The following is a 57,671-nucleotide window of genomic DNA, read 5'->3' on the forward strand; positions in this document are numbered from 1 at the left end:
TTATGAGCACTATCAACGCCTTCCCAACCATCTAATTTAGACCATTTCCCATGCTCAAGATCTTTGTAATGTTTAAAAAAGTGTTCCACTTTTCGCAAGTAAGAATCAGGGACATCTTTATAACTTTTAATTGAATCATATAAGCAACTTATATTCTGCGATGGAACGGATAGTATTTTTTCATCCATTCCTCCATCGTCTTCCATTTTCATCACGCCGATAGGACGAACACTTATAACAGAACCGGGTAAAATAGGCTCTTCATTATATATAATAACATCAATCGGATCTCCATCATCAGAGAGAGTATTTGGAATAAAACCATAATTTCCCGGATAAAGCATAGAAGTAGAAATGAAACGATCAACTACAAGAACACCACTTTTCTTATCTAGTTCATATTTAATAGGATGACCACCAAGAGAAATTTCAACAAAAACATTAACATCTACTGGTGAATTAGAACCCACGGAAATTTCATTTAATTTCATAAATTTTTTCATCCTTTTTACATATTATTTTCAAGTAAAACGACTCTTTATAGTGAAATTTAAGAATTATTATTTCTTAATTGAACTCGTATAAATTTACCGACTTTCCTCTTCTTTTCCGTTCATTAGGATCTAAATACATTTTCCTCAAACGAATAGACTTAGGCGTTACTTCAACTAACTCGTCGTTTTCTATCCATGACAATGCTTGTTCTAAACTCATCTTAACAGCAGGCACTAACTTAATAGCCTCATCTTTCCCTGAAGCACGCATATTTGTTAATTTTTTACCCTTTAGAACATTAACATCTAGATCATTTTCGCGTGTATGAATCCCAACTATCATTCCTTGGTATACTTTATCCCCTGGCTCTACAATCATAGAACCACGATCCTCGAGGTTAAACAACGCATATGCCACTGCCTTACCTTCTTCATTAGATAAAAGAACACCATTATTACGACCACCCATTTCTCCCTTATGGGGTTGATAAGAATGGAACAAACGATTCATGATAGCAGTACCGCGCGTATCAGTCATTAATTGTGACTGATACCCTATTAAACCACGCGTAGGAGAAAGGAATACAAGACGAACGCGATTCAAACCTGAAGGACGTAACTCTATCATTTCAGATTTGTGCAAAGTCATTCTCTGTACGACCGCTCCAGAATATTCTTCATCAACATCAATAACAACCTCTTCAACAGGCTCTAAAATATCATCTCCTTCTTTTTTCATGACAACACGGGGACGTGAAACCGCTAATTCAAAGCCCTCACGACGCATAGTTTCAATCAAAACAGCAAGTTGAAGTTCTCCCCTACCAGATACGAAAAAAGCATCTTTTGAACTGCTTTCCTCAACTCTCAACGCAATATTACCTTCTGCTTCCTTAAAAAGACGATCTCGTATCATACGACTCGTAACTTTGTCTCCTTCAGTACCAGCTAAAGGAGAATCACTAACAACAAATGTCATCGTTACAGTTGGAGGATCGATAGGCTGTGCTTTTAATGGTTCATCAACCGAAGAATCACAAAAGGTATCGGCGACTGTTGCCTTAACCAAGCCAGCAACAGAAACTATATCTCCCGCATGTGCTTCATCTATTGGTTGACGATCAATTCCACGAAAAGCAAGGATCTTCGAAACACGACCAACCTCAACGAGAGCACCATCCGGACTAAGAGCCTTAATATTTTGATTGGATCTAACAGTCCCTGAATGAATACGTCCTGTTATAACGCGACCTAAAAATGGATTTTTCTCTAAAATAGTCCCTATCATTTTAAATTCTCCATCACCAACGATAGGAGGAGGAACATGCTCGACTATACGATCTAAAAGAGGTGCTAAACCTTGATCCCGAGAACCATTAGGAGAATCACTCATCCAACCAACACGACCAGAACCATAAAGAATAGGAAAATCTAGCTGAGCATCAGTTGCATCTAAAGCTGAAAAAAGGTCAAAAACTTCGTTTATTACTTCATCGGCACGTGCATCAGAACGATCTACTTTATTTACAACAACTATTGGACGAAGACCTATTTTTAAAGCTTTACCAACAACAAATTTAGTTTGTGGCATAGGACCTTCAGCAGCATCAACTAGTACAACAACACTTTCTACCATACATAATATTCGCTCAACTTCACCTCCAAAATCAGCATGACCAGGAGTATCAACTATATTGATCCGCATATTATTCCAAACAATAGAAGTAACTTTTGCAAGTATAGTAATACCGCGTTCTTTTTCTAGATCATTAGAATCCATAACACGTTCGCTAACACGCTGATTATCACGAAAAACTCCCGATTGCTTGAGAAGCTCATCGACCAATGTTGTCTTTCCATGATCTACATGGGCAATAATAGCTATATTGCGAATCTGCATATATTTCAGTCTTTCATATATAATTACCGACATCATAAAATGAGATAAATAGCACTTGTTAAATATCTATCTCAATCTATTTAACGAAAAAAGCTTATAAAAAAACACCTTTTCGATGGACTAAACTTTATTACGCTTTGCCAAAGTACGCAAACGTAAAGCATGTAATTTTATAAAACCTTCTGAATCGTTTTGATTATAAGAATCCAAGTCATCTTCAAAAGTTACAAGCTTATCCGAATATAAAGATTTATCGCTTTCACGACCAACAATCATTACATTTCCCTTATAAAGCTTTAGCTTAACAGAACCTTCTACACATTCTTGGCTCTTATCAATTAACGCTTGCAACATTTCTCTCTCCGGAGAAAACCAAAACCCCTGATAAATCATATTTGCATAGCGAGACATCAAATCATCCTTCAAATGAGCCGCCCCTGAATCTAAAGAGATAGATTCAATAGCACGATGAGCATGCAATAAAATAGTGCCCCCAGGGGTTTCATATACACCTCGAGACTTCATCCCAATAAACCTATTTTCCACTATATCAATGCGTCCAATTCCATTACAACAAGCATACTGATTTAACTTATCTAACAACACTTCTGGTGGCATTAGCTCATCATTAATAGCAATAGGATCACCCTTTTTAAAATCAATTTTAATAATAGTAGATTCATCGGGAGCATCTTCAGGAGACACAATAATTTTATAAACATATTCGGGTGCTGGATGCGATGGATCTTCTAGCACTCTACCTTCAGACGAAGAATGTAGTAAATTAGTATCTACAGAGAATGGCGCTTCCCCTTTTTTATTTTTATCTATAGGAATTGCGTGCTTTTGAGCAAAATCAATAAGGTCTTGCCTACCTTTAAAAGACCAATGTCTCCATGGAGCAATAATTTTTATATCCGAATTCAAAGCATACGAAGATAATTCGAAACGCACTTGGTCATTGCCCTTGCCAGTAGATCCATGCGCAATGGCATCTGCCCCTGTTCCCCTCGCTATATCAACGAGATATTTAGAAATTAAAGGACGAGCAATAGCCGTACCTAACAAATAAGATCCTTCATATAAAGCATTAGCTCTAAACATAGGAAATACAAAATCACGAACAAATTCTCTACGCAAATCTTTCACGTAGACTTCCTTCGCTCCAAGAAACTTAGCTTTTTCGCACGCAATATTTAACTCTTCTCCTTGACCAAGATCAGCGATAAATACCACTACTTCTAAGCCCTTTTCCACTTGAAGCCACTTTAATATAATTGAAGTATCAAGACCACCTGAATAAGCTAGAACAACCTTTTTTACACTTTTTGACAAAATATGATCCTATATCTCAAACAAAAAAAAATATAACGAAGGGGAAAGTAATGCCATATATATGTGTAAAAAAACAATTTTCCTATGGCATATAATTAAGAAAACAAAAAAACATATTAGAAATATATCACCTACTAACAAACTGATATACGTCTAAATTCGAAAAAATCTAAAAAAACCTATTTTACACCAACCAAGAAATAGACAGTATCGTGCGATATAAAGAGGTAATCATCATTTCTCTTATTTATTAGATTTAGGATTTATAGAAGTTCCTTTCGCAGAAATATCGCGATCTACGAACTCAATTACTGCCATAGGAGCACTATCACCATAACGAAATCCAGTTCTCATAATCCTCAAATATCCACCAGAACGATTAGCATAACGGGCAGCTATTACACTAAATAATTTACCAACAACTTTACAATCTCTAATTCTAGATATTGCTAAACGACGCGAATGCAAGCTACTTCTTTTCCCCAAAGTAACAAGTTTCTCAACAATTGGACGCAATTCCTTTGCTTTTGGAAGCGTAGTTACAATCTGCTCATGCCAAATAAGAGAAGCAGCCATATTAGAGAACATAGCTTTACGATGACTAGAAGTCCTATTTAACTTCCTTCCACTTATAGCATGTCGCATTATATTACTCTCCTTTTATCAAAAAAAATCAATCTCATCTTAACACTTATCTTCATATTTTTTTGCTAACTCTTCTATGCTTTCTGGAGGCCAGTCTGGCAAATTCATACCAAGAAACAATCCCATAGTTGCCAAAACTCCCTTGATTTCTAAAAGAGATTTACGACCAAAATTAGCCGTACGCAACATTTCAGCCTCAGTTTTTCGAATCAAATCTCCTATATAAACAATATTATCACTCTTTAAACAGTTAGCAGAACGAACAGAAAGTTCCAATTCATCAACTTTTTTCAAAAGAGCAGGATTAAAAGGAAGAGAATCTACATCCATACCTTCTTTTTCTTCCTTTTTAGGATCATCAAAATTGATAAACATACTCAATTGATCCTGTAAAATACGTGATGCAAAAGCAACCGCATCCTCACCACTAACAGAACCATCAGTATCAATAGTCATACTTAATTTATCATAATCAAGATTCTGCCCTTCACGTGCACTCTCTACTTTATAAGAAACTTTTTTGATGGGAGAATATAAAGCATCAATAGCAATCAAACCAATAGGATCATTTTCTGTACTATGATGTTTAGCAGGAACATAACCATGCCCCTTAGAAACTGTTAACTCCATACGAACAACTGCGTCTACATCAAGATTACAAACCACATGATCTGGATTAAGAACTTCAATATCATTAACAGTTTGTATATCACCTGCAGTAACCACTCCAGGGCCACGTTTGAATATAGTCACCCGCTTACTCGAGTCAGCTGACATTTTTAAGTTAATGCCTTTAATATTAAGAATAATATTTGTTAGATCTTCGCGAACTCCCTTAATAGAAGATATTTCATGCAAAACACCATCAATTTGAACAGCAGTTATTGCAGCACCACGCAACGAAGACATCAATACTCGACGAAGAGCATTACCAAGAGTATGAGCAAAACCACGAGGAAGAGGCTCTGCAATCATCAAAGTTCTGTTCTCTTCTTCTTGCCCTAGGGCTATAAACTCAATATTATTAGGCTTAATTAATTCTTGCCAGTTTTTTTGGATCATAATACCAACCTTTTTAAAATCACCAACAACCAATCGAAATAGCTAGCACAATCCACAACTAAATTGAATGGGAAAAGCACGCAAAGAGGTTTAAATGCGACGTCTTTTACGCGGACGACATCCATTATGAGCTATCATAGTCACGTCACAAATAGAAACAATAGTAAAACCAATAGCTCGCAATGCTCTTAAAGCAGAATCACGCCCAGCACCTAATCCACTTACCTTTACTTCTAGCGAAGACATCCCATGATTTTTAGCTTTTGTTGAACAATCATCTGTTGCAACCTGAGCAGCAAATGGACTGTTCTTCCGGGATCCAGAAAAACCTACTACTTTAGGAGAAGACCACGCGATAGTATTCCCATGAGGATCTGTTATCGTAATCCTAGTATTATTAAACGTTGATACCACATGAGCACGACCAGAAACTATGTTTTTCCGCTCACGATTCCGAACACGAGAAGGATTCTTGAGCATTACAACTTATCCCCCCCTATTCTCCTTAAATATCCCAAACTAATAAACAAATTAAACTCCTTAAAACTTCAAAAAATTAAACCACGAAGACTATCTCTTTCTAGAGACTCCACCCTTACCTGACTTCTTTCTAGTACGAGCGTTTGTATGAGTGCGCTGCCCGCGAACAGGAAGACCGCGACGATGCCTCAAACCACGATAACAACCTAAATCCATCAATCTCTTTATATTCATAGCAACCGATCGACGTAAATCACCTTCAACTTGATAGTCCTGCTCAATAGCCTGACGAATCTTAATAACCTCTGATTCAACCAATTGATGAACGCGACGTTCCGGAGGAATCGCTAGTTTATTACAAATATCTTGCGAACTTTTAAAACCAATACCATGTATATAACAAAGCGCTCTAACTACACGCTTTGCACGTGGTATATTGACACCAGCAATACGGGCCACACTAATATCCCTTTCCTAAACAAGCACTAAATCTATAGGATGTGAGTTTCATTTAAAATACCCCAAAACAATATAAAAAAACACACGTTTTAGAGAACCTATCGAAATAAACGAAAATAATCAACCACTACAATATTTTTTCCTTTCTTATAGAAACAAGAAGTGAATCTATATTTTTTGAAACTACATCTATATCTAACATACCATCAATTACATGTAATAAACCCATATCATGATAATAAGAAAACAGAGGACGCATTGTCCTATGATAATCTTCAATCCTTTTAAGGAAAACATCATATTTATCATCTGATCGAACAGATCTCTCAGAAGAAATAGCCTCCGAAACGCGTGCTTGTATCCTCTCAAACATAGAAGAATGATCGACACGCAACTCAATTACTGCATCTATAAAACAATTTATTTCAGAAACAAGAACTTGCAAGCTCTTAGCTTGGTCTATAGTTCTAGGATAACCATCAAGAATGAAACCAGAAGAACAACTAGGTAGTCTTATTCGATCGCGAACAACCTGATTAATAATATTATCAGAAATCAACCCCCCTGTTTCCATAATGCCCCTAACTTCTTGACCAAGAGGCGTATTTCTATCTACCTCTGCACGAAGGATATCACCCGTGGATAATTGTGGAATTTCCAACTTATGAGACAAACGAGAAGCTTGTGTTCCTTTTCCAGATCCTGGAGGCCCTAAAAATACAATTATCATGAACTTTTCTTTTTACCACGAGATTTCTTTAATACTCCTTCATATTGCTGCGCAATCAAGTATCCCTGAATCTGCATCACCGTATCTAAAATGACACTTACAATAATTAACAAGGAAGTTCCACTTAGCGATACAGGTATTCCAGTAATCCAAACCAAAGCTTCTGGAAAAATACATATACACACGAGATATATAGTCCCAATAACCGTAACACGAGTTAAAACATAATCAATATGAAGTGCAGTACGATCTCCTGGACGAATCCCAGGAATAAATCCACCATGCTTTTTAAGGTTATCAGCCACCTCTTTCGGATTAAAAACGATAGCAGTATAAAAAAAAGAAAAAAAGGCAATAAATACAGAATACATTATCATATATAATAATTGACCACGCCCCAAAGAGTTAACTAGATTGGCCATCCACACTGAAGATGAACTAAAATCAACAAAACCCGCAATAGTAGCAGGCAGCAATAACAATGAAGAAGCAAATATTGAAGGAACAACACCCGCTGTATTTAGTTTAAGAGGCAAATAAGAGACATCATTTTGAAACATACGATTACCTACTTGACGTTTTGGATACTGAATAAGCAAACGACGTTGCGCTCTCTCACAAAACACCACAAAAGCAATGGCCACAATAATAGAAAAAAAAATCAATAATATTAAAAAAGTAGAAATACTTCCCACTCTTCCAAGCTCAAGGAAACCAACAAAGGAAGAAGGCAAATTAGCAACAATACCACTAAAAATAATCAAAGAAACACCATTTCCTATACCACGTGCGGTAATTTGCTCCCCCAACCACACAAGAAACATCGTTCCACCAAGAAGCGTAATAACTGTAGAAAAAACAAAGAAAGAATCAGAAGCAGCGACAATTCCTTGAGCATTTTTCAAACCAATTGCAATGCCGTAAGCCTGTAAAATTCCCAAAAATACAGTAGCATACCTAGTGTATTGATTAATTATCTTACGTCCGTGCTCTCCTTCCTTCTTAATATTTTCAAGAGAAGGAACTACTGCTGCTATCAATTGAACAATAATGGATGCAGAAATATAAGGCATAATACCCAAGGCTAAAACTGCCATACGCTCTACAGCCCCTCCTGAGAACATATTAAATATACCAAATATACCCGCACTCTTCGATTGAAATGCCTTCGTATAAGCAACAAGATCAATACCTGGCAAAGGGACATGTGTGCCAAAACGATACACTATAAGAGCAAAAATAGTAAACACAATCCTAGATTTTAAATCTTTTGCTTTTGAGAAAGATGAAAGAGTTAAATTAGAAACGAATTGTTCTACCGCAGACGCCATAAAAAATCCTATCCCTTAAAATTACAAAAAAAATTAAACCATGTAAAACTAAACGTTTTAATAGCTATAAATAACCTTCACAAGTTATATTATCAATGACCAAATAATTTATAATATGCAAAAACATCAAACGATAATAACTTTACCACCTAATTTCTCAATTTTTGCAACTGCAGAAGCCGAAGCACCTGAAACGCGCAGGACCACTTTTGATTTCAGATCACCATCGGATAAAACACGGACTCCCTTTTGACAACGTCTTATAATACCAGAAGAAAGAAGAGTATTCGCATCTATTTCTGAAGAAAAGTCTAACTTACCTTTATCAATACAAGATTGTAACCGTCCCAACGATATCGTTACAAAACTAGAAGAAGAAATATTTACAAATCCACGCTTCGGTAAACGCCTATATAAAGGCATTTGTCCACCTTCAAAACCACGAATACTAACACCGGACCTAGATTTTTGTCCTTTAACACCTCTACCAGCTGTTTTTCCTGTTCCAGATCCAATTCCACGCGCAATCCGCTTTTTCGTCTTACAAGATCCTTTGTAACAATGAATTTCATTTAACTTCATTTTCTCAAATCCCCACTAATCTCATTCAACAACACGAACAAGATGACGGACGGCACAAATCATCCCGCGTGTAGAAGGAGTATCATCTAAAACACGACAACGATTCATCTTATTCAATCCTAGCCCAATTAAAACCTTACGCTGAATGGAAGGACGGCGGATAGGACTCCCAATCTGTTTAACAGTTATTTTTTTTACTTTAGGAGAAAGAGACACCTAATTACCTCCATTTTTTCTAGAAGAAGATCTAGATTTCAAATAAGAAACCCGTCTTGCCTGAAGAACAGAGTGCTTTATTCCCCTACGACTAGCCACATCCCTTGGATGGGATTGAGAACGAAGTACCTCGAAAGTAGCACGTACTACATTATGCGGATTAGAAGAACCAATAGATTTAGCAACTACATCATGTACACCAAGAACTTCACAAACCGCACGAATAGCACCTCCAGCGATAACACCAGTTCCAGCAGAAGCAGATCTCATTAAAACTTCACCAGCTCCATGACGCCCTATAGCATCATGATGCAAAGTACGTCCATCCAATAATGATACAGATATCATGTTACGCTTAGCGTCTTCAGTCGCTTTTCGAACTGCCTCAGGAACCTCTCGAGCAGTACTATGAGCAAAACCTACTTTACTTTTAGTATCCCCTACAACGACTAAAACAGAAAAGGCAAACCGACGACCACCTGGAAGAGCTGTACAAACACGGTTAATTGAAACAATTCGGTCAACAATATTATTATCACGCTCCTCACGATTCTGCCAATTTTCACGTTGAGAACGCTCTTTCTGCGCCATCCTTGATGACTCCCTTCTAAAAATAGTAAAAACCACAATACATTTGCTTGTTAAAAAATATCAAATATTAAAAAGCAATTCCACCTTTGCGAACCGCATCAGCCAATGCAGCAATTCTACCGCAGTACAAATTCATTCCACGATCAAAATAAACAGTTTTAACACCTACTTTTACTGCACGCTCTACCAAAATACTTCCAACAGCAGCAGCAGCATCTTTATCAGATCCATTTTTTAAAGACGCAAGAAGGGGTTCGTTTAAACTAGAAGCCGAAGCAATAGTATGACCGATACGGTCATCTATAATCTGTCCATATATATGTTTAGACGAACGGTAAACACTCAATCGCAAACGCCCTTTTGATACACTTTTCAAATTCCGACGTATACGATTCACACGACGAGAAAGAACTTTTTTCTTAATAGCCATATAATAGCCCTTCCCTACTTCTTCTTGCCTTCTTTACGCACAATGACTTCATCACTATACCTTATTCCCTTACCCTTATAAGGCTCAGCACTGCGATAAGAGCGAATTTCAGCAGCGGTGTGCCCAACCTTCTGCTTGTCTATACCAGAAACTATAATCTCAGTTGGCCTAGATACAGAAATAGAAATCCCTTCCATGGGAGAATACAGGACATCATGAGAGAAACCCAAACTCATTTTTAAATTTTTCCCATCCATGAAAGCACGACATCCAACGCCATTAATTTCAAGTTTTCGTTCATAGCCGTTTATTACTCCATGTAATAAATTACTAATCATAGTACGCGACATACCCCATGCAGAACGAGCTTTTTTTGAATCATTAACAGCACTGACTGATAATACACCTTCTTTTAAAGCCACATTTACATCATCACTTACAACAAAGGATAACTGCCCCTTTGGACCTTTAACCTTTATTTCACGATCTTCAACTGCGACATCTACATTCGAAGGAACTTGAACAATCTTTTTACCAATTCGAGACATTGCACAAACTCCAACCATAAAAATACGAAATAAGAATTGACCTTAAAACACAGAGCACAAGACTTCTCCCCCTACTCTACACTCCCGAGCTTGATGATCCGCCATTACTCCCTTTGAAGTCGTAACAATCATTATACCTAACCCATTATAAACCTGAGGAATATCTTTAAAAGAAGAATATAAACGCCGTCCTGGCTTAGACACACAATCAATCTTACGTATCACAGAAACACCATTATGATATTTCAAGTCAACTTTCAATTGAATCATTCCTTTTCCAATATGAACTTTATGATATTCTACAATGTAACCTTCTTCTTTCAACACATCTAAAACGCTGGCATGCAATTTAGAAAAAGGGATGACAACAGATGGTTTCCGCCGAAGATTCGCATTACGAATACGGGTTAACATATCTCCTAGACAGCTCATACTACTTATATTCCCTACCAACTTGACTTAATAATACCTGGAATCTTACCAAAACTCCCCAATTCACGCAAGGCTAGGCGAGATAAGCGAAAATCTCGATAAACACCCCGAGAGCGCCCTGAAATCTCACAACGATTGCGAATTCGCACCTTAGAACCATCGCGAGGGAGAGAACACAATTGAAGCATCGCATTGAATCTTTCTTCTAACGTCACCGACTTATCCATTACTATTTTTTTCAAAGCAATCCTTTTAGAAGATTGTTGAGAAACAATTCTCAAACGACGTTTATTTCTTTCAACTGCACTGACTTTTGCCATCTATTAACAATCCTTTTAAATTATTTTAGAAACGGAAAACCAAACAGAGTTAATAAATGTTTGGCCTCCTTATCAATCTCAGTAGTAGTACAAATAGATATATCCATACCTAAAATACAATCAACTTTATCATAATCTATCTCCGGGAAAACAATATGCTCTTTTATACCAAAAGAATAATTCCCACGCCCATCAAAACTTTTATGATTCAATCCGTGAAAATCACGAATACGCGGCATACTGATATTAATCAAACGATCTAGAAAATCATACATATTTCTACCACGTAAAGTTACTTTAGCACCTATTGGCATGCCTGCCCTTAATTTAAATCCAGCAATAGAATGTCGCGCACGAGTGATAACAGGTTTTTGACCTGTAATTAAGGCAAGATCAGAGGAAGCCAATTCTGATTTCTTAGAATCAGCAACAGCTTCGCCTATTCCCATATTTACCACCACTTTTTCAATCTTGGGAATCTGCATCACATTTTTATAAGAGAACTCTTTCTGCATCTCTTCACGAATACGCTGACAATATTCCGTCTTTAAACGCGGCTCATAACTACAATCAATCATAGAATAGGCTCCCCAGAACGTTTTGCCACACGAATCTTCTTACCATCAACAAAAGAAAAACCAACTCTTACTGGTTTACCGTCCTTATCAATTAAAGACAAATTGGAAAGATGAATAGATGCTTCTTTGGAAATAATCCCAGCTTCCTTATTAGGGGTTTGACGCTGATGACACTTTACAATATTCACCCCTTGCACAAAAGCACGCTTAGACTTACGCACAACACCTATAACAGCACCAATTTTACCCTTATCTTTTCCAGACAAAACCAAAACACGATCACCTTCACGAATCTTCTCCATTGCCATAATCCCTTATACAACTTCTGCCGCTAAAGAAAGAATTTTCAAATGACCTTTCATACGCAATTCACGCGGCACAGGGCCAAAAACACGGCTAGCTAGCAAATCTTTTTTATTATCTATGAGAACAGCGGCATTATTATCAAAACGAATTACACTCCCATCAGGACGACGAATTCCATAACTTACTCGAACAATAACAGCCTTCTGAACGCTACCTTTTTTTATCTTACTACGAGGAATAACATCTTTAACTGCTACAACGATCGTATCACCAATAGAAGCACATTTACGCTTTGAACCACCTAAAACTTTAATACACTCAACCCAACGCGCACCAGAATTATCAGCAACTGAAAGATTTGTCTGCATTTGAATCATCGCTGAAACACCTTTTTTACTAAAAATAAACGATCTATTATATAAGAATCACAACAATTTATAAATATATACCCAAAAATCAGAACAATCTAAACCGATACATTATCAGAATAAATTGCCGACCAACTTTTCCTCTTGGAAAAAGGAGGACTTTCTTCTATAGAAACAAAATCCCCAACTTTAAATCTATTCTCTTCATCATGAACAGCATATTTCTTGGAGCGACGAATAGTTTTCTGATGCCGAGGGTGAGAAAAAAGCCTCTCAACTAAAACAATTATAGTCTTTTCAGACTTATCACTTACAACCATCCCCTGCAAAACCCGCTTCGGCATTTCTATCCCCTTAAGAATTTTTCTCACAAAGTTTACTATTTATCATAGTTTTAACACGCGCAATATCACGACCTATCACTCTTTTACGAAAAGGCTTTTCAAGTTGTCCTAAAGCCTTTTGAAAACGGAGAGACATCTGATCTTTTTTTAACTCAATCAACTTCTCTTCTAACTGAACAATACTCATGACAGAAATATCTTTAGACTTTAACATTTTATCCTCATTCCACAATCCGCCGTATGAATTTCGTTACAATAGATAACTTAGCCGCCCCAAGACGCAATGCCTCTCTAGCAGTTTCCTCGCTCACACCATCAACCTCAAACAAAATACGCCCAGGCTTTACACGACAAAACCACTCTTCAACATTACCTTTTCCCTTTCCCATACGAACTTCTGTAGGCTTAGAAGTTACAGGAACATCCGGGAAAACACATATCCAAATACGACCAGCACGCTTCATACTACGACTAATAGCACGGCGCGCAGCCTCAATTTCCCTTGACCCAACCCTATTAGGCTGTTGAGCTTTAAGGGCAAAATTACCAAAAGATATTTGAGACCCTCCTTTTGCCACACCCTTAATCCGCCCTTTAAACTGCTTAGGATATTTAGTGTTCTTCGGCTGACACAACATACTCTATATTCTCCACAAACCACAACACATAATCATATCAAAGAAAAATATCGCTACCCATCTTTTTCTGCAGGACGACGTGCACTGTCCAAATCAGAAGGCTCACGCAAAGAAACATATACTTTAACACCACATGTCCCATATGCAGTATCAGCGACAGCCGCCCCATAATCAATATGAGCACGAAGAGTTTGAAGAGGAACCCTTCCTTCTAGATACCATTCAGTACGAGAAAGCTCTAAACCATTCAAACGTCCTGAACAAATAATCTTTATCCCTTCAACTCCAAAACGCATAGCAGATTGAACAGCACGTTTCATAGCACGACGAAAAACAACACGCTTTTCTAACTGTTGAGCAACAGATTGAGCTATTAAAGACGCATTAATCTCTGGTTTAGAAACCTCATTAACACTCAAATAAATTTCAGAAGCCGTCATCTGAGCAAGTTTTTTACGCACTTTCTCTATATCAGTACCCTTTTTACCAATAATCAAGCCTGGCCGAGAAGAATAAACAGTTATACGACACTTTTTATGAGTTCTCTCTATCAAAATCTTAGCAATACCCGCATGCTTTAAATTACTTTGTAAATATTTACGTATCTCCAAATCTTCATGTAAAAAATTTCCGTACTCAGAACCTTGCGCAAACCAACGACTACTCCAAGTACAATTCACACCAAGTCGAAACAATATAGGGTTAATTTTTTGCCCCATTATAAAACCTTTCCTTCATCTGGAACTTCACGAACTACAACAGTCAAACGAGAAAAAGGCCTAACTATACGACCAATACGCTGACGACCACGACAATGAAACCGCTTCATAGAAACAGACTTACCTACATATGCCTCCGACACTATAAGACGATCCACATCAAGATCATGGTTATTTTCCGCATTCGCAACTGCAGAACGAAGAGTTTTCTTAACATCACTAGCAATTCTCTTTCGCGAAAACTCAAGATCCGCTAGAGCATCAGAAACTTTCCTTCCTCTTATCATAGCAGCAACAAGATTTAATTTTTGAGGACTAATTCGGAGCATGCTTGCGATAGCATTAGCTTCATTATCTCCTACTCGACGCTTTGACACACTCCCCCTACTACTCATAAGCTACTTCCTTTTAGTCTTTTTATCACTACCATGCCCTTGACAATAACGAGTTGGAGAAAAATCACCAAATTTAAATCCAACCATTTCTTCACTAACTACCACAGGTATATGCTTACGACCATTGTGCACACCAAACGTCAAACCAATGAACTGCGGCATAATATCACAATTACGACACCATATCCGTATAACATCACGACGACCAGAATCACGAGCTTTCGCTACCTTTTTAAGAAGAGATTTGGTAACAAAAGGACCCTTCCAAATTGAACGCGCCACTATAAATACTCCCTATTTCTTACTCTTATGACGAGAACGAGCTATAAAAACATCTGTTGACTTATTCGATCGTGTTCTCTTTCCTTTCGTAAGCTTACCCCAAGGACTACAAGGATTACGACCCCCAGATGTCTTACCTTCACCACCACCAAGAGGGTGATCTATAGGATTCATAGCTACCCCTCGAACATGCGAACGAAAACCTAACCAACGAGAACGCCCCGCTTTAGAATGACTAATATTAGAATGATCTTGATTTGAAACCGCACCTATAGAAGCCATGCAAGATGAATGAACAAAACGCATCTCACCAGAAGAAAGACGGAGAAGAGCTTGGCTACGATCTCTCTCAACAAGACGAGCATACGAACCCGCAGAACGAGACAATTGCCCCCCTTTCCCAGGCTTCATTTCAACGTTGTGTACTATAGAACCAACAGGAATAAATCGCAATGGCATAGCATTCCCAGGCTTAATATCAACAGCACTATCTGAAGAAATAACTTTATCCCCTACCGACAAACGTTGCGGAGCTAATATATAGGCCAAAGATCCATTCGAATATGAAACAAGAGCGATAAACGCCGTTCTATTAGGATCATATTCTAAACGCCTTACAACTCCTTCAACACCATATTCATTACGTTTGAAATCCACAAGACGATAGCGATTCTTATGCCCTCCTCCACGAAAACGCACGGTGACGCGACCAGTATTATTTCGCCCCCCCTTAGAACACAATCCCTTTGTTAAAGTCTTAATAGGCTTCCCCGAATGCAAGGAACTCCGATTTACAATAACGAGTTGACGCCTACCCGATGTATCAGGATTAAAACTTTTTAACGCCATAATACAATCTCCCTAAAACAAATATCTCTAAATACCAACCGAAACATCAATAGAATGTCCTTTAGCCAACGTTACAAAAGCCCTCTTAATATCTTTACGAGATACATATATATCGCGAGAAGATCTAACACGACTACGAGCAGCAGAAACCCTACTCAAACGCTTTACCTTCCCTTTTCGAATAAGAGTATTTACGGAAATTACCTTAACATTAAATAGCGCTTCAACAGCAGATTTAATTTCAGATTTGGATGAATCCTTCCTAACATTAAAAACAAACTGATTTTTTTCAGATAGTAAAGTAGATTTTTCCGCTATAACAGGAGATATAATAGTATCATAAAATCGAATATCGGTCATTTAAAACGATCCTCCAAAGCCTCAACAGCAGACTTAGAAAGAACCAACTTAGAACAATGCAAAATATCATAAACATTAATCCCCTGAATAGGAAGGAGATTAATATTTGGAATATTACGAGCAGCAAGTTGAAAATTTCTATCTAACTGAACACCATCAACAATAAGCGCATTTGACAAACCAAGAGCTTGAAGACGTATTGCCAAATTTTTGGTTTTGCACTCTTTAACAACCAAACTATCAATTACAACAATATCATTGGAAAGAAATTTGTCTGACAAAGCATGACGCAAAGCAAGAGCACGTACCTTTTTAGGCAATGCATGAGCACCGACAACAGGAAGAGGACCAAAAGCCTTCCCACCACCACGAAACTGAGGAGCGGACTTGGAACTATGCCTTGCCCTACCTGTTCCCTTTTGCGTATACATTTTAGAACCCGTATATGCAATTTCAGAACGCCCTTTTGACTTAGAACACCCAATTCTTTTACGCCAAAATTGCCACCGAAGAACTCTAGCCAAAATACCTTGGCGAGGCTTTAAAGAAAAAATCCCTTCAGAAACAGAAATAAAACCCTTATCTTCTCCCTCAAGATTCCTGACACTTAGCTCTATCACGAAACTTTCCCCTTACAATCCATCGTACTTTTAAAAGAATCTCGCACAATAATCCAAGAATTATTCTTTGCACCAGGAACACAACCTTTAACAAAGATCAATCCCTTCTCATCATCAACCAACACAACCTCTAAATTCTTGGTGGTAACACGATTTCCACCCATATGACCTGCCATTTTTTTATTCTTAAAAACACGACCAGGATCTTGACGACATCCCGTAGAACCATGCGAACGGTGAGATATAGAAACCCCGTGCGTAGCACGAAGACCGCCAAAATTATGCCTTTTCATGGCACCGGCAAACCCTTTTCCAATAGTAACACCCGCAACATCTACTAACTGACCAACATTAAAATAACTTGGAGAAAAAACAGTGCCAATTGGCAAAAAATCATCATCTTTCTGAATACGAAATTCAAACAATTTCTTTTTAGGCGGCACCTTAACAGAGGAGAAAAAACCTCGCATAGGCTTAGAAACGTTTTTAACTTTTGCGTCTCCTGCACCAACTTGAACCGCCATATATCCGTTTTTTTCTAAAGTACGATGAACTACAACCTGACAATTATCCAAATGCAACATCGTCACGGGAAGACGATTACCCTCACTACTGTACACACAGGTCATGCCCAATTTTCGCGCAACAACACCCGAACGCATCAACTCATCCTCTCAAAAACTACAGTTTAATCACTACATTAACACCAGCAGCGATGTCTAACTTCATCAAAGCATCAACCGTCTGAGGAGTAGGCTTAATGATATAGAGCAAACGCTTGTATATACGCACTTCTAATTGATCTCGACTTTTTTTATCAACATGAGGAGATCGATTAACAGTAAATCTACGTATAGAACGAGGAAAAGGTATAGGACCCACAATCTGCGAACCAGATTTTTTAGTAGTTGACACAATCTCACGCACAGAAGAATCAAGTATCCACGAATCAAACGCTTTCAGGCATATGCAAATACGGATGTTCCGACTTGTCATTTATTTAACCCTCTTCTCATTTCACAACCCACCCCTTTTTTTCAAAACAATATTTAAAAGACACTTCTTCTCATTCACACGATCATATCATGCTATTCTATGATTTTAGTAATCATCCCAGCACCTATGGTCTTCCCTCCTTCACGAATAGAAAAACGTTGGTCTTTTTCCATCGCAATCGGACTGATAAGCTCTATCTCTAAATCAACCCTATCTCCAGGCATCACAGCTTTCACATCAGAAGGAAGAGTTACTTTACCAGTAACGTCAGCTGTATCCATGAAAAACTGAGGACGATAATTATTTAAAAAACCTGTATGACGACCACCTTCTTCTTTCGTCAACACATAAACATTGGCCATAAACTTACGATAATCTTTAATAGAACCAGGAGCACAAACAACCCTACCCCTAGGAACATCCGCTCTATTCACTCCTCGAAGAAGCAAGCCAACATTATCTCCAGCTATAGCTTTGTCTAGTTTGCGACGAAACATTTCTATGTCTGTACACTTGACCTTAAGGTTTTTGCCACCCATACCAAGTATTTCAACATCACTCCCTGCTGTAAGCTGACCACGCTTAACTCGACCAGTCACAACAGTACCGCGACCTTCAACCGTACAAGAACTCTCTATATGCATCAAAAAAGGACTGTCTAAAGAACGAGATGGGGTAGGAATATAAGAATCAATCGCCTGCATCAAAGCATGAATAGAATCTTCCCCCATATCTTTCTCCTTACCCTGCAACGCACAGTCAGCAGAACCCCTAATAATAGGCACTTCGTCACCAGGATAACCATGGCATTTTAAAAGAGTACGAATCTCGTCTTCAACAAGCTCCAATAACTCCTCATCCCTAATCACATCGATCTTATTCAGATAAACAACCAAAGATGAAATACCTATCTGACGAGCTAAAAGAATATGCTCCTTCGTCTGAGGCATAGGACCGTCATCTGCAGAACATACAAGAATAGCACCATCAGCTTGCGCCGCACCAGTAATCATATTCTTCACATAATCAGCGTGTCCAGGACAATCAATGTGGCTATAAAAACGATTCTCAGTCCTATAGTGTACATGCGCAGTAGAAATAGTAATGCCTCGAACCCGCTCTTCCGGCGCACTGTCAATATCGCCGTAGCCCTTCTTCTCATCACTATAGTACTTCGTAATAGCCGCGGTTAGCGTCGTCTTACCATGATCAACGTGACCTATAGTACTAAGACCAAGACTCTCTTTGTCTCGAACAAAATGTTTATCTGACATCAAACAAATTCCCTTTATTTCAACACATCTTCAATAAATATAAAGCCACAAAACAAGATTTTCTCAGAAAAGCATTTGTTTACAGCAAATCATATCGATTTTGCAACAGAATATTTCTCCTGTATCTCTTTAGAAACATGCGCAGGAACAGGAGCATAATGGTCAAAAACCATTGTATATTGCCCCCGACCCTGCGACATGGAACGCAATGAATCTACATATTTAAACATACAAGCCAGAGGCACATGAGCATCAATCACGACATATACAGAACGATTTTCTTGCCCCTGAATCTGCCCCCTTCGTGAACTCAAATCACCAATAACATCCCCAACATATTCCCCAGGAATAACAACCTCAACCTTCATAATCGGTTCCAATAATTGCACACCCATTTTACTTGCCGCCTCTCTAAAACAAGCGCGCGCGGCAATCTCAAAGGCAAGGACAGAGGAATCAACATCATGATAAGAACCATCCAACAAGGTAACTTTCATTCCGAGCATAGGAAAGCCCGCCATTGGCCCAGAGGAAAGCATACTCTCGACACCCTTTCGAACACCAGGAATATACTCTTTCGGAATAGCCCCCCCTACAATTTTGGACACGAATATAAAATCATCCCCATCTGGATTAGGCTCAAATTCTATTTTAACTCTAGAAAACTGCCCTGCACCACCAGACTGCTTTTTATGAATATAGTCATGAACGCAAACCTTAGTAACCGATTCACGGTAAGAAACATAAGGAGCACCAACATTAGCATCCACCCTAAATTCACGTGACATCCTATCCACAATAATATCAAGATGCAATTCACCCATACCAGCTATAATAGTTTGACCAGAATCTGGATCTGATCGCACTTGCAAGGAAGGATCTTCTGCAGCAAGGCGACTTAAAGCCAAAGACATCCGTTCTTGATCACCCTTCGATTTAGGCTCAACAGCAACCTGTATAACAGGATCAGGAAAATCCATTCTCTCTAAAATAATAGGCTTAGAAGGATCACACAAAGTCTCCCCCGTCACTGTATCTTTCAGACCAGCAAGAGCAATAATATCTCCACAATAAGCTTCGTCAATATCTTCACGAGTATTAGAATGCATTTGCATCATACGACCAACTCGTTCCTTTTTACCCTTGATCGTATTTAATAAAGAATCCCCCTTGGAAACCTTTCCTGAATAAATCCGACAAAAAGTCAAAGAGCCAACAAAACTATCCGCCATTACTTTAAATGCCAGCATAGAAAGAGGTGCGGAATCTAATGCGGGAACATCAACTTCACTTTCACTCTTCACATCAATACCCTTAATTGCCCGCACATCAAGAGGAGAGGGCAAATAGTCAACAACAGCATCCAACAACGGCTGAACGCCTTTGTTCTTAAAAGAAGACCCACACAGAACAGGGAAAAACTTCACGGAAATAGTTCCCAAGCGAACCAAAGAACGTATCCTATCAGGAGTAAAACACTCACCCTTCAGGTAAGAATCCATCGCAGAATCATCCAATTCAACAATGGCCTCAATCATCTTCTCACGATAAGTATCAGCCAAATCTTTCATGTCTTCAGGTATTTCTACGACATCCCAACTTGCACCCAAATCCTCATTTTTCCATAAAAGAGCTTTCATTTCAATTAAGTCAATGACGCCTTGAAAATCACTTTCAGATCCGACAGGCAACTGCACCACCAAAGGATTCGCCCCAAGACGAGAAGAAATCATTTCAACAGAACGATAAAAGTCCGCGCCCATCTTATCCATTTTATTGCAAAATATCACGCGCGGAGTAGAATACTTGTTCGCCTGACGCCATACCGTTTCTGTTTGAGGTTCAACACCAGCATTAGCATCTAACAATGTTATCGCACCATCCGAAACACGAATAGAACGTTCTACTTCCATAGTAAAGTCAACGTGTCCAGGAGTATCAATAATTGTCAATTTTTTCTGAACACCATCACGTCCCTGCCAAAAAACTGTAGTAGATGCAGAAGTAATAGTAATACCACGCTCTTGTTCTTGCTCCATCCAGTCCATCGTAGCAGAACCATCATGCACTTCTCCGATCTTATGGGACTTCCCAGCATAGTATAATATACGCTCAGTAGTAGTCGTCTTCCCAGCATCTATATGTGCCATGATACCAAAATTACGACTGTCTTCTATTTTACACTTACGCGACATTTTTCTTGCACCCCTCGCAACAATTTACCAACGATAGTGCGAAAAAGCACGATTAGCATCAGCTACCTTATGCGTCTCTTCACGCTTTTTAACGGCAACCCCTCGATTGTTAGCTGCATCGATAATTTCTCCACCCAATCGATCTATCATAGTTGTTTCATTACGCTTACGTGCCGCCGTTATAATCCAACGAATTGCCAGAGCCTGACTACGCTTTGTCGTTATTTCTCCAGGAACACTATATGCAGCACCCCCTACACGACGAGTTCGCACTTCAACCTGCGGAGTAACATTACTCAAGGCCTGGCGAAACAGAGTAATTGGATCTTGCTTCTCTTTCTTTTCAATTAGATCAAATGCTCCGTAAACAATCTTTACTGCTACAGACTTTTTGCCAGCATACATAATAGCATTCATGAATTTAGCAACAATAGCATCAGAAAACTTTGGATCAGGCAATACTTCACGCACTACCGCTCTACGACGTCGGGACATAATAACTCTCTGTCTTTTACAATCTACTTACAACAAACACTCTAAAAAATACCAAAACTTTTATCAGAAAAACTAAACTACTTAGGACGCTCAGCCCCATATCGAGAACGAGCCTGCTTCCGATTCTTAACACCCTGTGCATCAAGAACCCCTCTAATCACCCGATATTTAACCCCAGGGAGATCTTTTACGCGACCACCACACAACATGACAACTGAGTGCTCCTGCAAATTATGACCTTCTCCAGGGACATATGCTATAACTTCAACATCACTTGTCAAACGTGCTTTAATAACTTTACGCAACGCAGAATTAGGCTTTTTAGGCGTCACTGTGTAAACACGAAGACACACCCCTCTCTTTTGAGGATTACCTCTAAGAGCAGTTACTTTAGCACGAACGCGAAAAGAGCCCTTGCGAGGTTTGCGTATAAGCTGATTAACAGTAGGCATTTATAGCACTCTCCATAAAAAAATCTTCATATCCCTCATTTTATAATCCAAAAATAAAACACAACTGCTACATATAAAACGCACCCGCTACTAGCACAATCAAAAACCATAGGAAAGCACATCAAAAAAGACGCGTTCACGAAAAACCATATTCCTGGGAATTATACCAGAAAAAGAACACAAAACCTAATCTTAGATACAGGCTCCCTTTGGTGGTAATATTTTCTTCTGCTCACGTCAAGATGAATCCATACAAAATCATCAAAAAACTAAAATCTCTTCAATATAGCAATAATATTTTCTCTTAATTTGCAATTTTTTTTGAAATAATATTAAAAAATAAATAACCATATTCCATGATATCCACCTCTATTTTTATGGAAAAGTGTATACTTCTTCCAAAATTTAGTTAGAAATTCCCATGTAAGGGAACCATTGTTTTACCATATAAACACCTCTATACTATGAAATCAAAAAAAAATTAATTGTAACAGATCTAATTTAATACGATTAAAATATATTGATGTAAGAATAAGGTCGTTTTATTTATGTGAAGTATGAATCGTGATCCTTGCTTTTTTTTTAAAAAAACTTTTTATTCATATACTAAGTAGTTATATGAAACCTTGTTTGTTAATACAATAATTGATGTCAAGGAATAAATGCTTGACTGTGATCTCTTTAATAATGAAAACCAAAATGAGAAGTTTTACTTGATATCCTATGACTGACAAAAAACAAAAAATTAACTTAATATTAATCCGAAACCTTGCACATGTCTTGAACGAAACTAACTTGACAGAAGTTGAGATAGATACCGATGGAATGCGCATTCGCCTTTTACGCTCTCCGCAAAAGGATGTCATAACAAATTGTTACTATGAAAACCATAAAATTAGCAATTCTTCGGTGGAAATTACAACATCCAGTGTAATGGAAGATCCTAGATGTGAATCAAAAACGGATCCTCTTCCCATCTCTGACAATTCACATACGGTAACATCTCCAATGGTGGGAACTGCATACTTAGCTAGTAGCCCAGGGAGCGATCCCTTCGTTAATAAAGGAAGCGCTGTACTGAAGGGACAAACCATTATCATTATTGAAGCCATGAAAACCATGAACCCTATTTTAGCACCATGCTCCGGTACAGTGATTGATATCAAGGTACAAGATGGGCAATTAGTCGAATATGGTGACGCACTATTAGTTTTAAAAAAGAAAGAAGACAATAAATGATTTCCAAAATTCTTATTGCTAACCGCGGAGAAATCGCCTTACGTATTTTACGTGCCTGCAAAGAATTAGGAATTGCCACAGTTGCAGTACATTCAACGGCAGATTCTGGCGCAATGCATGTACGCTTAGCAGATGAAAGCGTATGTATTGGCCCCCCTCCTTCGAAAGATAGCTATCTGAATATTCAACAAATAGTAGCTGCATGTGAAATAACAAATGCTGATGCCGTTCATCCTGGATACGGATTTCTGTCGGAAAATGCAAAATTTGCCGAGATATTAGAAGCTCATAATATTAAGTTCATTGGCCCTTCTTCAGAACATATAAGGATTATGGGCGATAAAATTACTGCTAAAGAAACTGCTCAAAAACTTGGGATTCCTGTAGTTCCTGGATCTGGAGCAGTGTCTACTGATAATGCTATGCCTATAGCTAAAAAAATAGGTTTTCCAGTGTTAATCAAGGCTTCCGCAGGCGGTGGAGGACGTGGTATGCGCATATCACACTCTGAAAAAGACCTTATGGAAGCAATTAATCAGGCACGCTCTGAAGCACTCCTCGCTTTTGGCAACGATGCAGTTTACATAGAAAAATATCTTTTAAATCCACGCCATATTGAAATACAAGTTTTTGGAGACGGTATGGGAAATGCTGTTCATTTTGGTGAACGCGATTGCTCCGTACAACGTCGAAATCAAAAAATATGGGAAGAAGCGCACTCTCCTGTAATAAGCGCACAAGATCGCGAAAAAATAGGAGAAATATGCGTAGAAGCAATGAAAAAAATTTCTTATCGTGGCGCGGGAACTATTGAATTTCTTTATGAAAACGGAAATTTCTACTTTATAGAAATGAATACACGATTACAAGTAGAGCACCCTATCACTGAAGCGATCACAGGTATAGATCTTGTGCATGAGCAAATATACGTGGCATTAGAAAATCGTTTGTCTATTCAACAAAAAGATATAACCTTCTCTGGCCATGCTATCGAATGTCGTATTAATGCTGAAGACCCTGAGACATTCGTCCCTAATCCAGGGAAAATAACTTATTATCATGCTCCTGGTGGCTTAGGGATCAGAATGGACTCCGCATCTTATCAGGGATACGTCATCCCTTCTTACTATGATAGCCTTATCGCTAAATTAATTGTCCATGGAAAAAACCGCAAAGAATGTATGATGCGTCTAAATCGTGCATTAAATGAGATTATTATCGATGGAATAAAAACAACTATACCGTTATTTCAAAAACTTATAAAAAATGATGATATCATAAAAGGTAATTATGATATCCATTGGTTAGAAAATAATTATTTAAAACAAAAATAATAGATGTCCATCCCCGAAATACCAACATTATGAATATAAGTCCAGATATTCTAATAAAAGCGTATTCTTCAGGAATATTTCCAATGGCAGATTCAGCTGATGGCCAGGATATTTCATGGATCAAACCTTTAAAAAGAGGTATAATTCCCCTCGAAAAATTTCATGTTCCAAAAAGCTTGAAAAAAATATATTCGAAGGGGATTATATGATATCCGCATTGACTCGGCATTCGAAAGTGTGATCTCTGCTTGCGCTCAAAAAACATCGGATCGCCCATCTACCTGGATTAATATGCAAATCCAAAATTCATATATTGATCTTTTCCATATGGGATATGCTCATACAATAGAAGCGTGGAAAGAAGAAGAATTGGTAGGAGGTCTATATGGAGTATCACTTGGAGCGGCATTTTTTGGAGAAAGTATGTTTTCTCGCATGGAGAATACGTCGAAAGTTTGTCTTGTTCATCTGGTTGAACATCTAAAAAAACGTAAGTTTTTATTATTAGATACACAGTTTATAACTAACCATTTACGACAATTTGGAGCTATAGAAATAAGCCACACTCAATACGAAAAACTACTCACCAACGCTCTGAAATATTCAACTATATCTTTTTATAATAATAATATGATTTATAATAATAATATCAATTTTTACATATAATTTCTTAGCAGAATTTTAATATCGATCAAAAAGTATTTTTGCGATTAATGTAAATCCTCAATACTTTCTAATGAGTTATCGATCTTTCATCTTTATTAACAACAATATCCCCTACGGATAAAGACAATGAGTTATCCCCGGAACTATCAATAGATTCTGGCATTCTCAACAATGCATGTTTGAGCACATCTTCCATAAAAGAAACAGATATGATTTCTAATCCGTTTTTAACATTTTCAGGAATTTCTATTAAATCTTTGACATTTTCTTCAGGAATAAGAACTTTTGTAATACCCGCCCTTAGAGCAGCGAGAAGCTTTTCTTTCAGGCCTCCTATTGGCAATATTCTTCCACGAAGCGTCAATTCACCCGTCATAGCAACATTTTTACAAACCGGGATAGAAGTCATCACAGATACTATTGAAGTAGCCATAGCAATTCCAGCAGATGGCCCATCTTTAGGCGTTGCACCTTCTGGAACATGAACATGTATATTGGCATCACTAAATGCCGAAGGAAGGATACCAAAAAACGCAGCTCTTGATTTAACATAAGAAGAAGCAGCTAAAATAGATTCTTTCATAATGTCTTTAAGATTACCTGTAATCGTAATTTTCCCTTTGCCGGGCATGATGATACATTCTATAGTCAATATCTCACCCCCTACTTCAGTCCACGCCAATCCTGTAACGATACCGACTTGATCTTCCCCTTCTATTTTACCGTACTTATAATGCGGAACTCCTAGGTAATCTTGCAAATTATTTTCATCGATCGAAATAATCTGTTCAACGCCTTTTACAATTTTTGTCACTGCTTTACGCGCTATTTTCATCAACTCACGTTCAAAACCACGAACCCCTGCTTCACGCGTAAAGAGTCGAATGATTTTTAACAATACATCATCACTGATATAAAATTCTTTCGACTTCAGAGCACTTGCTTTCAAAACTTTTTTAATAAGATAATTCTTAGCTATTTGTAATTTTTCTTCTTCAGTATAACCAGCAATACGAATAATTTCCATACGATCCATCAAAGGAAGGGGAATATTTAACGTATTCGCTGTCATAACAAACATAACATTGGACAAATCATATTCGACTTCCAAATAGTGATCAATAAATGAAGAATTCTGAGATGGATCTAAAACTTCTAATAATGCGGCAGATGGATCACCCCTTAGGTCTGATCCCATTTTATCCACCTCATCCAATAACAACAAAGGATTGCTGGTTTTAGCTTTTTTAAGTGACTGTATAATCCTACCAGGCATAGACCCTATGTAAGTTCTACGATGCCCTCTAATATCCGCCTCATCATAAACACCACCAAGAGACATCCGCACATACTGACGCCCTGTCGCTTTCGCAATAGACTGTGCTAGTGATGTTTTTCCAACACCTGGAGGACCTACAAAGCAGAGAATCAACCCTTTATTCTCGGCAGAACGAATCTGAATTGCTAAATACTCAATAATTCGTTCTTTAACCTTTGCAAGACCAAAATGATCTTGATCAAGGACATTAATAGAGAAATCAAGATCCTTTGTGGTCTTTGAATTTTTATACCACGGGACACCCAAAAGCCAATCTAAATAATTACGCACCACAGAGGATTCAGCAGAAAGAGGATTCATCTGTCGTAATTTACGTAATTCAGATAAAGCTTTTTCACGAGCTTCTTTTGAAAGTTTTGTTTTAGAAATACGCGATTCAAATTCGCTTATTTCATCACCACTTTCTTCACCATCATCAAGCTCTTTTTGAATTGCCTTCATTTGCTCATTCAAATAGTACTCACGCTGTGTTTTTTCCATCTGACGTTTTACTCGAGAGCGTATACGCTTCTCAACTTGCAAAATAGATATTTCACTTTCCATAAAAGCAAGCAAAATTTCAAAACGTTCTTTTATAGAAGAAACCTCTAATATCTTTTGTTTTTCAGTAACTTTAATTGATAAATTAGCGGCAATAACATCTGCTAATTTTGAAAAATCTTCAATTTGAGAAATTGTCCCTATAACTTCAGGAGAAATTTTTTTATTTAATTTTATATAATTAGCAAATTCCGAGGTAACAGAACGACTAAGAGCCTCAAGCTCAATTGCATCTTCGTTAGGATCTGGCAAAACATCAGTCGTAGCTTCTAAAAAGTCATCCCGATCTATACAGTCAACAATACGTGCTCGAACATTGCCCTCTACCAAAGTTTTTATAGTACCATCAGGCAATCTTAATACTTGTAATATATCAACTATAGTGCCAATTTTATAAATGGAAGAAGCCCCTGGATTTTCATCATTTGAGTCCAATTGAGCAACAAGAACAATTTTCTTATGTGAACTAACCGCCTCATCGAGAGCACGAACAGATTTATCTCGTCCCACGAACAATGGAACGATCATATAAGGAAAAACCACAATATCACGCAACGGCAAAAGTGGATAAACTACATTAGCATCTCCACGACGGTCATTAATATCGTCTTCACGCACAATACCTAACTTATTTTCACCGTTTTGACTCAAAACCACCCACCGAAATAAATAATTACGACTTATAATACACAGATTAGATATTTATAAAAATAATTTCAACATTTTATTATATAGATATCTCTACTTCCACTGACACTCAACACATCATCTCATTAGCATACACAAGATCCAAAAAATCTTAGTATCCATTTCAAAGAAAATTCTATTTATCAATGATACATAAATGATCAAGCTGAAACATTAGCCTTTTCATCTCTCCTATCAGCATATACATTGAGAGGACATGCCTTACCTTTTACAACATCTTCGGAAATAATCACGCTGCTCACTCCCTTCAGCATAGGTAATTCAAACATGGTATCAAGGAGTATTTTTTCTAATATAGAACGCAAACCACGAGCTCCTGTTTTGTGAACAATAGCACGCTTAGCAATCTCTCTCAACGCATCCTCATGGAAAACAAGCTCTACTTCCTCCATGCCAAAAAGACATTGATACTGCTTTATCAAAGCATTTTTAGGCTCAGAAAGAATTCTAACAAGAGAATCCTCATCAATATCTTCAAGAGTTGCCAACACAGGAAGACGCCCTATAAATTCCGGAATTAATCCAAATTTCACCAAATCTTCCGATTCAAGATTACGCAATACCTCTCCAACAGGACGATCATCTGAATCCTTAACAACAGCAGAGAATCCTATGGATGCTTTCTCTCCTCGAGCAGAAATAATCCGATCTAGTCCTGCGAATGCCCCACCACAAATGAACAAAATATTGGTTGTATCTACTTGTAAGAATTCTTGCTGAGGATGCTTCCTCCCTCCTTGTGGGGGAACAGAAGCAATAGTTCCTTCCATAATTTTCAAAAGAGCCTGCTGCACTCCTTCACCTGAAACATCTCGGGTAATGGAGGGATTATCAGATTTTCGAGATATTTTATCCACTTCATCAATATAGACTATACCACGCTGAGCACGTTCTACATTATAATCTGCCGCCTGCAACAACTTGAGAATAATATTTTCAACATCTTCACCGACATAACCAGCTTCAGTCAACGTTGTCGCATCAGCCATTGTGAAAGGAACATCGATAATACGCGCTAGAGTCTGAGCAAGATAAGTCTTACCACATCCCGTAGGACCAACTAAAAGAATATTAGATTTAGAAAGTTCTATATTACTATTTTTGGAAGAATGCGCTAAACGTTTATAGTGATTATGAACCGCAACTGACAAAACCTTTTTTGCCTGCTTTTGTCCAATAACATACTCATCTAAAACATTAAGTATTTCTTGTGGATTCGGAACACCTTCATGCGATTTTGCGATAGAAGACTTATTCTCTTCACGAATGATATCCATACATAATTCAACGCACTCGTCACATACAAATACCGTAGGACCTGCAATCAATTTTCGAACTTCGTGCTGACTTTTACCGCAAAAGGAACAATAAAGCGCGTTCTTTGAGACACTACCATTACTACCGGCTTTACTCATAGAATCCCTCCTTAATTAGCAAGATGCAAAAAATAAATAGCTTAAAAGACATCAACAATGATTTAATCAACTAAACACCACGCTTTTATTACCATAAAATCCATCCTTCGTAGTTAAAACATGCTTCCTCACATGTTTATGCACAATTTTAAATATCCATTAATGAATATCTGTCCCACACACAGTAAATAACTGATGCAGATTACGCTATACTGTCCTATGAAATATTTCCAACATCTTAAAATACAGATAAAATCCAATATTACTTTTTTTCTTCTTCAATATCAACTCGAGACACCAACACCTTATCAATCAACCCCCACTCATAAGCTTCATCAGAAGACATAAAGTAATCACGATCTAACGTCTTCTCAACCTCTTCATATGTTTTGTCACAATGTTTAACATATATGTTGTTCAAACGATGCTTGATTTTCATAATATCGCGAGCATGACGTTCAATGTCCGAAGCCTGACCAGAAAATCCTCCAGATGGCTGGTGTAACATAATGCGCGCATTAGGAAGTGAAAAACGCATACCCTTACTACCAGCGGCTAAAAGCAACGAACCCATCGAAGCTGCTTGACCTATACACAATGTTGATATGGGAGGCTTGATAAACTGCATAGTATCATAAATTGCCATTCCAGCCGTCACCACACCTCCTGGAGAATTAATATATAAAGATATTTCTTTTTGTGGATTTTCTGCCTCAAGAAACAAAAGCTGAGCACATACCAGTGTAGCCATATGATCTTCAATCTGACCAGTCACAAAAACAATCCGCTCTTTAAGTAGCCGAGAATAAATATCATAAGAACGCTCTCCCCTGTTAGTTTGCTCCACCACCATCGGAACAAGACTTAGAGATAAATCTTCTGAAACGTTCTGCTTATATTCCTTAATAAAATCCATATTCCCAATACTCCTAACCTATAATGAATATATATATGCAAAAATCCACTTTGCAACATCAAGAAATATGATCAATCTCTTCGAGATATCCCCATAATTTAAAATCCCAACGTCCCATACAAATCCCTATAAAAATGTTAATTCAACTTCGAAAAAACAAATATGCGAAACTTTATGTATCAATAACTATACCATGCTTATTAAAATATCATCCACATTATCGATTGCTCTAACGTTTAATAGCATATCTCAAAAACATAAAGAACCGCAGTATTGTAAAAAGAATATTTTATTCAGATATTGTTGAGTTAATATCCAATAAGATCTTTGTTGACCAACTCATATTGCGAAGAAACATCCAAGGAGAATTTCACAACCTTCAAATATTTATAAAACACCCATTATCTTGCCTAAACTCTACTAGAGCGGGATAGTTTATCTTTTTCATAATCTTCAAAATTACCCTCAAACCACTCAACATGGCCATTTCCTTCAAAAGCCAAAATATGTGTTGCCAAACGATCTAAAAACATACGATCATGACTAATAATAACAGCACACCCTGCAAAATTTTCTAATGCATCTTCAAGAGCAGATAATGTTTCTGTATCTAAATCATTTGTAGGCTCATCAAGCAAAATGACATTTCCGCCACTTTTAAGAATTTTTGCCAAATGAACACGACCTCTTTGGCCACCAGAAAGAGATCCAATAAGTTGCTGTTGATCCCCGCCTTTAAAATTAAAAGAACCACAATAAGCGCGCGAATTTACATCATGTCCGTTGAGTTTGATTATATCAGCTCCGCCTGAAATCTCTTCCCAAACCGTTTTTTCGGCATTCAAAGAATCTCTGCTTTGATCAATATAACTCAAACATACTGTATCTCCGATATTTATCGTACCAGAATCGGGAACCTCCTCTCCTATCAACATACGGAATAAAGTGGTCTTTCCCGCTCCATTAGCACCAATAACACCTACAATCCCTCCAGGAGGCAACTTAAAGGAAAGATTATCAATTAATCGACAATCATTATAAGACTTAGAGATATTTGTAGCTTCAATCACAACATTACCCAAACGCTTCCCTACAGGAATAATAATCTGAGCATTACCAGGATGACGCTGCAAAGAAGATTCCACTAATTCTTCATAAGAACGAATACGAGATTTAGATTTAGATTGCCTTGCTTTAGGAGAAGAAACAATCCATTCTCGCTCACGCTCTATTGCTTTTTGACGGGAAATTTCTTCACGATTTTCCTGCGCCATACGCTTAGCTTTTCCATGCAAATATGCAGAATAATTTCCCTGATAAGGAATTCCTTTCCCACGATCAACTTCCAAAATCCAATTTGTCACATTATCTAAAAAATATCGATCATGGGTAACCATCAAAACAGCACCAGAATATTCTCGTAAATATTTTTCCATCCACGCAATAGTTTCTGCATCGAGATGATTAGTTGGTTCATCGAGCAACAAAAGATCTGGACGAGAAAGCAATAACCTACAAAGCGCCACACGTCTCTTCTCTCCTCCAGAAAGCGAAACAACATCTGCTGCGCCATCAGGACAATGAAGCGATTCTATCGCCATTTGCACCTCAGTATCAAGATCCCATAACCCTTTGGTATCAATAATATCTTGTAATACAGCAACCTCTTCTGCTGTATCTTCAGAATAGTTCATCATTAATGCGTTATAACGGTCAAGGATTTCTTGTTTCTTAGCAACACCCTCTACAATATTTTCTCGTACGGTTTTAGAATAATCCAACTGTGGTTCCTGTGGCAAATAACCAACTGTAAAACCATCTGCCAACCAAGCATCACCACTATATTCTTTATCAATGCCAGCCATAATCCGTAAAATAGTTGACTTCCCAGCACCATTAGGACCAAGAATACCTATTTTTGCATCTGGATAAAAGGAAAGATTAATGCCATCTAAAATTTTTTTGGCCCCAAAAACCTTACTAAGACCTTCCATATGATAAATAAACTTACGCGCCATAAAAAATACCCTTACTTTTTAATTGAGTTTTAGGTCAACTATGCTACTAAATCAACGACTGATGAATTGGTTTTTTACCAAAATAGTATATCTTGGCATTTATAGAAGAATAGGATCAAAATTGCATGTCACGGAAAATAGTTTTAACCGAAGAAACAAATATAAGCAAGATTTCTTACTCATGCAACCAAACACATAAAATACCTCGTGCTATTATACTCATTTGCCAAAGCATAGAAGAGAACCCTGAAGACTACAATGCTTTCTGTGAATATCTTTCAGAAGAAAATATAGCTTATTATATTTATAGTTACCGTAATACCATAAACAAAGATCCTAATATATCCTATGGGCATCTTGGTGAAAGAAGAGATTCCACAATCTTACAAGATGTAATGAAATTGCGTACATTGATTTCAGATAATCACGGCAATGCACCTGTACTCCTCTTCGGATATTCCCTTGGCACAATTATCGCTTTATCGACGCTCATTAATTATCCACAAAAATTCTCTGGTATTGCACTATGGAATCTTGATATGTTTTTTGAAAAATACAGCTGCATTTTGATGACATTATTCTTAAAAATGGAAAAGTTTTTCAAGAGGATCAGATACCCCAAGCAAATTAATGCACAATTTAACAAGCAATCTGTGGAATAGAAACAATGAAAATTGGAAATGTTTTCTTCAATATTCGTCTCTAAAAAGCAATGACCAAAATAAAGTATTCAATCCCCAGAACATACCGATATCAGTATGGATGGAATTGATGTCAATGGCCACCGATATCAATACCCAAGGATCTTTCAATCCACTATCCAGATTCACACCTTTCTACCTTATTGGAGGAGGAAACGCCCATTCTGACATTGAAGATTATTCTCAAACATATAAATTAGCCAATAGACTGCAAAACGAAAAATTTCATGACACGTCCTTGATAAGTTTACCTTCAGTACAATCTGACGATCTATGCATACCACATGCGCCCCAAGCAATTAGAAAGTTGCGCAATTGGATAGTGAATTCATACATACCAAAAGTAACACCCCTCATATCTCAAAATAAAAAATGAATATGGTATCCTCAAAAACAAAAAACATTCCCGTTTTGATACAGTTTTCTCCTGAAAAAAATCTTTGTCTATAGCTTATTGCGAAAATAAGATCCTAAAATATCAACTCTTCTAAAAGCCTCTATAATTTTCACAGTTTTCTCATATTCAAATTGTTATGCAATATAAAATATTGGCAAAATTATCGTAATAAATCCCCAAAATAACAAATAAAATGTATAAAATGGTTATTTTTAAGTTGACCATTGGAATGGATACGCATATTGTCTTTGCACGAAGGTTTATTCCATAATAATCTTTGAGAGCGCGTAGCTCAGTCGGTAGAGCGGTCGGCTTTTAACCGGTAGGTCCTGGGTTCGAGCCCCAGCGCGCTCACCAATGCATAATAATTAAAGACCATAAAATTTTCTACTTTTATGATTCAATGTTAAATTACCAAGATAAATGATACGCGGATTATTAAAAAATAATTTTCTTATAGATATTTTTGGATGATGCGCAGAGAAACCTTCTACATATAAAAAGACTTATCTCATGCGTTCATAACTTCAAAATTCATAATATCTCGGCAATTTTAGCCCGTATATAGCAGTGAACAATCAACCATTCTCTCGAATGGTCCTGCTCTTTTGACGTTCCCAATCACGCTTCTTCTCAGCCTCACGTTTATCATAATTTTTCTTACCTTGAGCAAGAGCAAGAGCAATTTTCGCAATCCCTTTTACATTAAAATAAATTTTCATTGGAACAATAGTCATACCATCGCGACGCACAGCTGCGTGCAAACGACGTATCTCTTTTTTACAAAGCAAAAGCTTCCGATTTCTACGAGGATAATGATTAAAACGATTAGCTTGTAAATATTCTGGAATATAAGTATTTGTTAGCCAAATTTCATCATTTTCAAAAGTAGCATAAGAATCAGCAATATTAACCTTCGATACCCGCAGAGACTTAACCTCGGTTCCCGTTAACACAATACCAGCTTCAAATGAGCGAACAATATGATAATTATATCGAGCCCTTCTATTTTCAGATATCACTCTTTTAGAAGAATCACTACGAAATTTATAACTCATACCCACCCCCAACATCATCTCATAAAGAGCCATTCCTTGCAATAAAGTAGATTCTGGAATGAAATCATTCAATACATTGTCCCGCCCACTCAAGGGCTTGATCAATAGCAATCATAGTCTCTTTTTCAAGAATTGATACCATAGGTGACCGCACTATCAAAGACATGTTTCTTCCTAAACGGGATAGAGCATATTTTACACAACACATGGAAGGCTCTATAAACAGTGCTCGATGAAGAGGCATAAGTTTATCTTGATATTCAAGAGCTTGACGATAATCTCCTTGAATCGTCGCTTTTTGGAATGCAGCACAAAGCCTTGGCACAACATTGGCCGTAACAGAAATACACCCAACACCTCCGTGAGCATTAAATCCCAAAGCCGAAGAATCCTCTCCTGACAATTGAATAAAATCTCTCCCACAAGAAAGACGTTGTTCTGATACCAAGTCAATTCTGCCTGTAGCATCCTTGACTCCCACCACATTAGGATAAGTTTTTGATAACTGCGCCATCGTCTCAACATCCATTTCAATAACTGTACGGCTTGGATTATTATAGACATAAATAGGCAATTTTACCTTAGTCGCTATTTCCCCAAAATGGGCCAATAGTCCTTTTTTATTAGGTTTATTATAATAAGGAATGACAACCAACAATGCATCAGCTCCGACTTTTTGAGCATATTGAGCTAATTCAATTGATTCACTAGTATTATTAGAGCCAACTCCAGCCATCACAGGCACACGACCTGCCGCCGTTTTAACGCACAATTCAATAATTCGACAATGTTCTTCATGCGATAATGTCGAAGACTCTCCCGTAGTACCAGCAGGGACAAGACCTCTAGATCCCTCAGATATTTGCCATTCAATATGCTCTATAAAAGCATTTTCATCAATTGAATTATCTTTTGTAAACGGCGTAATCAATGCAGGAATAGACTCACCAAATAACATATAAAACTCCAGAATATCTGAAAATGCCAAAAGCAACAAAAAATGGCATCACATATAAAATACACGTAACAAAACCAACCAATACTCCAATATACTAAATATATCAAATGTATCCATATTAAAATAGAATTAATAATATTTATATCTCGTAATGACTACACTATATCTTAAAAATGGAGTTAAAACTATTGACGAATATAGCTCGAAACAAGTATTAATGCAGATAAAAGAAATTTTGGATTGTTCATTCTACCATTTTCCAAAATAACTCTCTGTGAGATGGTCAATACGGACTTAGTATAATAAATAATCTTGAGAGTGAAATCCTTTATGAAAAAAGAGAGTCATCTTTTTCTCGTCGATGGATCTAGTTTTATATATAGAGCCTTTTATGCAACCCCCCCTCTTTCCCGTAAACGAGATGGACTACCTGTTAACGCCATTGCTGGTTTCTGTAATATGCTATGGAAATTATTGCAAAGTTTTCGCAAAGAAAACACAGCATCACATTTTGCTGTTATTTTCGATCATCCTGCTATAACTTTTCGCAATGAACTTTACTCTGATTACAAAGCAAATCGACCTGAAACCCCCGAAACTTTACTGCCACAATTACCTCTTGTACGTCTTGCAACACAAGCATTTGGAATACCTTCTATTGAAATCAAAGGGTTTGAAGCAGATGATATTATCGCAACCTATACACATATCGCCGAAAAACAAGGGTTTTTTGTTACTATAGTTGCTACAGATAAAGACTTAACACAATTAATAAGCCCTACTACTTGTTTATACGACACCCTCAAAGAAGAAAAAATAGACGTTAAACATGTTATTAAAAAATGGGGTGTTGCCCCAGAACAAATGATCTGTTTACAAGCATTAACAGGAGATTCTACCGACAATATTCCTGGAATTCCAGGAATAGGCTATAAGACCGCGGCATCATTGTTGCAAGAATATGGCAATCTTGAAAATATTCTTATCAACGCGAGTAAAATAAAACAAAATAAAAGACGCGAAAACATTATAGAATACGCTGATACAGCGCTCCTTTCCCGCAAACTTGTAACACTACGTACTGACGTGCCAGTAACTATGTCACTAAAAAATCTTATATTACAAGATTGCAATGCCCCTCAACTTATTGCTTTCCTCAAAGCACTCGAATTCACAACACTCACCAAACGTGTTGCTACATTTTTTGATTGTGATGCAAATAATATTGAACCTTCAATTTTAGATATCGATACTCATGAAGGTCAAAAGAGCACTTCAGAAGCAGATAAAAATATCAATGTCAATATAGAAAAAAATCAATTAAAAAGTGATGTAAATCAACCAAAAAAAATGGTTTCAGAACATACTCCTCAAAAATTGTTTTTAGAACGTTTACAATTACTAACCCAATATCCAATAAAAAATGATTTTTATACCAAAATATCGAATATCCAAGACCTGAAAAAATTGGTTCAAATACTAGAAATAGCTGGCTGTGCTTCTTTTAAAATAATTACAGATACAGTTAACGCTTTGCATTCCAAACCTATAGCTTTTGCTTTCAGTATTCTTCACCAAAAAGATAGCACACCATTCGAAATAGAAACCATCTTTGTCGATCTTTCCTTTCCTATATCGCAAAATATCGCACAAAGTACACCTACAGAGCAAAATATATCAATCACAGAAATTTTATCACACTTAAAAAACTTTTTCGAAAATGAACACTTTCTCAAAATAGGTCACAATATCAAATATGATAAATTAGTACTCCATCGTTATGGAATAAACATACAAGGATTTGATGATATTATGCTCATGTCTTATATTTTGGATTCTGGACGATCTTCTCACGATATGGTGAATATCGCAAAAAAATGGCTATCTTATACGCTTGTCCCACGCAAAGAGATCTTGCAATCAGGAAAATCCTTCATATCTACTGATTACATGTCTGATCCACAAATCCAAAAATATGTTATAGAGAGTAGCAGTATTATTTTACAATTATGGTTACTTCTGAGGCCAAAATTAATTGTCGAAAAATTAATCCATGTATACGAGAGATTGGATAAACCAATGATTGATGTTGTATCCAAAATGGAAACAACAGGCATTCAAATAGATCCAGAACTACTTGCAAAAATCTCAGATGAGATATCTAAAAATCTCTTGTCCTTGGAAGAAAAGATATACAATCTTGCCGGAGAAAAATTCAACATCGGCTCTCCTAAACAATTAGGTAATATTTTATTTACAAAACTGAAATTTCCAAGCAAAACAAAAACAAAAACAGGACAATGGAAAACTACAGCTCAAGATCTTGAACAAGTAAACTGTGGCCAAAATACAATAATAGAACATATATTAGAATGGCGCCAACTCGCAAAGATAAAGTCCACATACTCTGATTCTCTTCCAAACCATATTGACAAAAAAACACAACGTGTTCATACTTTTTATTCCCTAGCTTCTACAATGACTGGACGACTTGCTTCCTTAGAGCCTAATCTTCAAAATATTCCTATAAAAACTGATTTAGGGAAAAAAATTCGTAAAGCGTTTATTGCTCCCCGTAACAAAAAAATCATTTCTGCAGATTACAGCCAAATTGAATTACGTATTTTAGCGCATATAGCACAAATAACTCCGTTATATCAATGTTTTCAAGATTCATTAGACATTCATAAAATCGTAGCAGCAGAAATTTTTGGTGTAGAAATAGAACAAGTATCCTCGCAAATGCGACGACAAGCAAAAACTATAAATTTTAGTATCATTTATGGAATTTCACCCTTTAGACTTGCTAATCAGCTTAAAATCACACGTTCTGAAGCTGCCAATTACATTAAACGCTATTTTAATCGTTTCCCCGGCATACATGAATATATTGAAAAAACAAAAAATTTCGTTCGGGAAAATGGATATGTAGAAACTATCTTTGGTCGTCGTATACATTATGAGGAAATAAATTCCCATAAATCATCAATTCGCAATATCAATGAACGAGCAGCTATTAACGCTCCGATTCAAGGATCCGCAGCTGATATTACACGAAGAGCCATGATTTTAGTGCAGAAATCCATCGAACATCATAAACTATCGACCAAGATGTTGTTGCAAATTCACGATGAACTCGTATTCGAAGTTCCAGAAGAAGAAATTACGATCGCTTCTCAAATCATTGTTTGTTCAATGGAAAAAGCCTGTTTACCTAAAATAGATTTGAGAGTTCCATTAAAAGTAAATATAAATGTTTCTGACAATTGGCAAGGAGAAGATTAAAAATACCTCATACCATCAGATTCACTCAATTAAAAATAGTATGCTAATACAACTACTTTCATCACAATATAAACCTTCTCTATGTTTTAACAAAGGAATCATGGCAATACATCTTTTGAATAATATGCTTTGAAATAATAGTTGCATCTACATCTAGATGGTAAACAAACGCTTCTCCCGTACCTATCGTCAATTCAGGGATATTTTCTATTGTTATTTTTTCCAAAACCATAATTAAAGAACGCAAAGAATTTCCATGTGCTGCGACAAGAACTGATTTTCCCTGAAGAATAAGAGGTAATATCGATTGCACATAATAAGGTATAACACGAGCAACTGTATCTCTCAGGCTTTCTCCCCCTGGTGGAGCTATATCATAAGAACGACGCCAAAGGCGCACCTGTTCTTTTCCCCATTCTTTACAAACATCATCTTTGTTCATCCCAGAAAGATGTCCATAATCCCGCTCATTAAGTGAATCATCATAAATGGGGGTAATATACTGTTGATTAATTTCTCGCAAAATTATCTGACAAGTATCTTGAGCTCGTTTTAAAGAAGAACTAAAAGCCGCATCAAACGCTATACCTTGCTCAACAAATTTTTTACCAACATCAATTGCCTCAGTTATTCCAACAGAAGTTAATGGTGGATTACGCAATCCAGTAAAAAGATTTTTGATATTCCACTCACTTTGACCATGTCGTACTAAAACAAGCCTTCTATTCACTTACCTTGTCCTTCTAATCTAAATCTCAAAACATCCCGCATAGAATACAAACCAGAATTTTGAGATTGTGCCCATAATGCCGCAGTCAAAGATCCTCGTGCAAAAATACAACGATCGTATGCGCTATGAGATAAAGTAATAGATTCACCTTCCCCTGCTATAATAACAGAATGCTCTCCAACGATAGATCCAGCGCGCAATGAAGAAATACCAACAGATCCTTCTTTGCGCACCTGTTTTTGTTGATTATGATTTAAGACAATATGATCCGCAAGGTTTTCTTTACGACCATCCGCTATTGCTTCTCCAAGTAATAATGCCGTTCCTGAAGGAGAATCTAATTTATGTCGATGATGCATTTCTAAAATTTCAAAATCCCAATCTTTCCCTGGAAAGTATTCTGCCGCAATTTCAACTAAAAATCTTAAAAAATTTATTCCTAAACTCATATTTCCTGATTTAACAATCCGTACATTTTTAGCAAAAGAAGCAATCATCTCATTTTCTTTAACAGAAAAACCTGTAGTACCAATAATGTGTACAAGATTGCGTTGCGATGAAAGATTTAAAGATTGTAAAGTCAGTGCAGGAGAAGAAAAATCAATAATTCCATCTACAGATTGGAATGCACCTACCAAGTCATCAGAAAACATAACACCCATAGGAGATATGCCGATAACATTTCCTACATCTTGTCCTATAAGCGGAGAATCAGAACGCACGATAACAGAATGTAATATAATAGAAGGATGATTATGGATCTCTTTAATTAAAGCTTTCCCCATACGCCCCCCACCTAAAACACTTACCTTCATGGGCAATTGCTGCATATCCCTTCCTCCTGAACAAGGTTATAAGTCTTTTAAATGTACATATGTCTATCAATCAAGATTTAATCCACCGCCTTTTCACTCCTTCATTGAAAATAAGATTAAAGTGATCTGCCATTTTGATGTAAGAAATCATACCTGAAATTGCAACATTAGGATTGGTTATAACATATGTAGGTATTTTACGCATAAGTTCTTTATGAGGCGCTTTATTTTCAAAAGCCTGTCTAAAACTAGACTTACGCAATAAATCTATAATTTTATAAACAATACCACCAGAAATATATACCCCACCTCTGGCCATAAAAATCAAAGCAAGATCTCCTGCAACACGCCCAAGATATTCACAAAACAAATTAATTGCTTCCAAAGCGATAGGATCATCACTATGAGACACAATATCTTCTGATGATACTACTGTTTTATTTTCGAAGCCATTAGCTTTACAAATAGCCTTATAAATATTGAGAAGCCCTTTACCAGAAAGCAATTTTTCAGCAGACAACCGTCCTTCAGCACGATCTGTTAAATGAGGAAAAATTTCATAATCACGTTTTGAACTAGGACCTATATTCATGTGTCCTCCTTCACAAGAAATTGGAACCCAAGAATTTTTTAAACGTATCACACTTGAAACACCCAATCCTGTTCCAGGACCAACAACCGCTCTAGATGAAAACAAAGAACTACTATCTTCTATAACCCGACCAACAGGAACATAATCAGAAGAAGATAAGGAACAAATAGCTAACGCTTGTGCTTCAAAATCATTGATCAGCAATACGTCTTCAAACTGCATACGCGATATTAGTTCTTCTGGATCAATAATCCACTGATAATTTGTCAGCATAAAACTTTTTTGATCACCAATCGAAGCCGCAATAGCTAGAAAAGCAGAACGTATTCGTATAGAAATTTTACTGTAAATTACTTCTCGTATTGCGTGCTCTAAATTATCATAATCAGCGATCTGTACTGTACAACAAAATTCAAGCTCAGATTGCATATCACGCAATATCGCAAAACGAACATTCGTTCCCCCTATATCGGCTAAAAGAACGGGAAAGGAAATCGGGAAATTTTTACTTGATATATTATTCATATCAAATAACACACTGCAAAATATTACTAAATATCAATTTATTATTGAACTTTAAATTTCTTTGAAACAAAGACATACGTTACCCTTTTACCCTTTTCCATAATTATAGATCCTAAACAATGTTCAGGTACCTAGACTCCTTAAACTCACAGTAATTAACAAATTTCATTCATAAAATTACACTGTCAATGTATATGTAGAAATCGATATGGGAACATATACAAAAAAATTATTTCTGAAAAATTTAAATATACAACATTCAAAAAATGTCCCCATAAACAAACATATAATATTATAATAATAAATGATTTATATTATAATTCTATAAGTATGACCTAAAAAACTGATTATTATTTCTATTGATCACTTGATGAATCTACAAAGAATACTGCTTCAAAATACTCTACACTTTCCTCATTCCAAGTATAGATAAAAAATCATTCATTTATTTTGAAACAAAAAAAACACGCCATGAATTCTGATTTTTCATCCCAAAACACAAAAAAATACAATCTTTAATGGCTACAAAGAAATAATAAGCAACCTCAATCGCCATACCTAAAGAACAAAAATTAAAAATTAATTTCCATACTCACCAATGTAACCAAATAATCATAAAAATCATACAACCTCTCTTATTTTGCTGATTTTCCCTGTTCAATCAATCGATTGATCTTTTGAATAGAAGAATTAAAATCTTCTTTGTAAGAAATGATACCCACGATATTTCCAGAAGTATTAAATAACAAGAGCGCCGTTGTGTGATCAACAAAATATTTTTTTTCTGGATATGATTTCTCTGCTAGAACATTATTAACGTAGATGCGAAAACTCTTTGCTACACTCATAACACTAACAGGATCACCCGATAGTCCGATAATACGATCAGAAAATCGTTTTACAAAATTTTTCATAACGTCTGGAGTATCTCTTTTCGGATCAACCGTAATAAAATATGCGTTTAATAATTCCCCACTTGGATCAACTTTTTTTAGTAAATTATCTAACGTAGATAATGTAGTAGGGCAAACTTCAGAACAATGTGTAAACCCAAAAACAACAATCGACGGCTTTTTATATAAAAAACTAATCGGAAAATCCGCTCCATCTTGCGTGATCAGATGAACATCGGTATTCAATCTTTGATTATCATAAACAAATTTTGAACCAAAAGATAAATATACCCAAGCACTTAGTACTGCAAGGAATATAGTGCCTAAAATTATCAAAAACGTCTTCATACACTTTCCCTATTCTGCGCATTCCACCAATAAAACTTTACAACAAAAAATCAATTGCACACAACCGATCAAACGTAAATAAAATTTATATCAAAACAGATTGTCAATAAAAATAAGAGATTTATCCATTGAAAATGAAAAGTGCATTTTTGATCCAAGATATCATAATTATCACTTTAAAATTTCCAATCTCGCGATTTAAGAACAATAAAATCTCTAAAAGCCTTTAATTTCCCAGTGTTTTTTAATGCATCAGGATAACAAAAATAAACTGCAAAAGATGGCGTAGTAACATCTTTCATAACCCTTACCAAATCTTGATTATCTTTAACAATATAATCTGGCAAAAGAGCTATTCCAGATCCTAAAACACAGCATTGCATAATCGAAAGATAACTATTAATCTGCAGGTAAGAGACCCTTGGTTCCCCCAAAGGACGATCAATAGTCGCTAACCAATTAAAATCCTCCATACACTTGGGGATCAAATCTCCAAAAGTAATTAAATTATGCTTATCTAAATCTTGAATAGATAATGGTTCTCCGCGATTTTTAATATATTGAGGAGAAGCATACGCATGCATGTTAATTGTCACTAATTTACGCTGTATTAAAGCAGGTTGAATTGGTTTCTGCAGGCGAATAGCACAATCAGCATAGTCCATACTAATATCTATATCTTTATTATCCAGAATAAATTGAACTTTAATGTCAGGATGCAACAATAAAAACTCTGTTAAAATACCATGTAATAGATTTTGACCTAAATCTATTGTTGTTGCAATTCGCAATTTTCCAGATGGTTTTTCTGATGATTCCTGTAATTCAATTTGCGCATTTTCTAACTTGCAATAAACCTCAGATGTAACCTGATGCAGTTTAGTCCCCTGTTCTGTTAACGTAAGCCCACGTGCATGACGATAAAAAAGCTTCACGCCCACCTCTGCTTCAAGTCTACTTATATGCCTACTAATAGACGACTGGGAAAGATTCAGTTGTTCTGCCGCCTGGGTAAAGGAAGAAGATCTAGCAACCAAATAAAAAAACCGTAATTTATCCCAATCCAAAGACATAATCTAACGTTTTCAAACACCTATATTATAATCAATGAATGGAAAGGTATTTTTCCGCTTCCAATGCCGCCATACATCCCATAGAAGCAGCGGTAATTGCTTGTCGATAACGTTCATCCGTCACATCACCAGCCGCAAAAACCCCAAGAATACTAGTAACTGTAGAATTAGGCATTGTCCATATATAATTTGTATCTGTCATCTTTAATTGATGACGAAAAATCTTCGTGTTAGGAGTATATCCAATAGCCATAAAGATTCCATTTACATTCCTTTCAAAAAATATATCATCTTTCTTATTATGCAAACGCACCCCCGATACAGATGGGAAAAGTGGAGGTTCTGGAATAGAACCAAGAATATCAACAACTTCCGTATCAAATAAAAAATCAATATTCGGCTGCAAAAATAATCTTTCTTGAAGAATCTTTTCCGATCGCAACGATGAACGACGATGCACCATTGTCACTTGGCGAGCGATTTTAGAAAGATGAAGAGCTTCTTCAGCAGCCGTATTCCCCCCTCCTATAACAAAAACATCCTTATTCTTATAAAAAAAACCATCACAAGTAGCACATGCCGATACACCAAAACCTTGAAATTTTTTTTCACTTTCCAATCCAAGCCATTTTGCTTTAGAACCTGTCGCAACAATCAAAGAATCAGCATACCAAATATCAGATGATTTAGTTTCTATAACAAAGGGACGACGATTCAGATCTACTGACACCACTGAATCTTTAACAATATTCGATCCGAAATTTTCAGCTTGAAGGCGCATTTGTTCCATCAACCAATCCCCTCGGATAGGAGCCGCAAACCCTGGGTAATTTTCAATGCTTTCGGTTATCATTAGCTGACCACCAACATCTAATCCAGATATAATCGTTGGTTTCAACATAGAACGTGCAGCATAGATAGCCGCAGTGTATCCAGCAGGACCTGAACCAATAATTAATACTCTAGAATCATACGAAGCCATAAAATCAAAATCCCTGCATCAAAAAAAACCACACCGAGCAACTGACAAATAGCCCCCCGTATGAAATTATGTTATCTACAACAAATAAGGAAAAACATTTCATAATATATTTTTCAAAGATATCCAATTAAAACTCATAAAAACAACAAATCTTACGTCTAAAACCATAAAATATTTTATACCAATAAAACGAAACCATTTTCTCATTCTTTGCAAGAATAGTTTCAATGTTTCCATCAAATATATCAAAAAATAATTCTTCACTTCACTCTAAATTGGAACTAGGCAAAGGTATACTGCTTTGCAATTTTATCCCATCTACTGGTAGAGCACCTCCTTCTGAAGAAATTTCTTTATTATCCGAAAGAAAATTAGATTTTTGAGATAATGGGGGATTTTCTTCTGTTATAACAATAGATTCTAATGAGGAGCTGTTTTTATTTTTTTCATCAGAAATATGTGAAGTTTCTTGCGAAGAAATCCCTTCTATATTACTTTTCTCATCCTGAACTTTCTGATCTTTATCTTGATTTGATGTCTGAAGATCAACTGGTTTTTCTTGTGAATCTATAAGCTTCGTCTGTTTAGGAAATGATGGTTTTTTCCCAGAAAAACGATCATATACTTCATGGACTTTATCGAAAAAAGTATCATTTTCCCCTTCTGATAAATTAGGCACAACCTTCAAAGGATCCTTACTCGCATTAACAACACGCGGACCTCCGCTAGAAAAATCTATCTCTCGATGCAATTGCAAAAACCAATAAACACCACACCCTACTACAATCAAGATATATCCCATCAACCAAAATATTTTATTCTGTGCCGAATCTTTTGTGACATCACTATCACTATTGAGAGTTGGCGGAACTGATTTAAAATCATCTTCCAACACACCAACAGAATCCTCTGAAGAAGCAACTATCTTCTCGTGATGCGTATCATTTGCTAAAACTTGATCTTTATTAAGAAAAGATTCCCGCTCTACACTTGCAGAATTATCCTTGAAAAAAAAGCTCTTGCCTCTTTCTTCGGATAACGCATAATTATCTTGACCAAGAGAATCATGCACATTTTTAATCAAGATTTTCTCTTCTTCAAGCAATAAAGAGGATGACACAAAACCACCTAATTCTCTAGGATGCTCTTCAAACCTCACAATTTTTGTAAGATCAAAAACCAAATCTTTATCTTTAGATTTTTCCACATCAGAAGAATGTTTTTTCTGATGCACAAGATCATCAAGAAACACCTCAGGACTTGATTTTTCATCAGAATTACTACTGATAGACAATAATTCTTTTTCGATATCCTCAAAATCTAAACCAAGATCATCATCAAGGACAGAATCATTCTTCTCTATCTTTTTTGAAGGGTTATTCAACAATAAATCACAATCACCTGTTTGCAATTTTTCTGAAGATTTAATGTCCAAAGATGGGATATTATTTTTTAATTTCGAAGAAACAGCATGAGGAAAAGTTCCTTCTCCTTTAGGGACAAAAGATATAATATTTTCACAATCTACCGCAGAGTTGAGAGAATCAATATCGTTGTTTTTATTCGTTAGTTGACTATTAAAAAATTTTTCTTTTCCATCAGGGTGAATAGCGTGGATTTGATCATTTTTATCAAAATAATTCCCTAAATCATCATCCAAACCACGCACAATTTCCAAATCATACTCTGATGAATTTATATGAGGTTTAGATCGCGAAGATTCATCAACAACTGATGTTTCTTTTGAAATAACTTTAGACGGAAATGATTGCTCTTCTACATTATCATCCAATAATTTCTCCTGTGCATTAGCAAGAGAAGATATCGCAGGATTTTTCACGTAATAACGATCATCATCAGATTTAGCAGATATACGATGCGCCGGCGAAGGATCAAAACATTCCGCCTTATTATAAGAAGAAAATTTCCCTTTTTCTACATTACCTAGGGAAAGAAGCAATTCCCGTTCTAGCCCATCAAAAAAAAAATCATCTTTTAAAAAAGAATTTGTTAATTTTTGCGCATACTTTTCAATGGAAGAATTAACCGAAGAAAGAGGAGAAGGAAATTGTCCCGCTTGAAGGGGAGCACCTCTTTTATGAGAAAATTCTTTCTTATTTTCCATACCTTTTCCTATCTAACTGTACATCTATTCCACAACAAAGAATCGCCTTTTATATTCAACTCATTTCATGGGGAGATTCAACCCCTATAATATTAAGACCAGAATTAATAATAGAGGCAACAGCATAAACTAACTGCAATCTCATCATGGTTAACTCTTTATTGTTTTCTTGTATAAACTTTAACTTTGGATTTTCTTTTCCATGGTTCCAATGACCATGAAAAATACTAGCTAGATCATACAAATAAAAAGCAAGCTTGTGAGGTTCTTGAAAAGAAGTAGCATGCTCAACAACACGAGGATATTCTGCAAGATGTACAATTAATTGTAATTCACTCGCATCAAATTCAAATTCAAATTCTTTAGGTATTTTTTTTCTTGGAAACAAATCAAAGTCAAGATCAGGGAAAACATCTCTCGCCTGCCTAAAGATAGATCTACATCGTGCATAAGCATACTGCACGTAAAACACAGGATTTTCCTTTGATTGTTCCTTAACTTTACAAAAATCAAAATCCAATAATTCTGAATTTTTCCTCCACAACATCATAAAACGTACTGGGTCACACCCTACTTCATCAACAACGTACCGTAAAGTTATAAAATCTCCTGCACGTTTTGACATTTTAATAGGCATACCATCCCTATAAAGTCTAACTAATTCACATAACAGCACATTAATATTTGCTTTTTTTTCTGAAACGGCAGCGGCTACTGCTTCAAGGCGTTTTACATACCCGCTATGATCAGATCCCATTACGTACACAATCTCATCAAAACCGCGTTTATATTTGCAGTTAAAATAAGCAAGATCCGCAGCAAAATAAGTATAAGATCCATCTAATTTAAGTAAGGGACGATCAACATCATCTCCAACCACTGTTGAACGAAATAGCAATTGTTTACGATCTATTTCACATTTTTGAGTTTTTTTTGATTTAGGTAGAGGAAGCGTTCCCTGATATATATATCCTTGAAGGGCTAGCTTATCAATGATCTCCTGTATAGGAGAGGGGTCACCTTGATGAAAATCATTCTCTGAAACAAAGAGGTCATGGTGTATATTGAGAGCTTTTAAATCATCTTTAATGAGAAGCATCATTGCCTGCACAGAATAATCCTTGATGATTGCTAACCATTTTTCCTCAGGAAAATCCAAAAGCTTTGAACCATACTTATCTACTAATTCTTGCCCCACATGTTTTAAATAATCACCTGGATAAAACCCTTCTGGAATCTCAGAATCATGGTTATAAAGAGCCTGTTGATAACGCCAATATGCAGAGCGAGCTAATGTATCAATTTGCACGCCTGCATCGTTAATATAATATTCCCTCGTTACTTCATAACCAGAAAATGCCATGAGGTTAGCAATCGTATCTCCTACAACAGCACAACGACAATGCCCAACATGCATTGGACCCGTTGGATTAGCCGAAACATATTCGATGTTAACTTTTCTATTTGCACCAATTAAATTACGACCATATTTTATTCCATCAACAACAATAGAATAAATAATGTTTCTTAAATAAGAAGAAGACAAGTATAAATTTATAAATCCTTTCCCCGCAATAGACACGGATGCTACATCAGGATCCATCTTTATACGAGAAACAATTAAGTCAGCTATAGTAATCGGATCAAGACCAAGAGGACGACTCAAAATCATCGCAGCATTAGTAGATAAATGACCATGCGCACAATCGCGAGGACGTTCAACAACAATCCGATCTAAAATTTTCTTTTCTACTTTTGTTTTAGAATCAATACATTGAATATAATTTCTCAAACGAACACTAAAATCCGTGAAGAGATACATCACCACACTCCCGCTAGATAACAAATATTTACTGTCTTACGTATTCAATAAAAATCAGAATAGCACCCTGCAAAATCAGGAATATAACCAAATAAAACATGGTGTTCATGTATCGCATAACCATCTGTCATTCCCACAAGGTAATCCGCAATGTGTCGTGCTTTCACAGAATCATCCATATTTTTTTCACATTCCAGTTGATCGTAACCCCTCATTTTCAATGGATCTGACATATATGCAAAAAAAAGATTTCGAATGATATTCGCTATCTGATTAGAACCATTTATAATGCTAGGATGACGATATACATATTTCCGGAGCATAGACTTAATCTCATTATCTACTATAGCCATCTCATCGGAAAAAGATACAATTCTATAATTGGCAGAACGAATATCCTTAATTGAAACAGGTTTTAAAAGCGCTATTCTATTTTGCGATACCGTTATTACATCTTCAACCATAGAAGTAATTTGCCGTCTTACAAGCTCATGAACCAAACGTTTTTCATCTAAATTGCCATAAATATCATGTAATGATGCAATATGTTTTTGCAAAAATGCCACTTCCCCCAACATATCAAAGGTCAATAACCCTGAACGAACACCATCATCTATATCATGTGCATCATATGCAATATCATCAGCAATAGCCGCAACTTGTCCTTCAAGACTGGAAAAATTTGCAAGATCCAAACCATGCGCATGATAATGCTCATAAAATATCTTTGGAGCAATATCTCTCTTTACGGATCCTTGTTGTAAAAACGGACCGTTGTGTCCTAACAATCCCTCTAAGGTTTCCCAAGTGAGATTGATACCATCAAAATCTGCATAACTATGTTCTAATTCTGTTACAATACGCAAAGACTGCATGTTATGCTCAAAACCACCATACGAAGAAAGAAGTTCCTGCAAAATACTTTCTCCGATATGACCAAAAGGAGGATGACCCAAATCATGCGCTAACGCTATTGCTTCAGCTAGATCTTCATCAATCTTGAGTGCACGTGCCAAAGACCTGGATATTTGTGATACTTCAATCGTATGCATTAAACGAGTACGATAATGATCCCTTTGTCTTTTAAAAAAAACTTGTGTCTTATCTTTCAATCGCCTAAATGCTGTAGTATGAATTACGCGATCACGATCTCTTTGAAATTCAGAACGGGTTCTACTTTTGGGCTCTGTATAAATTCTTCCCAAACTATGTATAGGATCTGCGGCATACACAGCTTTTTTTTGATAACCAAATCCTAATTTACGTGCTATTACCACCTTTAATGTCCTTACTTTACTCCTAATATTATAAAATCAATATTGCATGTATATATTATATAAAACATACTACCATAATGAAGTAATATGTTAGAGGAAGATAACAGTGCCTATGATAAAGATTACCGATGCAGCTGCCATGCAAATTAAACATATTTTGGAATCCAACAGCGATAAAAAAGCTCTCCGCATTGCCATAAATGGCGGAGGATGCTCCGGTTTTTCGTATAAATTTGACTTAGAATCCGAACGATACGACGACGACGTTGTATTTGAGAAAGATGGAGCTCAAATCTTTATAGACAAAAAATCACTCCCATATCTTATCAATTCAGAAGTTGATTTTGTAGATAATTTTTTAAGTAAATCTTTTCAAATACGCAATCCTAATGCCAAAAGTAACTGTGGATGCGGAACAAGTTTTTCTATATAAAAAGGAAATCCCCGTGAGCTTAGTAACAATAGCCACTTGGAATGTCAATAGCATCCGAGCTCGCATACATAATCTAACCGCATGGATTAAAGAAAATGATCCAGATATTATATGCCTCCAAGAAACGAAAACCGAAAATAAAACATTCCCTTTTGATGACTTGGAATCCTTCAATTATCATATCGAAGCCCGTGGGCAAAAATCCTACAACGGAGTAGCTATTTTATCAAAATATAACCCTATAGAAGTTGTAACCGATCTCCCTGGAGGGGATTTTGACGATCAAGCACGCTTTATAGAAGCAACTTTCACGATTAATTCCCAAATATTACGTATAGGAAATCTATACGTCCCCAATGGAAATCCTATCACTTCCACCAAATATAATACCAAAATATCATGGATCAAGAGCTTTTTACAATTCGCATCCCAACGCCTTACATTGGAAGAACCTCTCATCTTTGCGGGAGACTACAATATTATCCCTCAACCCCGTGATTGCTATAATCCAACAATATGGCAAAACGATGCATGCTTTACATTGGAAGTACGGCAATATTTTCAAAAGTTACAAAACATCGGATTCACAGATGCAATACGCGCTACACATGATGCAAATAACCTTTATTCTTTTTGGGACTATTATCCAGAATCTTGGGCGAAGAACAAGGGAATACGCATTGATCACATAATGCTTTCTCCAGAAGCAGCTTCTTTGCTCCATTCATCTCAAATAGATACAAAACCACGTGGATGCGTAAAACCATCAGATCACACACCCGTCATAGTATCGTTAGATATCCCTGAATAGAATAAAAACAACCAAGCATATCTCAAAATATGAAACGCAATCGATATTAAAGAAAAAATATTGCCATACCTCAATTTTAAAAAAGCACAAAAAACTTTATGCAAGCACACCAAAAACAAATCAAATTATGAAAATTTTATGAAGATTGCTTGTTTATAAACCATTGTAAATATGTAGTAAAAAATCTTCCGATTTATAGCGTTCCCTTTATCTTCCGAAGATGTCAAGTTCAATCTCTATGAAATTATTTAACCATCTAGAAAACTTCTTAATTTCTTTGAACGACTAGGATGTTTCAACTTACGAATTGCTTTTGCCTCAATCTGACGAATACGCTCACGGGTAACGCAAAACTGTTTCCCCACTTCTTCTAGAGTATGATCTGTATTCATACCTATACCAAAACGCATGCGCAATACTCTTTCTTCACGTGGAGTCAAGGAGGCAAGAACACGTGTAGTCGTTTCACGCAAATTAGCTCGGATAGCAGAATCCACAGGAGATACTGCATTTTTATCTTCTATAAAATCTCCAAGATGAGAAGTGTCTTCATCACCTATTGGCGTTTCTAGAGAGATCGGCTCTTTGGTAATCTTTAAAACTTTACGCACTCTTTCCAAAGGCATTGCTAGTTTTTTAGCTATTTCATCAGGAGTAGGCTCACGTTTGATTGTATTTGACATCCTACGCGCTGTCCGAACAACCTTATTGATCGTTTCAAGCATATGAACGGGGATCCTAATCGTGCGTGATTGATCTGCAATAGCACGCCCAGCCGATTGTTTCAGCCACCATATCGCATATGTTGAAAACTTATATCCCAAAGACCAATCAAATTTTTCTACAGCTTTCATCAAACCAATATTACACTCTTGAATAAGATCCAAGAATTGCAATCCACGATTGGTATATTTTTTGGCAACAGAAATAACAAGACGCAAATTAGCTTCCACCATTTCCTTTTTAGCAATACTTGTTTCACACGCTCCCTTACGCACCATTGAAACAATATGTCGGAATTCAGAAATTGATATCCCTGTTGCAGAAGAAATATCTTTAATTTCATTTCCAATTCTAAGGATGGAATCCATTTCACAAGCAATAAAATCTTTCCACCCCTCTTCAGGTAAATCTTTCGCAAAATCTACCCATTTAGAATCTAATTCGCATCCTTGGCATCGTTCTAAGAAAACATCTCGTTTAACTCCATGAGATTGAGCTAATCGTAATAACTCACCTTCATGGTGCGTTATTCGCTTCGAAATATCGTATAGTTGCTCAACCAACAAATCAATACGACTTTGATTCAACGAAAGAGACCCCACCAATTCAACTAATTTATCTTTTAATACTTTGTATTTGGCATAGGATTTATCATCTCTTAAACCGTTTGTCGCATTATCTTGGAGCAAACGCAATTCCCGATAAGATTCAGCAATTTCATTAAGCGTACACATCACCTTAGGTCGTAGCTGATCTTCCATCGCAGCAAGAGTCTGATGAGTCGAATCATCTTCGTCTTCATCTAAATTTCTGTCCTCATTCTCTGGGAATGAATTGGCATTATCCCCTTCACTATCATCTTTAGATTTTTTTTCAGCGCCGTCGATATTCTCTTCTTTTCCCTGATTTCCTTCCTCCTGCTTCTGATAAGAATTTTCTCCCCTACCATAAAAAGCAGATCCTTTTGACCCTGGCCCGATACATGCTTCTAAATCTATAATCTCACGTAAAAGAGTAGTACCCTCATTTAACTCATCACGCCAAATTATAAGGGCTTGGAAAGTAAGAGGACTTTCACACAGACTCGCCATCATCATAGCGCGACCTGCTTCAATTCTTTTGGCTATAGCAATTTCACCTTCACGTGACAATAATTCTATAGAACCCATCTCACGCAAATACATCCGAACTGGATCATCGGTACTTCGATCAGTTGAATCTTTTCGTTTTTGAACGAGCACAGACGTATTGCCAGAATCAGTCACAAGATCAAGAGAGTCCTCAGATTCTTCTTCATATTCTAAATCATCATCGCCATCAACCACATTAACTCCTATATTGGAAAACATGGATATCACTTCTTCAATTTGATCAGAATTAGATTCTAAAGAAGGCAATGCCGTACTTAATTCCTCTATAGTCACATGACCACGCTGCTTAGCAAGTTTGACCATTTTTTTCCACGAATCATCTGAACAATAAAAAAATAAAGCATCATCAGAATTTTCATATTCATTATCAGAGATTTTATCTCTCTTCTTTGACATTGTCATCACTTTTACCTTGTCCTCATAATCAAGATCTACTATTACTTAGCAAAATAAAATACAAAAAAACATATTTCACACCATTGCTTTTGAATTGCAATCAAAAAAAACAACTAAGCGAACTAAAAAACATTTTAACCAACAATAAAACCAGTATTCTACATAAAAATTACACCTACAATCCCTTTTGCAAACAACAAATCATCTGCATATCAAATTCATAAAAAGAAAAATTCCACTTAATTGTGAAAGAATAATGCGTTATCTTATCTGCAAAATATATATCAAAAAAATATAACACTATTATCAATCCATTTAATTTATTGTCAAAGAGACAAAACAAAGTTTTTTTGCCTATTGACATCGTATTGTTTCATCATTGTCATACAATCTCATAAAGAAGAAATATGAATTTCTTATCAAAACTAAGGTAATGATATGCTTGTTTGTAAAAAAATGCGCCATGTTGCAATGTCTGGACACGGAAATTCAGATGTTATGTTTCTTACCGAATCACCAATTCCTAAACCTCAAGGAGAAGAAATTCTCATTAAAGTTGATGCAATTGGCGTCAATAGACCTGATATCATGCAACGCAAAGGATTATATCCCCCTCCTAAAAATGCTACACCGATATTAGGACTGGAAGTCGCAGGAACAATCGTAGCTCTCGGGAAAAGAGCTATGACTTGGAATATAGGAGATAAAGTATGCGCCTTAGTAAATGGAGGCGGATATGCTAAATATTGCCTCTCTCATCAAGGACACGCCCTTCCCATTCCAAAGGGTTATAATGCAATACAAGCCGCTTGTCTACCTGAAGCTTTTTTTACAGTATGGGCCAATCTCTTCCAAACAGCTAAACTACGAAGTGGTCAAACAATTTTGATTCACGGGGGATCAAGTGGTATCGGTACTACGGCAATCCAGTTAGCAGCATATTTTGGTGCCACAGTATATACAACAGCTCAATCAGAAGAAAAATGTCTCGCTTGCTTAAAACTTGGAGCTAAATATGCGATCAACTACTTGAAAGAAGATTTTTTGGAAATACTACAAAAAGAAACTAACGGCAAAGGCATAGATGTTATACTAGACATGATTGGCGCACAATATTTAAACAAACACCTCAATCTGCTCGCCAAGCAAGGACAACTCATCATCATCTCTTTTTTAGGAGGAAATATTGCAAAAGAACTCGACCTAACCCCTATTATATCTAAGAGACTCACGATTACAGGATCTACCTTACGTCGCCAAAGTGATGCAACAAAACAAAGCATTCGTGACTCGTTAAAATTAAAAGTGTGGCCCATCTTAAATAGTCACAAAATTGCTCCCGTAATACACACCACATTGCCATTAGACGAAGTGATTACAGCGCATAATATTATGGAAGAATCCAAACATATTGGGAAAATTGTATTATTGCCGTAAATTAATTATAGTACATTTCAATACAAATTATAATATAAATCGACAATATTTATCGATAACATATAAAATAATATTTTGTAATTACGTGATAATTATAGCTGTTTAAAATGATAGCAGGAAAAATTAAACGTGAATTGCAAAATGAAATTCAAAAAAAATTTTTTATCATCAAAAAACGGCAACGTGGCAGTGCTAACAGCGCTCATAATCCCAATTATTATCGCCATAATATACATAACGGTAACATTTGCACAAGCTTTTACGGAAGAATCTACCATAGCATCTGCCAGCGAAGAAGCTTTAGACCATGGAATAGCTTTGTTCTGTTCTGATGAGATTGAACCAAATGATACTGTAAAAAACATATTAAATGATTTAGTAACAATCCTGTCAAAAAATAATTTTGACACCAATGAAATTGCTCAAATTAAAAAAGACTCTTCCGTTAAAATCATACCTATAAAGGATCCATCAAAAAAAGAGAAATATGTTTTTGAATTACATGTATCTTATCATATGCCGCTAAGTAAGATCCAAAAAATTTTAGCTCCTAACAAGGAGAATATGAATATAGAAATTGTTGCAGACAAGATAGCTAATTGTCCGCATAACTCAATGGTCATGTTACAGTTTGATCCTCAAAACACAGATTATGCCGACAATAAGCACGACTTTATTGATGCAATCAATTCAACTCTGGATCATAAAAATATTATACTCGCAATGATCTCCGGAACATTCACGGAAATGGGAACATCGAAGCAGACAAAACTATCTCACGAAATCTATGATAAATTAAAATTCCCTTTTTTCAGAGGAATAGGAAGGGAAGAGTATATCGATAATCTTGGAAAATGCTCCGATTATGTCATATTCAACTTCAGTGACAATTCATGCGCTTTCAATGCAATCAACGACATCTCCTGGAGCATTGAATTTTATTATAAACGCAAGGAATATAATAAAAACAATATTTCTGAATTCAGCTATGATACAATAAGAAAGACAAAAGGCGTGTTTGTCAAAACACACTTAATTCAAGGATCTCAAGCTTATTCATGGGACATAGATAATGTCCATTTCATTCAATTGAACAATAGCCTATTTAATGGATCTATTTTTTCAGACACTTCGCTAGATTCATTCGAGGTTAATATCAATCCACTCATTAATGATAATGGAAATATTTCCCAATGGCTTATAAAAGACGCATCCAAAGCTTCCAAAAGAAGCAAATATATCGTTCTCTGCACGAATAATCTCATGACAAATAAAGACGCCCAGATGCGTGCATTCCAAAAATTTTTAGCAGATTACCATATATCAACAATATTCGAAAACACATCATATGAATCATATGAATCAACAATGAAAGACTCCTCTGGAAGAACAGTGAAAATATACAATATAGTAGATGCTAATAAACAACAATTTCTCGTTTTGGACTTTACTCCTCATCATATTTATGTGACAAATTATTTAGTAAATAAATACAATAATCAAGCTTCCCCTTACCGCAAAATGTCGCCAATTTACATACCTCCAACGCAATAATAAATTGTTATAATTTCAACAAATTGTGGAGATGAAATTTTATGAAAAAATAACAATTCACTCATAAAGTGATTCTGGTTAAAATCCATAACAATGAGATTGATAACCATTTATCTCTCAAGAACATTACAAGAAACCTATACTCAATATTGAGTTTCGTTTACCACATCTGCTTCTACAATATTGTGTATTATTAATTATTCTGTTATTGATCTTGCCTTATATTATGCATGCAAATTTTTTAGGATATTGACAAAATTACAATAGATAAATCTCTTATACGTGGAAAATGATAGTAATTTTATAGCCGTGATGCCCAACACGTTATTGACTGATGAATAAGTATTGGATATCAATACAATAAGGTTATGTTTCTAGATAATGCTCTCTCTATCTAGAAGGATATTGATGGAGAGCAAAATGATGTATTCCACCGTTGGAAGGTATAACAGAAGGAAATCGTTGTGATGATGCCAAGCTTCTTTCAAAAATCGAGTGAAGTGGAAAAGAAATGGGTATTAATTGATGCCAAAGGATTGATTGTTGGAAGACTAGCTTCTCAAATAGCTCTCCGTTTGCGGGGGAAAAACAAACCTACATACACCCCGAGCGTTGATGACGGGGATAATGTCGTGATCATCAATGCATCTAAGGTGGCCTTTTCAGGACAGAAATATGATAAGAAAGTCTATTATCGTCATACTGGATATCCAGGAGGCATTAAGAAGGCAACCGCCAGGGAAATACTTGAAGGATCTTCTCCTGTTAATGTTTTTAAGAAAGCGGTCTCTAGGATGCTACCACGTGGACCTCTTGCAAGGAAGCAAATGAAGAATTTACATATCTATGCGGAAGATCATCATCCACATGAAGCACAAAAACCAGTGTTCGTGGATGTAGCAAAGATGAATCCCAAAAATTCTAGGAGAACTTAATAATGGAAGGTATCGAAAATATCCGAGATATCATTGAGCAGCAAGGTGA

At 36.4% G+C, this 57,671-nt stretch carries 61 protein-coding genes, 1 tRNA gene and 1 pseudogene (2 of these 63 only partly in view); 12 read left to right on the forward strand and 51 right to left on the reverse strand.

Annotation, left to right across the window (positions count from 1 at the left end; all coding sequences use genetic code 11):
- The 34 genes from ppa to rpsL form a co-directional block, all read right to left on the reverse strand.
- Positions 1-491, reverse strand: the 5' portion of a protein-coding gene (gene ppa, locus G293_RS00775; protein WP_047263881.1) for an inorganic diphosphatase. It extends 40 nt beyond the left edge of the window; 491 of the gene's 531 nt are visible here — the first part of the coding sequence; it begins with the start codon at positions 489-491; its stop codon lies beyond the left edge, outside the window.
- A gap of 76 nt (positions 492-567) precedes the next feature.
- Complete coding sequence (typA, locus tag G293_RS00780; protein ID WP_047263882.1) at positions 568-2,394, reverse strand: translational GTPase TypA; 1,827 nt, start codon at positions 2,392-2,394, stop codon at positions 568-570.
- Positions 2,395-2,514: 120 nt separating this feature from the next.
- The gene (locus G293_RS00785; RefSeq protein WP_047263883.1) at positions 2,515-3,729 is read right to left on the reverse strand and encodes an argininosuccinate synthase; all 1,215 of its coding nucleotides are present in this window, start codon (positions 3,727-3,729) and stop codon (positions 2,515-2,517) included.
- Positions 3,730-3,972: 243 nt separating this feature from the next.
- Positions 3,973-4,374: a 50S ribosomal protein L17 gene (gene rplQ, locus G293_RS00790; protein WP_047263884.1), complete on the reverse strand. Its 402-nt coding sequence runs from the start codon at positions 4,372-4,374 to the stop codon at positions 3,973-3,975.
- A 39-nt stretch (positions 4,375-4,413) separates the two neighbouring features.
- Complete coding sequence (locus G293_RS00795) at positions 4,414-5,436, reverse strand: DNA-directed RNA polymerase subunit alpha (RefSeq protein ID WP_047264647.1); 1,023 nt, start codon at positions 5,434-5,436, stop codon at positions 4,414-4,416.
- Between the two features lie 90 nt (positions 5,437-5,526).
- On the reverse strand, positions 5,527-5,916 hold the full coding sequence (gene rpsK / locus G293_RS00800; RefSeq protein ID WP_047263885.1) for a 30S ribosomal protein S11: 390 nt from the start codon (positions 5,914-5,916) through the stop codon (positions 5,527-5,529).
- 90 nt (positions 5,917-6,006) lie between these two features.
- Positions 6,007-6,375: a 30S ribosomal protein S13 gene (gene rpsM, locus G293_RS00805; protein WP_047263886.1), complete on the reverse strand. Its 369-nt coding sequence runs from the start codon at positions 6,373-6,375 to the stop codon at positions 6,007-6,009.
- A 127-nt stretch (positions 6,376-6,502) separates the two neighbouring features.
- Entirely contained in the window at positions 6,503-7,105 is a 603-nt protein-coding gene (locus G293_RS00810; protein WP_047263887.1) for an adenylate kinase, read from the reverse strand.
- Positions 7,102-8,436, reverse strand: a complete 1,335-nt coding sequence (gene secY, locus G293_RS00815) for a preprotein translocase subunit SecY (RefSeq protein ID WP_047263888.1) — start codon at positions 8,434-8,436, stop codon at positions 7,102-7,104. Before secY ends, G293_RS00810 begins: the two co-directional genes overlap by 4 nt.
- 126 nt (positions 8,437-8,562) lie before the next feature.
- The gene (gene rplO / locus G293_RS00820; protein WP_047263889.1) at positions 8,563-9,018 is read right to left on the reverse strand and encodes a 50S ribosomal protein L15; all 456 of its coding nucleotides are present in this window, start codon (positions 9,016-9,018) and stop codon (positions 8,563-8,565) included.
- A 21-nt stretch (positions 9,019-9,039) separates the two neighbouring features.
- The gene (gene rpmD / locus G293_RS00825; RefSeq protein WP_047263890.1) at positions 9,040-9,234 is read right to left on the reverse strand and encodes a 50S ribosomal protein L30; all 195 of its coding nucleotides are present in this window, start codon (positions 9,232-9,234) and stop codon (positions 9,040-9,042) included.
- Positions 9,235-9,825, reverse strand: coding sequence for a 30S ribosomal protein S5 (gene rpsE, locus G293_RS00830; RefSeq protein ID WP_047263891.1), 591 nt, complete (start codon positions 9,823-9,825; stop codon positions 9,235-9,237).
- A gap of 67 nt (positions 9,826-9,892) precedes the next feature.
- A complete protein-coding gene (gene rplR / locus G293_RS00835; protein ID WP_047263892.1) occupies positions 9,893-10,255 on the reverse strand; it encodes a 50S ribosomal protein L18 in 363 nt (120 codons plus the stop codon).
- Positions 10,256-10,269: 14 nt separating this feature from the next.
- Positions 10,270-10,803 carry a 50S ribosomal protein L6 gene (rplF, locus tag G293_RS00840; RefSeq protein ID WP_047263893.1) on the reverse strand — a complete coding sequence of 178 codons (534 nt, stop codon included), beginning with the start codon at positions 10,801-10,803 and terminating at the stop codon, positions 10,270-10,272.
- A gap of 42 nt (positions 10,804-10,845) precedes the next feature.
- On the reverse strand, positions 10,846-11,235 hold the full coding sequence (gene rpsH, locus G293_RS00845) for a 30S ribosomal protein S8 (protein WP_047263894.1): 390 nt from the start codon (positions 11,233-11,235) through the stop codon (positions 10,846-10,848).
- 14 nt (positions 11,236-11,249) lie between these two features.
- Positions 11,250-11,555, reverse strand: a complete 306-nt coding sequence (gene rpsN, locus G293_RS00850) for a 30S ribosomal protein S14 (protein ID WP_047263895.1) — start codon at positions 11,553-11,555, stop codon at positions 11,250-11,252.
- A gap of 20 nt (positions 11,556-11,575) precedes the next feature.
- Positions 11,576-12,133, reverse strand: a complete 558-nt coding sequence (gene rplE, locus G293_RS00855; RefSeq protein WP_047263896.1) for a 50S ribosomal protein L5 — start codon at positions 12,131-12,133, stop codon at positions 11,576-11,578.
- On the reverse strand, positions 12,130-12,435 hold the full coding sequence (gene rplX, locus G293_RS00860) for a 50S ribosomal protein L24 (protein WP_047263897.1): 306 nt from the start codon (positions 12,433-12,435) through the stop codon (positions 12,130-12,132). The genes rplE and rplX overlap by 4 nt, the downstream gene beginning before the upstream one ends.
- Before the next feature lie 12 nt (positions 12,436-12,447).
- Positions 12,448-12,816 carry a 50S ribosomal protein L14 gene (gene rplN, locus G293_RS00865; RefSeq protein ID WP_047263898.1) on the reverse strand — a complete coding sequence of 123 codons (369 nt, stop codon included), beginning with the start codon at positions 12,814-12,816 and terminating at the stop codon, positions 12,448-12,450.
- Positions 12,817-12,905: 89 nt separating this feature from the next.
- Positions 12,906-13,151 carry a 30S ribosomal protein S17 gene (gene rpsQ / locus G293_RS00870; protein ID WP_047263899.1) on the reverse strand — a complete coding sequence of 82 codons (246 nt, stop codon included), beginning with the start codon at positions 13,149-13,151 and terminating at the stop codon, positions 12,906-12,908.
- Positions 13,152-13,161: 10 nt separating this feature from the next.
- A complete protein-coding gene (gene rpmC / locus G293_RS00875) occupies positions 13,162-13,365 on the reverse strand; it encodes a 50S ribosomal protein L29 (protein ID WP_047263900.1) in 204 nt (67 codons plus the stop codon).
- 7 nt (positions 13,366-13,372) lie between these two features.
- Positions 13,373-13,786 (reverse strand): 50S ribosomal protein L16, encoded by a 414-nt coding sequence (rplP, locus tag G293_RS00880; RefSeq protein WP_047264648.1) that lies wholly within the window; start codon positions 13,784-13,786, stop codon positions 13,373-13,375.
- 56 nt (positions 13,787-13,842) lie between these two features.
- The gene (gene rpsC, locus G293_RS00885; RefSeq protein ID WP_047263901.1) at positions 13,843-14,508 is read right to left on the reverse strand and encodes a 30S ribosomal protein S3; all 666 of its coding nucleotides are present in this window, start codon (positions 14,506-14,508) and stop codon (positions 13,843-13,845) included.
- Positions 14,508-14,903, reverse strand: coding sequence for a 50S ribosomal protein L22 (gene rplV / locus G293_RS00890; RefSeq protein WP_047263902.1), 396 nt, complete (start codon positions 14,901-14,903; stop codon positions 14,508-14,510). The genes rpsC and rplV overlap by 1 nt, the downstream gene beginning before the upstream one ends.
- Before the next feature lie 3 nt (positions 14,904-14,906).
- The gene (rpsS, locus tag G293_RS00895) at positions 14,907-15,185 is read right to left on the reverse strand and encodes a 30S ribosomal protein S19 (protein WP_047263903.1); all 279 of its coding nucleotides are present in this window, start codon (positions 15,183-15,185) and stop codon (positions 14,907-14,909) included.
- Positions 15,186-15,197: 12 nt separating this feature from the next.
- Positions 15,198-16,034 carry a 50S ribosomal protein L2 gene (gene rplB, locus G293_RS00900; RefSeq protein WP_047263904.1) on the reverse strand — a complete coding sequence of 279 codons (837 nt, stop codon included), beginning with the start codon at positions 16,032-16,034 and terminating at the stop codon, positions 15,198-15,200.
- 27 nt (positions 16,035-16,061) lie between these two features.
- Positions 16,062-16,394 carry a 50S ribosomal protein L23 gene (gene rplW, locus G293_RS00905; RefSeq protein WP_047263905.1) on the reverse strand — a complete coding sequence of 111 codons (333 nt, stop codon included), beginning with the start codon at positions 16,392-16,394 and terminating at the stop codon, positions 16,062-16,064.
- A complete protein-coding gene (gene rplD / locus G293_RS00910; protein ID WP_047264649.1) occupies positions 16,391-17,011 on the reverse strand; it encodes a 50S ribosomal protein L4 in 621 nt (206 codons plus the stop codon). Before rplD ends, rplW begins: the two co-directional genes overlap by 4 nt.
- On the reverse strand, positions 17,011-17,676 hold the full coding sequence (gene rplC, locus G293_RS00915; RefSeq protein ID WP_047263906.1) for a 50S ribosomal protein L3: 666 nt from the start codon (positions 17,674-17,676) through the stop codon (positions 17,011-17,013). The genes rplD and rplC overlap by 1 nt, the downstream gene beginning before the upstream one ends.
- 19 nt (positions 17,677-17,695) lie before the next feature.
- A complete protein-coding gene (rpsJ, locus tag G293_RS00920; RefSeq protein WP_047263907.1) occupies positions 17,696-18,010 on the reverse strand; it encodes a 30S ribosomal protein S10 in 315 nt (104 codons plus the stop codon).
- Positions 18,011-18,102: 92 nt separating this feature from the next.
- Positions 18,103-19,284, reverse strand: a complete 1,182-nt coding sequence (tuf, locus tag G293_RS00925) for an elongation factor Tu (protein ID WP_047263908.1) — start codon at positions 19,282-19,284, stop codon at positions 18,103-18,105.
- A gap of 89 nt (positions 19,285-19,373) precedes the next feature.
- Positions 19,374-21,479 carry an elongation factor G gene (gene fusA, locus G293_RS00930; RefSeq protein ID WP_047263909.1) on the reverse strand — a complete coding sequence of 702 codons (2,106 nt, stop codon included), beginning with the start codon at positions 21,477-21,479 and terminating at the stop codon, positions 19,374-19,376.
- A 24-nt stretch (positions 21,480-21,503) separates the two neighbouring features.
- The gene (rpsG, locus tag G293_RS00935; protein ID WP_047263910.1) at positions 21,504-21,974 is read right to left on the reverse strand and encodes a 30S ribosomal protein S7; all 471 of its coding nucleotides are present in this window, start codon (positions 21,972-21,974) and stop codon (positions 21,504-21,506) included.
- Between the two features lie 77 nt (positions 21,975-22,051).
- Positions 22,052-22,426, reverse strand: coding sequence for a 30S ribosomal protein S12 (gene rpsL, locus G293_RS00940; RefSeq protein WP_047263911.1), 375 nt, complete (start codon positions 22,424-22,426; stop codon positions 22,052-22,054).
- A 795-nt stretch (positions 22,427-23,221) separates the two neighbouring features.
- On the opposite strand from rpsL, the gene G293_RS00945 reads away from it, so the two are divergent.
- From G293_RS00945 to aat, 3 genes and pseudogenes are all read left to right on the forward strand, one after another.
- Positions 23,222-23,665 carry an acetyl-CoA carboxylase biotin carboxyl carrier protein gene (locus G293_RS00945; RefSeq protein ID WP_244464418.1) on the forward strand — a complete coding sequence of 148 codons (444 nt, stop codon included), beginning with the start codon at positions 23,222-23,224 and terminating at the stop codon, positions 23,663-23,665.
- On the forward strand, positions 23,662-24,999 hold the full coding sequence (gene accC, locus G293_RS00950) for an acetyl-CoA carboxylase biotin carboxylase subunit (RefSeq protein ID WP_047263913.1): 1,338 nt from the start codon (positions 23,662-23,664) through the stop codon (positions 24,997-24,999). Before G293_RS00945 ends, accC begins: the two co-directional genes overlap by 4 nt.
- A 29-nt stretch (positions 25,000-25,028) precedes the next feature.
- Positions 25,029-25,665 (forward strand): annotated as a pseudogene (gene aat, locus G293_RS00955) (leucyl/phenylalanyl-tRNA--protein transferase).
- Between the two features lie 67 nt (positions 25,666-25,732).
- On the opposite strand, the gene lon reads toward aat, so the two are convergent.
- The 4 genes from lon to ettA form a co-directional block, all read right to left on the reverse strand.
- Positions 25,733-28,147, reverse strand: coding sequence for an endopeptidase La (gene lon, locus G293_RS00960; RefSeq protein WP_047264650.1), 2,415 nt, complete (start codon positions 28,145-28,147; stop codon positions 25,733-25,735).
- A gap of 245 nt (positions 28,148-28,392) precedes the next feature.
- Positions 28,393-29,667, reverse strand: a complete 1,275-nt coding sequence (gene clpX / locus G293_RS00965) for an ATP-dependent Clp protease ATP-binding subunit ClpX (RefSeq protein ID WP_047263914.1) — start codon at positions 29,665-29,667, stop codon at positions 28,393-28,395.
- A gap of 262 nt (positions 29,668-29,929) precedes the next feature.
- Positions 29,930-30,583: an ATP-dependent Clp endopeptidase proteolytic subunit ClpP gene (clpP, locus tag G293_RS00970; protein ID WP_047263915.1), complete on the reverse strand. Its 654-nt coding sequence runs from the start codon at positions 30,581-30,583 to the stop codon at positions 29,930-29,932.
- A 410-nt stretch (positions 30,584-30,993) separates the two neighbouring features.
- Positions 30,994-32,601 carry an energy-dependent translational throttle protein EttA gene (gene ettA / locus G293_RS00975; RefSeq protein WP_047263916.1) on the reverse strand — a complete coding sequence of 536 codons (1,608 nt, stop codon included), beginning with the start codon at positions 32,599-32,601 and terminating at the stop codon, positions 30,994-30,996.
- Between the two features lie 125 nt (positions 32,602-32,726).
- On the opposite strand from ettA, the gene G293_RS05900 reads away from it, so the two are divergent.
- On the forward strand, positions 32,727-33,263 hold the full coding sequence (locus G293_RS05900) for a serine aminopeptidase domain-containing protein (protein ID WP_244464420.1): 537 nt from the start codon (positions 32,727-32,729) through the stop codon (positions 33,261-33,263).
- A 27-nt stretch (positions 33,264-33,290) separates the two neighbouring features.
- On the opposite strand, the gene G293_RS05905 is transcribed toward G293_RS05900, so the two are convergent.
- Positions 33,291-33,431 (reverse strand): hypothetical protein, encoded by a 141-nt coding sequence (locus G293_RS05905; RefSeq protein WP_244464421.1) that lies wholly within the window; start codon positions 33,429-33,431, stop codon positions 33,291-33,293.
- 549 nt (positions 33,432-33,980) lie between these two features.
- On the opposite strand from G293_RS05905, the gene G293_RS00985 reads away from it, so the two are divergent.
- Positions 33,981-34,056, forward strand: a tRNA-Lys gene (locus G293_RS00985).
- A gap of 221 nt (positions 34,057-34,277) precedes the next feature.
- Here the strand turns inward: G293_RS00985 and smpB are convergent.
- Positions 34,278-34,757 carry an SsrA-binding protein SmpB gene (gene smpB, locus G293_RS00990; RefSeq protein WP_047264651.1) on the reverse strand — a complete coding sequence of 160 codons (480 nt, stop codon included), beginning with the start codon at positions 34,755-34,757 and terminating at the stop codon, positions 34,278-34,280.
- 64 nt (positions 34,758-34,821) lie between these two features.
- The gene (dapA, locus tag G293_RS00995; protein WP_047263917.1) at positions 34,822-35,715 is read right to left on the reverse strand and encodes a 4-hydroxy-tetrahydrodipicolinate synthase; all 894 of its coding nucleotides are present in this window, start codon (positions 35,713-35,715) and stop codon (positions 34,822-34,824) included.
- A 330-nt stretch (positions 35,716-36,045) separates the two neighbouring features.
- On the opposite strand from dapA, the gene polA reads away from it, so the two are divergent.
- Positions 36,046-39,000 (forward strand): DNA polymerase I, encoded by a 2,955-nt coding sequence (gene polA, locus G293_RS01000; protein ID WP_047263918.1) that lies wholly within the window; start codon positions 36,046-36,048, stop codon positions 38,998-39,000.
- A 79-nt stretch (positions 39,001-39,079) separates the two neighbouring features.
- On the opposite strand, the gene G293_RS01005 is transcribed toward polA, so the two are convergent.
- The 9 genes from G293_RS01005 to G293_RS01045 form a co-directional block, all read right to left on the reverse strand.
- Positions 39,080-39,730 carry a 2,3-bisphosphoglycerate-dependent phosphoglycerate mutase gene (locus tag G293_RS01005; protein ID WP_047263919.1) on the reverse strand — a complete coding sequence of 217 codons (651 nt, stop codon included), beginning with the start codon at positions 39,728-39,730 and terminating at the stop codon, positions 39,080-39,082.
- A complete protein-coding gene (gene dapB, locus G293_RS01010; protein WP_047263920.1) occupies positions 39,727-40,560 on the reverse strand; it encodes a 4-hydroxy-tetrahydrodipicolinate reductase in 834 nt (277 codons plus the stop codon). Before dapB ends, G293_RS01005 begins: the two co-directional genes overlap by 4 nt.
- A gap of 55 nt (positions 40,561-40,615) precedes the next feature.
- Positions 40,616-41,662: a glucokinase gene (locus G293_RS01015; protein WP_047263921.1), complete on the reverse strand. Its 1,047-nt coding sequence runs from the start codon at positions 41,660-41,662 to the stop codon at positions 40,616-40,618.
- 635 nt (positions 41,663-42,297) lie between these two features.
- Complete coding sequence (locus tag G293_RS01020; RefSeq protein ID WP_047263922.1) at positions 42,298-42,903, reverse strand: SCO family protein; 606 nt, start codon at positions 42,901-42,903, stop codon at positions 42,298-42,300.
- A 176-nt stretch (positions 42,904-43,079) separates the two neighbouring features.
- Positions 43,080-43,976, reverse strand: a complete 897-nt coding sequence (locus tag G293_RS01025; RefSeq protein WP_047263923.1) for a LysR family transcriptional regulator — start codon at positions 43,974-43,976, stop codon at positions 43,080-43,082.
- Positions 43,977-44,007: 31 nt separating this feature from the next.
- Positions 44,008-44,958 carry a thioredoxin-disulfide reductase gene (gene trxB / locus G293_RS01030; protein ID WP_047263924.1) on the reverse strand — a complete coding sequence of 317 codons (951 nt, stop codon included), beginning with the start codon at positions 44,956-44,958 and terminating at the stop codon, positions 44,008-44,010.
- 265 nt (positions 44,959-45,223) lie between these two features.
- The gene (locus tag G293_RS01035) at positions 45,224-47,083 is read right to left on the reverse strand and encodes a hypothetical protein (RefSeq protein ID WP_047263925.1); all 1,860 of its coding nucleotides are present in this window, start codon (positions 47,081-47,083) and stop codon (positions 45,224-45,226) included.
- A gap of 55 nt (positions 47,084-47,138) precedes the next feature.
- Positions 47,139-48,905, reverse strand: a complete 1,767-nt coding sequence (gene argS, locus G293_RS01040; protein WP_047263926.1) for an arginine--tRNA ligase — start codon at positions 48,903-48,905, stop codon at positions 47,139-47,141.
- Positions 48,906-48,949: 44 nt separating this feature from the next.
- The gene (locus tag G293_RS01045) at positions 48,950-50,182 is read right to left on the reverse strand and encodes a deoxyguanosinetriphosphate triphosphohydrolase (protein WP_047263927.1); all 1,233 of its coding nucleotides are present in this window, start codon (positions 50,180-50,182) and stop codon (positions 48,950-48,952) included.
- Positions 50,183-50,294: 112 nt separating this feature from the next.
- On the opposite strand from G293_RS01045, the gene G293_RS01050 reads away from it, so the two are divergent.
- Both G293_RS01050 and xth read left to right on the forward strand, forming a co-directional pair.
- On the forward strand, positions 50,295-50,615 hold the full coding sequence (locus G293_RS01050; protein ID WP_047264652.1) for a HesB/IscA family protein: 321 nt from the start codon (positions 50,295-50,297) through the stop codon (positions 50,613-50,615).
- 13 nt (positions 50,616-50,628) lie between these two features.
- A complete protein-coding gene (gene xth / locus G293_RS01055) occupies positions 50,629-51,426 on the forward strand; it encodes an exodeoxyribonuclease III (RefSeq protein WP_047263928.1) in 798 nt (265 codons plus the stop codon).
- 248 nt (positions 51,427-51,674) lie between these two features.
- On the opposite strand, the gene rpoD is transcribed toward xth, so the two are convergent.
- Positions 51,675-53,702, reverse strand: coding sequence for an RNA polymerase sigma factor RpoD (gene rpoD / locus G293_RS01060; RefSeq protein ID WP_047263929.1), 2,028 nt, complete (start codon positions 53,700-53,702; stop codon positions 51,675-51,677).
- Between the two features lie 432 nt (positions 53,703-54,134).
- Here rpoD and G293_RS01070 point away from each other — a divergent pair, with 432 nt between their 5' ends.
- From G293_RS01070 to rpsI, 4 genes are all read left to right on the forward strand, one after another.
- The gene (locus G293_RS01070; RefSeq protein WP_047263931.1) at positions 54,135-55,133 is read left to right on the forward strand and encodes an NAD(P)H-quinone oxidoreductase; all 999 of its coding nucleotides are present in this window, start codon (positions 54,135-54,137) and stop codon (positions 55,131-55,133) included.
- A 141-nt stretch (positions 55,134-55,274) separates the two neighbouring features.
- Entirely contained in the window at positions 55,275-56,687 is a 1,413-nt protein-coding gene (locus G293_RS01075) for a hypothetical protein (protein WP_047263932.1), read from the forward strand.
- A gap of 470 nt (positions 56,688-57,157) precedes the next feature.
- On the forward strand, positions 57,158-57,622 hold the full coding sequence (rplM, locus tag G293_RS01080) for a 50S ribosomal protein L13 (protein WP_047264653.1): 465 nt from the start codon (positions 57,158-57,160) through the stop codon (positions 57,620-57,622).
- Between the two features lie 2 nt (positions 57,623-57,624).
- Positions 57,625-57,671: the 5' portion of a 30S ribosomal protein S9 gene (gene rpsI, locus G293_RS01085; protein WP_083965934.1), read on the forward strand. The gene runs 466 nt beyond the window's last position; only the first 47 of its 513 coding nucleotides appear in the window; it begins with the start codon at positions 57,625-57,627; its stop codon lies beyond the right edge, outside the window.

Source organism: Candidatus Liberibacter africanus PTSAPSY (assembly GCF_001021085.1).
In the GTDB taxonomy this organism is placed as follows: Bacteria; Pseudomonadota; Alphaproteobacteria; order Rhizobiales; family Rhizobiaceae; genus Liberibacter; species Liberibacter africanus.

What these genes read in the sequence shown, in the direction of transcription:
- argS (WP_047263926.1), bottom strand. Translation starts at nt 48,905, where the DNA reads ATGTATCTCTTCACGGATTTTAGTGTTCGTTTGAGAAATTATATTCAA.
- rplN (WP_047263898.1), bottom strand. Translation starts at nt 12,816, where the DNA reads ATGATTCAAATGCAGACAAATCTTTCAGTTGCTGATAATTCTGGTGCG.
- rplX (WP_047263897.1), bottom strand. Translation starts at nt 12,435, where the DNA reads ATGGAGAAGATTCGTGAAGGTGATCGTGTTTTGGTTTTGTCTGGAAAA.
- trxB (WP_047263924.1), bottom strand. Translation starts at nt 44,958, where the DNA reads ATGGCTTCGTATGATTCTAGAGTATTAATTATTGGTTCAGGTCCTGCT.
- rpsK (WP_047263885.1), bottom strand. Translation starts at nt 5,916, where the DNA reads ATGCTCAAGAATCCTTCTCGTGTTCGGAATCGTGAGCGGAAAAACATA.
- rpsE (WP_047263891.1), bottom strand. Translation starts at nt 9,825, where the DNA reads ATGGCGCAGAAAGAGCGTTCTCAACGTGAAAATTGGCAGAATCGTGAG.
- G293_RS01075 (WP_047263932.1), top strand. Translation starts at nt 55,275, where the DNA reads ATGAAATTCAAAAAAAATTTTTTATCATCAAAAAACGGCAACGTGGCA.
- clpX (WP_047263914.1), bottom strand. Translation starts at nt 29,667, where the DNA reads ATGAGTAAAGCCGGTAGTAATGGTAGTGTCTCAAAGAACGCGCTTTAT.
- G293_RS00795 (WP_047264647.1), bottom strand. Translation starts at nt 5,436, where the DNA reads ATGATCCAAAAAAACTGGCAAGAATTAATTAAGCCTAATAATATTGAG.
- rplE (WP_047263896.1), bottom strand. Translation starts at nt 12,133, where the DNA reads ATGATTGATTGTAGTTATGAGCCGCGTTTAAAGACGGAATATTGTCAG.
- typA (WP_047263882.1), bottom strand. Translation starts at nt 2,394, where the DNA reads ATGCAGATTCGCAATATAGCTATTATTGCCCATGTAGATCATGGAAAG.
- rplR (WP_047263892.1), bottom strand. Translation starts at nt 10,255, where the DNA reads ATGGCTATTAAGAAAAAAGTTCTTTCTCGTCGTGTGAATCGTATACGT.
- fusA (WP_047263909.1), bottom strand. Translation starts at nt 21,479, where the DNA reads ATGTCGCGTAAGTGTAAAATAGAAGACAGTCGTAATTTTGGTATCATG.
- G293_RS01035 (WP_047263925.1), bottom strand. Translation starts at nt 47,083, where the DNA reads ATGGAAAATAAGAAAGAATTTTCTCATAAAAGAGGTGCTCCCCTTCAA.
- rpsL (WP_047263911.1), bottom strand. Translation starts at nt 22,426, where the DNA reads ATGCCTACTGTTAATCAGCTTATACGCAAACCTCGCAAGGGCTCTTTT.
- rplW (WP_047263905.1), bottom strand. Translation starts at nt 16,394, where the DNA reads ATGACCGATATTCGATTTTATGATACTATTATATCTCCTGTTATAGCG.
- rpsG (WP_047263910.1), bottom strand. Translation starts at nt 21,974, where the DNA reads ATGTCCCGACGTCGTAGAGCGGTAGTGCGTGAAGTATTGCCTGATCCA.
- G293_RS01020 (WP_047263922.1), bottom strand. Translation starts at nt 42,903, where the DNA reads ATGAAGACGTTTTTGATAATTTTAGGCACTATATTCCTTGCAGTACTA.
- G293_RS01070 (WP_047263931.1), top strand. Translation starts at nt 54,135, where the DNA reads ATGCTTGTTTGTAAAAAAATGCGCCATGTTGCAATGTCTGGACACGGA.
- rpsN (WP_047263895.1), bottom strand. Translation starts at nt 11,555, where the DNA reads ATGGCAAAAGTCAGTGCAGTTGAAAGAAATAAACGTCGTTTGAGAATT.
- smpB (WP_047264651.1), bottom strand. Translation starts at nt 34,757, where the DNA reads ATGAGTTATAAATTTCGTAGTGATTCTTCTAAAAGAGTGATATCTGAA.
- G293_RS05900 (WP_244464420.1), top strand. Translation starts at nt 32,727, where the DNA reads ATGTCACGGAAAATAGTTTTAACCGAAGAAACAAATATAAGCAAGATT.
- rpsJ (WP_047263907.1), bottom strand. Translation starts at nt 18,010, where the DNA reads ATGACAAGTCGGAACATCCGTATTTGCATATGCCTGAAAGCGTTTGAT.
- rpsC (WP_047263901.1), bottom strand. Translation starts at nt 14,508, where the DNA reads ATGGGGCAAAAAATTAACCCTATATTGTTTCGACTTGGTGTGAATTGT.
- rpmC (WP_047263900.1), bottom strand. Translation starts at nt 13,365, where the DNA reads ATGTTAAAGTCTAAAGATATTTCTGTCATGAGTATTGTTCAGTTAGAA.
- polA (WP_047263918.1), top strand. Translation starts at nt 36,046, where the DNA reads ATGAAAAAAGAGAGTCATCTTTTTCTCGTCGATGGATCTAGTTTTATA.
- rpsQ (WP_047263899.1), bottom strand. Translation starts at nt 13,151, where the DNA reads ATGCCGAAGCGGGTTTTGCAGGGGATGGTTGTAAGTGATAAGTCTGAA.
- dapB (WP_047263920.1), bottom strand. Translation starts at nt 40,560, where the DNA reads ATGCAGCAATTGCCCATGAAGGTAAGTGTTTTAGGTGGGGGGCGTATG.
- G293_RS01015 (WP_047263921.1), bottom strand. Translation starts at nt 41,662, where the DNA reads ATGAATAATATATCAAGTAAAAATTTCCCGATTTCCTTTCCCGTTCTT.
- clpP (WP_047263915.1), bottom strand. Translation starts at nt 30,583, where the DNA reads ATGGATTTTATTAAGGAATATAAGCAGAACGTTTCAGAAGATTTATCT.
- rplC (WP_047263906.1), bottom strand. Translation starts at nt 17,676, where the DNA reads ATGCGTTCGGGTGTTGTTGCGCGAAAATTGGGCATGACCTGTGTGTAC.
- rplO (WP_047263889.1), bottom strand. Translation starts at nt 9,018, where the DNA reads ATGAAGTTAAATGAAATTCATTGTTACAAAGGATCTTGTAAGACGAAA.
- secY (WP_047263888.1), bottom strand. Translation starts at nt 8,436, where the DNA reads ATGGCGTCTGCGGTAGAACAATTCGTTTCTAATTTAACTCTTTCATCT.
- rplV (WP_047263902.1), bottom strand. Translation starts at nt 14,903, where the DNA reads ATGAGTAGTAGGGGGAGTGTGTCAAAGCGTCGAGTAGGAGATAATGAA.
- ettA (WP_047263916.1), bottom strand. Translation starts at nt 32,601, where the DNA reads ATGGCGCGTAAGTTTATTTATCATATGGAAGGTCTTAGTAAGGTTTTT.
- rpsH (WP_047263894.1), bottom strand. Translation starts at nt 11,235, where the DNA reads ATGAGCTGTCTAGGAGATATGTTAACCCGTATTCGTAATGCGAATCTT.
- G293_RS01050 (WP_047264652.1), top strand. Translation starts at nt 50,295, where the DNA reads ATGATAAAGATTACCGATGCAGCTGCCATGCAAATTAAACATATTTTG.
- rplF (WP_047263893.1), bottom strand. Translation starts at nt 10,803, where the DNA reads ATGTCTCGAATTGGTAAAAAGATTGTTCAAGTTCCTTCGAATGTAGAT.
- rplQ (WP_047263884.1), bottom strand. Translation starts at nt 4,374, where the DNA reads ATGCGACATGCTATAAGTGGAAGGAAGTTAAATAGGACTTCTAGTCAT.
- G293_RS00810 (WP_047263887.1), bottom strand. Translation starts at nt 7,105, where the DNA reads ATGATAATTGTATTTTTAGGGCCTCCAGGATCTGGAAAAGGAACACAA.
- rplB (WP_047263904.1), bottom strand. Translation starts at nt 16,034, where the DNA reads ATGGCGTTAAAAAGTTTTAATCCTGATACATCGGGTAGGCGTCAACTC.
- dapA (WP_047263917.1), bottom strand. Translation starts at nt 35,715, where the DNA reads ATGTTATTTGGTGAGTCTATTCCTGCATTGATTACGCCGTTTACAAAA.
- G293_RS01025 (WP_047263923.1), bottom strand. Translation starts at nt 43,976, where the DNA reads ATGTCTTTGGATTGGGATAAATTACGGTTTTTTTATTTGGTTGCTAGA.
- rplM (WP_047264653.1), top strand. Translation starts at nt 57,158, where the DNA reads ATGCCAAGCTTCTTTCAAAAATCGAGTGAAGTGGAAAAGAAATGGGTA.
- rpoD (WP_047263929.1), bottom strand. Translation starts at nt 53,702, where the DNA reads ATGACAATGTCAAAGAAGAGAGATAAAATCTCTGATAATGAATATGAA.
- tuf (WP_047263908.1), bottom strand. Translation starts at nt 19,284, where the DNA reads ATGTCAGATAAACATTTTGTTCGAGACAAAGAGAGTCTTGGTCTTAGT.
- accC (WP_047263913.1), top strand. Translation starts at nt 23,662, where the DNA reads ATGATTTCCAAAATTCTTATTGCTAACCGCGGAGAAATCGCCTTACGT.